Annotated in this window: 59 protein-coding genes, 5 tRNA genes, 1 other RNA gene and 1 pseudogene (2 of these 66 running past the window's edge); 24 read left to right on the forward strand and 42 right to left on the reverse strand. The window is 59.5% G+C overall.

What is annotated here, in order from left to right:
• On the forward strand, nt 1-521 hold the 3' portion of the coding sequence (locus CS919_RS05270) for a type 1 glutamine amidotransferase (RefSeq protein ID WP_099298451.1). Its footprint begins 214 nt before the window's first position; the window shows 521 of its 735 coding nt (coding positions 215-735); its start codon lies off the left edge, out of view; the stop codon is at nt 519-521.
• A gap of 7 nt (nt 522-528) precedes the next feature.
• Here CS919_RS05270 and CS919_RS05275 read toward each other — a convergent pair whose 3' ends face one another.
• The 10 genes and pseudogenes from CS919_RS05275 to ffs form a co-directional block, all read right to left on the reverse strand.
• Nucleotides 529-1833 (reverse strand): HNH endonuclease signature motif containing protein, encoded by a 1305-nt coding sequence (locus CS919_RS05275; RefSeq protein WP_099298452.1) that lies wholly within the window; start codon nt 1831-1833, stop codon nt 529-531.
• A gap of 218 nt (nt 1834-2051) precedes the next feature.
• Nucleotides 2052-2444 (reverse strand): DoxX family protein, encoded by a 393-nt coding sequence (locus CS919_RS05280; RefSeq protein WP_099298453.1) that lies wholly within the window; start codon nt 2442-2444, stop codon nt 2052-2054.
• A gap of 2 nt (nt 2445-2446) precedes the next feature.
• Entirely contained in the window at nt 2447-3106 is a 660-nt protein-coding gene (gene recR / locus CS919_RS05285) for a recombination mediator RecR (RefSeq protein WP_099298454.1), read from the reverse strand.
• Between the two features lie 3 nt (nt 3107-3109).
• Nucleotides 3110-3424, reverse strand: a complete 315-nt coding sequence (locus CS919_RS05290) for a YbaB/EbfC family nucleoid-associated protein (protein WP_099298455.1) — start codon at nt 3422-3424, stop codon at nt 3110-3112.
• A gap of 46 nt (nt 3425-3470) precedes the next feature.
• Nucleotides 3471-5639 (reverse strand): DNA polymerase III subunit gamma and tau, encoded by a 2169-nt coding sequence (locus CS919_RS05295; protein WP_099298456.1) that lies wholly within the window; start codon nt 5637-5639, stop codon nt 3471-3473.
• A 10-nt stretch (nt 5640-5649) separates the two neighbouring features.
• On the reverse strand, nt 5650-6300 hold the full coding sequence (locus CS919_RS05300; protein WP_099298457.1) for a hypothetical protein: 651 nt from the start codon (nt 6298-6300) through the stop codon (nt 5650-5652).
• Complete coding sequence (locus CS919_RS10835) at nt 6297-7574, reverse strand: aspartate aminotransferase type Ic (RefSeq protein WP_234990845.1); 1278 nt, start codon at nt 7572-7574, stop codon at nt 6297-6299. Before CS919_RS10835 ends, CS919_RS05300 begins: the two co-directional genes overlap by 4 nt.
• 489 nt (nt 7575-8063) lie before the next feature.
• Nucleotides 8064-8510 (reverse strand): annotated as a pseudogene (locus CS919_RS10840) (sigma factor); the annotation flags it as partial.
• Nucleotides 8477-8863, reverse strand: a complete 387-nt coding sequence (locus tag CS919_RS05310) for a carboxymuconolactone decarboxylase family protein (protein ID WP_234990831.1) — start codon at nt 8861-8863, stop codon at nt 8477-8479. The pseudogene CS919_RS10840 and the gene CS919_RS05310, both read right to left, overlap by 34 nt.
• A gap of 56 nt (nt 8864-8919) precedes the next feature.
• Nucleotides 8920-9018, reverse strand: an RNA gene (gene ffs / locus CS919_RS05315) — signal recognition particle sRNA small type.
• 136 nt (nt 9019-9154) lie between these two features.
• Between ffs and CS919_RS05320 the strand changes: the two genes are divergently transcribed.
• The 3 genes from CS919_RS05320 (at nt 9155) to CS919_RS05335 (ending at nt 10651) form a co-directional block, all read left to right on the forward strand.
• Nucleotides 9155-9243: transfer RNA gene (locus CS919_RS05320), tRNA-Ser, on the forward strand.
• 328 nt (nt 9244-9571) lie between these two features.
• Nucleotides 9572-10024 carry a DUF6985 domain-containing protein gene (locus tag CS919_RS11025; protein WP_370737752.1) on the forward strand — a complete coding sequence of 151 codons (453 nt, stop codon included), beginning with the start codon at nt 9572-9574 and terminating at the stop codon, nt 10022-10024.
• 93 nt (nt 10025-10117) lie between these two features.
• On the forward strand, nt 10118-10651 hold the full coding sequence (locus CS919_RS05335) for a type 1 glutamine amidotransferase domain-containing protein (RefSeq protein ID WP_099298462.1): 534 nt from the start codon (nt 10118-10120) through the stop codon (nt 10649-10651).
• Here the strand turns inward: CS919_RS05335 and CS919_RS05340 are convergent.
• Complete coding sequence (locus tag CS919_RS05340) at nt 10648-11214, reverse strand: peptidylprolyl isomerase PrsA family protein (RefSeq protein ID WP_099298463.1); 567 nt, start codon at nt 11212-11214, stop codon at nt 10648-10650. The two genes, CS919_RS05335 and CS919_RS05340, sit on opposite strands and share 4 nt — an antisense overlap.
• A gap of 55 nt (nt 11215-11269) precedes the next feature.
• Complete coding sequence (locus CS919_RS05345; protein ID WP_099298464.1) at nt 11270-12619, reverse strand: Na+/H+ antiporter family protein; 1350 nt, start codon at nt 12617-12619, stop codon at nt 11270-11272.
• A 76-nt stretch (nt 12620-12695) separates the two neighbouring features.
• Here CS919_RS05345 and CS919_RS05350 point away from each other — a divergent pair, with 76 nt between their 5' ends.
• The gene (locus tag CS919_RS05350) at nt 12696-13520 is read left to right on the forward strand and encodes a crotonase/enoyl-CoA hydratase family protein (protein ID WP_099298465.1); all 825 of its coding nucleotides are present in this window, start codon (nt 12696-12698) and stop codon (nt 13518-13520) included.
• Here CS919_RS05350 and gluQRS read toward each other — a convergent pair.
• Entirely contained in the window at nt 13517-14425 is a 909-nt protein-coding gene (gluQRS, locus tag CS919_RS05355) for a tRNA glutamyl-Q(34) synthetase GluQRS (RefSeq protein WP_099298466.1), read from the reverse strand. The two genes, CS919_RS05350 and gluQRS, sit on opposite strands and share 4 nt — an antisense overlap.
• Nucleotides 14426-14454: 29 nt before the next feature.
• On the opposite strand from gluQRS, the gene CS919_RS05360 reads away from it, so the two are divergent.
• Both CS919_RS05360 and tgt read left to right on the forward strand, forming a co-directional pair.
• Nucleotides 14455-14931 (forward strand): DUF3995 domain-containing protein, encoded by a 477-nt coding sequence (locus tag CS919_RS05360; RefSeq protein WP_099298467.1) that lies wholly within the window; start codon nt 14455-14457, stop codon nt 14929-14931.
• Nucleotides 14924-16219, forward strand: a complete 1296-nt coding sequence (tgt, locus tag CS919_RS05365; protein WP_099298468.1) for a tRNA guanosine(34) transglycosylase Tgt — start codon at nt 14924-14926, stop codon at nt 16217-16219. The genes CS919_RS05360 and tgt overlap by 8 nt, the downstream gene beginning before the upstream one ends.
• Here tgt and CS919_RS05370 read toward each other — a convergent pair.
• From CS919_RS05370 to CS919_RS05385, 5 genes are all read right to left on the reverse strand, one after another.
• Nucleotides 16216-18630 (reverse strand): MMPL family transporter, encoded by a 2415-nt coding sequence (locus CS919_RS05370; protein ID WP_099298469.1) that lies wholly within the window; start codon nt 18628-18630, stop codon nt 16216-16218. The two genes, tgt and CS919_RS05370, sit on opposite strands and share 4 nt — an antisense overlap.
• Nucleotides 18631-18766: 136 nt before the next feature.
• Nucleotides 18767-18857: transfer RNA gene (locus CS919_RS05375), tRNA-Ser, on the reverse strand.
• 120 nt (nt 18858-18977) lie between these two features.
• The gene (locus CS919_RS10715; protein WP_159460955.1) at nt 18978-19142 is read right to left on the reverse strand and encodes a hypothetical protein; all 165 of its coding nucleotides are present in this window, start codon (nt 19140-19142) and stop codon (nt 18978-18980) included.
• A gap of 150 nt (nt 19143-19292) precedes the next feature.
• Nucleotides 19293-19832: a nucleoside deaminase gene (locus tag CS919_RS05380; protein ID WP_228073344.1), complete on the reverse strand. Its 540-nt coding sequence runs from the start codon at nt 19830-19832 to the stop codon at nt 19293-19295.
• Nucleotides 19801-20331, reverse strand: coding sequence for a tRNA adenosine deaminase-associated protein (locus tag CS919_RS05385; protein ID WP_099298471.1), 531 nt, complete (start codon nt 20329-20331; stop codon nt 19801-19803). Before CS919_RS05385 ends, CS919_RS05380 begins: the two co-directional genes overlap by 32 nt.
• A 38-nt stretch (nt 20332-20369) precedes the next feature.
• Between CS919_RS05385 and CS919_RS05390 the strand changes: the two genes are divergently transcribed.
• Nucleotides 20370-21386 (forward strand): prephenate dehydrogenase, encoded by a 1017-nt coding sequence (locus CS919_RS05390; RefSeq protein WP_234990832.1) that lies wholly within the window; start codon nt 20370-20372, stop codon nt 21384-21386.
• 5 nt (nt 21387-21391) lie between these two features.
• Here the strand turns inward: CS919_RS05390 and CS919_RS11075 are convergent, their stop codons facing one another.
• Both CS919_RS11075 and CS919_RS05400 read right to left on the reverse strand, forming a co-directional pair.
• On the reverse strand, nt 21392-21553 hold the full coding sequence (locus CS919_RS11075) for a DUF8730 family Cys-rich protein (protein ID WP_099298473.1): 162 nt from the start codon (nt 21551-21553) through the stop codon (nt 21392-21394).
• Nucleotides 21554-21608: 55 nt separating this feature from the next.
• Nucleotides 21609-22994: an MBL fold metallo-hydrolase gene (locus CS919_RS05400; protein ID WP_099298474.1), complete on the reverse strand. Its 1386-nt coding sequence runs from the start codon at nt 22992-22994 to the stop codon at nt 21609-21611.
• 170 nt (nt 22995-23164) lie between these two features.
• On the opposite strand from CS919_RS05400, the gene CS919_RS05405 reads away from it, so the two are divergent.
• Nucleotides 23165-23422 (forward strand): metal-sensitive transcriptional regulator, encoded by a 258-nt coding sequence (locus tag CS919_RS05405; protein ID WP_099298475.1) that lies wholly within the window; start codon nt 23165-23167, stop codon nt 23420-23422.
• A gap of 12 nt (nt 23423-23434) precedes the next feature.
• Here CS919_RS05405 and CS919_RS05410 read toward each other — a convergent pair whose 3' ends face one another.
• The 4 genes from CS919_RS05410 to CS919_RS05425 all read right to left on the reverse strand — a co-directional run bounded on the left by CS919_RS05410 (nt 23435) and on the right by CS919_RS05425 (nt 25461).
• Nucleotides 23435-24232, reverse strand: coding sequence for a sulfite exporter TauE/SafE family protein (locus tag CS919_RS05410; RefSeq protein ID WP_099298476.1), 798 nt, complete (start codon nt 24230-24232; stop codon nt 23435-23437).
• A gap of 72 nt (nt 24233-24304) precedes the next feature.
• A complete protein-coding gene (locus CS919_RS05415; RefSeq protein ID WP_200818344.1) occupies nt 24305-24685 on the reverse strand; it encodes an oxidoreductase dimerization domain-containing protein in 381 nt (126 codons plus the stop codon).
• A 311-nt stretch (nt 24686-24996) separates the two neighbouring features.
• Nucleotides 24997-25069, reverse strand: a tRNA-Arg gene (locus CS919_RS05420).
• 307 nt (nt 25070-25376) lie between these two features.
• Nucleotides 25377-25461, reverse strand: a tRNA-Ser gene (locus CS919_RS05425).
• Nucleotides 25462-25572: 111 nt separating this feature from the next.
• Here CS919_RS05425 and CS919_RS05430 point away from each other — a divergent pair.
• From CS919_RS05430 to CS919_RS05440, 3 genes are read left to right on the forward strand one after another with little or no spacing between them, the layout of a single operon-like run.
• On the forward strand, nt 25573-26646 hold the full coding sequence (locus CS919_RS05430) for a pyridoxal phosphate-dependent aminotransferase (RefSeq protein WP_099298477.1): 1074 nt from the start codon (nt 25573-25575) through the stop codon (nt 26644-26646).
• A 4-nt stretch (nt 26647-26650) separates the two neighbouring features.
• A complete protein-coding gene (locus tag CS919_RS05435; protein WP_099298478.1) occupies nt 26651-27118 on the forward strand; it encodes a carboxymuconolactone decarboxylase family protein in 468 nt (155 codons plus the stop codon).
• The gene (locus CS919_RS05440) at nt 27111-27878 is read left to right on the forward strand and encodes a hypothetical protein (RefSeq protein ID WP_099298479.1); all 768 of its coding nucleotides are present in this window, start codon (nt 27111-27113) and stop codon (nt 27876-27878) included. The genes CS919_RS05435 and CS919_RS05440 overlap by 8 nt, the downstream gene beginning before the upstream one ends.
• 199 nt (nt 27879-28077) lie before the next feature.
• Here the strand turns inward: CS919_RS05440 and CS919_RS05445 are convergent.
• Nucleotides 28078-28165 (reverse strand) — tRNA-Ser (locus tag CS919_RS05445).
• A gap of 97 nt (nt 28166-28262) precedes the next feature.
• Between CS919_RS05445 and CS919_RS05450 the strand changes: the two genes are divergently transcribed.
• Complete coding sequence (locus CS919_RS05450; protein ID WP_099298579.1) at nt 28263-29252, forward strand: NAD(P)H-quinone oxidoreductase; 990 nt, start codon at nt 28263-28265, stop codon at nt 29250-29252.
• Nucleotides 29253-29311: 59 nt separating this feature from the next.
• Entirely contained in the window at nt 29312-30421 is a 1110-nt protein-coding gene (locus tag CS919_RS05455; RefSeq protein ID WP_099298480.1) for a Gfo/Idh/MocA family protein, read from the forward strand.
• Nucleotides 30422-30439: 18 nt separating this feature from the next.
• On the opposite strand, the gene CS919_RS05460 is transcribed toward CS919_RS05455, so the two are convergent.
• The gene (locus CS919_RS05460; RefSeq protein WP_099298481.1) at nt 30440-31837 is read right to left on the reverse strand and encodes an aminotransferase class V-fold PLP-dependent enzyme; all 1398 of its coding nucleotides are present in this window, start codon (nt 31835-31837) and stop codon (nt 30440-30442) included.
• Nucleotides 31838-32060: 223 nt separating this feature from the next.
• Nucleotides 32061-32690: an OB-fold nucleic acid binding domain-containing protein gene (locus CS919_RS05465; RefSeq protein ID WP_099298482.1), complete on the reverse strand. Its 630-nt coding sequence runs from the start codon at nt 32688-32690 to the stop codon at nt 32061-32063.
• 433 nt (nt 32691-33123) lie between these two features.
• Between CS919_RS05465 and wzm the strand changes: the two genes are divergently transcribed.
• From wzm to glfT1, 4 genes are all read left to right on the forward strand, one after another.
• Nucleotides 33124-34008 carry a galactan export ABC transporter permease subunit Wzm/RfbD gene (gene wzm, locus CS919_RS05470; RefSeq protein WP_099298483.1) on the forward strand — a complete coding sequence of 295 codons (885 nt, stop codon included), beginning with the start codon at nt 33124-33126 and terminating at the stop codon, nt 34006-34008.
• A 25-nt stretch (nt 34009-34033) separates the two neighbouring features.
• Entirely contained in the window at nt 34034-34822 is a 789-nt protein-coding gene (gene wzt, locus CS919_RS05475) for a galactan export ABC transporter ATP-binding subunit Wzt/RfbE (protein WP_099298484.1), read from the forward strand.
• Between the two features lie 113 nt (nt 34823-34935).
• Nucleotides 34936-36696, forward strand: coding sequence for a long-chain-fatty-acid--CoA ligase (locus CS919_RS05480; protein WP_234990833.1), 1761 nt, complete (start codon nt 34936-34938; stop codon nt 36694-36696).
• A gap of 60 nt (nt 36697-36756) precedes the next feature.
• Entirely contained in the window at nt 36757-37659 is a 903-nt protein-coding gene (gene glfT1, locus CS919_RS05485) for a galactofuranosyltransferase GlfT1 (RefSeq protein ID WP_099298486.1), read from the forward strand.
• Here glfT1 and CS919_RS05490 read toward each other — a convergent pair.
• The 4 genes from CS919_RS05490 to CS919_RS05505 form a co-directional block, all read right to left on the reverse strand.
• Nucleotides 37656-38432, reverse strand: coding sequence for a heme ABC transporter ATP-binding protein (locus CS919_RS05490; RefSeq protein ID WP_099298487.1), 777 nt, complete (start codon nt 38430-38432; stop codon nt 37656-37658). The two genes, glfT1 and CS919_RS05490, sit on opposite strands and share 4 nt — an antisense overlap.
• Complete coding sequence (locus CS919_RS05495; RefSeq protein WP_370737751.1) at nt 38429-39346, reverse strand: FecCD family ABC transporter permease; 918 nt, start codon at nt 39344-39346, stop codon at nt 38429-38431. The genes CS919_RS05490 and CS919_RS05495 overlap by 4 nt, the downstream gene beginning before the upstream one ends.
• Before the next feature lie 134 nt (nt 39347-39480).
• Nucleotides 39481-40587, reverse strand: coding sequence for a heme/hemin ABC transporter substrate-binding protein (locus CS919_RS05500; protein ID WP_099298489.1), 1107 nt, complete (start codon nt 40585-40587; stop codon nt 39481-39483).
• Nucleotides 40588-40648: 61 nt separating this feature from the next.
• Nucleotides 40649-42091 (reverse strand): HtaA domain-containing protein, encoded by a 1443-nt coding sequence (locus tag CS919_RS05505; protein WP_099298490.1) that lies wholly within the window; start codon nt 42089-42091, stop codon nt 40649-40651.
• A 289-nt stretch (nt 42092-42380) separates the two neighbouring features.
• Between CS919_RS05505 and CS919_RS05510 the strand changes: the two genes are divergently transcribed.
• Entirely contained in the window at nt 42381-42902 is a 522-nt protein-coding gene (locus CS919_RS05510) for a hypothetical protein (RefSeq protein ID WP_099298491.1), read from the forward strand.
• 18 nt (nt 42903-42920) lie between these two features.
• Here the strand turns inward: CS919_RS05510 and CS919_RS05515 are convergent, their stop codons facing one another.
• Together CS919_RS05515 and CS919_RS05520 are read right to left on the reverse strand one after the other, a co-directional pair.
• A complete protein-coding gene (locus tag CS919_RS05515; RefSeq protein WP_234990834.1) occupies nt 42921-43487 on the reverse strand; it encodes a biliverdin-producing heme oxygenase in 567 nt (188 codons plus the stop codon).
• Nucleotides 43488-43687: 200 nt separating this feature from the next.
• On the reverse strand, nt 43688-44545 hold the full coding sequence (locus CS919_RS05520; RefSeq protein WP_099298493.1) for an alpha/beta fold hydrolase: 858 nt from the start codon (nt 44543-44545) through the stop codon (nt 43688-43690).
• A 75-nt stretch (nt 44546-44620) separates the two neighbouring features.
• Between CS919_RS05520 and CS919_RS05525 the strand changes: the two genes are divergently transcribed.
• Nucleotides 44621-46024: a condensation domain-containing protein gene (locus CS919_RS05525; RefSeq protein WP_099298494.1), complete on the forward strand. Its 1404-nt coding sequence runs from the start codon at nt 44621-44623 to the stop codon at nt 46022-46024.
• 17 nt (nt 46025-46041) lie between these two features.
• Here CS919_RS05525 and CS919_RS05530 read toward each other — a convergent pair whose 3' ends face one another.
• From CS919_RS05530 to CS919_RS05545, 4 genes are all read right to left on the reverse strand, one after another.
• Nucleotides 46042-46509, reverse strand: a complete 468-nt coding sequence (locus CS919_RS05530; protein WP_099298495.1) for a GtrA family protein — start codon at nt 46507-46509, stop codon at nt 46042-46044.
• Nucleotides 46506-47240, reverse strand: a complete 735-nt coding sequence (locus CS919_RS05535; protein ID WP_099298496.1) for a GtrA family protein — start codon at nt 47238-47240, stop codon at nt 46506-46508. The genes CS919_RS05530 and CS919_RS05535 overlap by 4 nt, the downstream gene beginning before the upstream one ends.
• A 62-nt stretch (nt 47241-47302) precedes the next feature.
• Nucleotides 47303-48475 carry a hypothetical protein gene (locus tag CS919_RS05540; protein ID WP_099298497.1) on the reverse strand — a complete coding sequence of 391 codons (1173 nt, stop codon included), beginning with the start codon at nt 48473-48475 and terminating at the stop codon, nt 47303-47305.
• Between the two features lie 47 nt (nt 48476-48522).
• Nucleotides 48523-49113, reverse strand: a complete 591-nt coding sequence (locus CS919_RS05545; protein ID WP_099298498.1) for an N-acetylglucosamine-6-phosphate deacetylase — start codon at nt 49111-49113, stop codon at nt 48523-48525.
• A 181-nt stretch (nt 49114-49294) separates the two neighbouring features.
• Between CS919_RS05545 and CS919_RS05550 the strand changes: the two genes are divergently transcribed.
• From CS919_RS05550 to dprE2, 3 genes are all read left to right on the forward strand, one after another.
• On the forward strand, nt 49295-49588 hold the full coding sequence (locus CS919_RS05550) for a hypothetical protein (protein WP_099298499.1): 294 nt from the start codon (nt 49295-49297) through the stop codon (nt 49586-49588).
• Between the two features lie 75 nt (nt 49589-49663).
• The gene (gene dprE1, locus CS919_RS05555; RefSeq protein WP_099298500.1) at nt 49664-51088 is read left to right on the forward strand and encodes a decaprenylphosphoryl-beta-D-ribose oxidase; all 1425 of its coding nucleotides are present in this window, start codon (nt 49664-49666) and stop codon (nt 51086-51088) included.
• 40 nt (nt 51089-51128) lie between these two features.
• Nucleotides 51129-51887: a decaprenylphospho-beta-D-erythro-pentofuranosid-2-ulose 2-reductase gene (gene dprE2, locus CS919_RS05560; RefSeq protein WP_099298501.1), complete on the forward strand. Its 759-nt coding sequence runs from the start codon at nt 51129-51131 to the stop codon at nt 51885-51887.
• Nucleotides 51888-52243: 356 nt separating this feature from the next.
• On the opposite strand, the gene CS919_RS10950 is transcribed toward dprE2, so the two are convergent.
• Nucleotides 52244-52375, reverse strand: a complete 132-nt coding sequence (locus tag CS919_RS10950) for a hypothetical protein (protein ID WP_255510489.1) — start codon at nt 52373-52375, stop codon at nt 52244-52246.
• Nucleotides 52376-52659: 284 nt separating this feature from the next.
• On the opposite strand from CS919_RS10950, the gene CS919_RS10955 reads away from it, so the two are divergent.
• On the forward strand, nt 52660-52782 hold the full coding sequence (locus CS919_RS10955) for a hypothetical protein (protein WP_255510487.1): 123 nt from the start codon (nt 52660-52662) through the stop codon (nt 52780-52782).
• Nucleotides 52783-52869: 87 nt separating this feature from the next.
• Here CS919_RS10955 and CS919_RS05570 read toward each other — a convergent pair whose 3' ends face one another.
• From CS919_RS05570 to CS919_RS05585, 4 genes are all read right to left on the reverse strand, one after another.
• Nucleotides 52870-53403, reverse strand: coding sequence for an alpha/beta hydrolase family protein (locus CS919_RS05570; protein WP_159460956.1), 534 nt, complete (start codon nt 53401-53403; stop codon nt 52870-52872).
• Nucleotides 53385-53939 (reverse strand): lipase family protein, encoded by a 555-nt coding sequence (locus tag CS919_RS05575; protein WP_099298504.1) that lies wholly within the window; start codon nt 53937-53939, stop codon nt 53385-53387. Before CS919_RS05575 ends, CS919_RS05570 begins: the two co-directional genes overlap by 19 nt.
• Before the next feature lie 39 nt (nt 53940-53978).
• Nucleotides 53979-55547 (reverse strand): MDR family MFS transporter, encoded by a 1569-nt coding sequence (locus tag CS919_RS05580; protein ID WP_234990836.1) that lies wholly within the window; start codon nt 55545-55547, stop codon nt 53979-53981.
• A gap of 123 nt (nt 55548-55670) precedes the next feature.
• On the reverse strand, nt 55671-55922 hold the 3' portion of the coding sequence (locus CS919_RS05585; protein WP_099298505.1) for a PspA/IM30 family protein. It continues 558 nt past the right edge of the window; only the last 252 of its 810 coding nucleotides appear in the window; its start codon lies off the right edge, out of view; its stop codon occupies nt 55671-55673.

Below are 55922 nucleotides of genomic sequence, written 5' to 3' on the forward strand. Positions count from 1 at the left end.
TCCTCGCCGATGGTGGTCTGACCCGCGCGGCGAATGCTGGACGCCCGATTCTGTCGATCTGTGCCGGGTTGCAGGTCCTCGGCCGCACCTTCACGGCTTCTGATTCTGTGGTTGAGGGGCTGGGTCTTATCGACGCCACCACGGATGTCTTGTCTAAGCGCATGATCGGTGAGATCACTTCGACCCCTCAGCTGGAAGGGCTCACCGAGACCTTGACGGGTTTTGCCAACCACATGGGTTCCACCGTTCTGGGTTCCGATGCCTCTCCTCTGGGCACGCTGACGAAGGGCACCGGCAACACTGATGAGGGTGAGCAGGTGTCCTACGAGGGCGCGGTTCAGGGGTCTGTCATCGCCACGTACATGCATGGCCCAGCCTTGGCCCGTAATCCGCAATTGGCAGATCTGATCCTGGCCCGCGCGATGGGCGTAGACATGAGCGAGCTTCCCGAGGTCACGGGCCAGTTCGCTGATCAGCTGAATGGGGAAGTGCAGCAATTGCGTAAGGAACGTCTGCGCTAGGGATCCGCTAGAACGGGATGTTCTCGGCTGCTTCGTCATCATCTGCTTCGGTGCGGATGCGGTTGTGCTCGGCGAGAACTCGGGCGCGCCTGCTGGCTCGTCGCTCAAAGGTTTCCCGCCCCAGTACTCCACCTGGCTCGGTGACTACCGTGTGCCCGTCCCCGTGGGAGGTCCACACCTCGGTGCCATCGGGGAATAGGGATACGTCCCACTGCCCTGCGGTCTTCAGCTTGTGGTGCTTGCGGCACAGGCAGTGAAGATTCGACGTTGAAGTTTCAGCGCTTCCGCCCAATGGTTGGCTATGGTCCCAACGGTTGACGTGGTCTAGGTCGCAGCGCTCGGCGATGACATCGCAGCCCGGGAAGCGGCAGTGTCCGTCTCTGCCGATCACGCTGGCGCGAATTGTCGGCGTGGGCTGGTACCCCGCGCATCGTGCCCACCCAGGGGATGCGACGTGCGTGACCCGCTGCATCCACTCCGCGCTCGCTTCCTGTTCCAGCCAGTCTCCTGCGATCCATACGCGACCAGGCTCGGCCTCGGATTCAGAGACTGTCGCAGGCCGGTAGATGTTCAATGTGACCTCGGTGGTGCACTGCCCGCGCAGGAGAAGCATCAATGCAGCTCCTCGGGAGCACTTTTCCTGCCGACATACACTCTTGATCATCTGGATGAACTCCTCCGAATCACCCTTGTTCATGGTGAGGAAGAAATCAGTGACTTCGGCGCCCCGCTCATCCCAACCCAGCTCCGGCTGGTGCGGCTTTCCCTTGTCCTCCTGGCGTACTTTCTCATCTGGATCTTTCGGCCGGGCGGGCGGATGATGCTGGTAGATAATGTCCCGAATCAGCTTGCCCACTCGCTTCACAGACGGCGTGGCCTGCAATGGCCTGCGCGGAGACAAAGCCTGTAGGAGATCTGATTCGACCACCTCGTGAAACTCTGGAGGGAGGCACTCTAGGGAATCAGCTAGGCGTCGAACATGATCGAAGGAAAGATGCCCCTGGCCCAAGTTGGCTGCCAGGCGCGGGAAGTTGAGCAGCATGAAGCCGATGCAGACGTAACTCAAAGCGCGGTGCTCGGCCACACCGAGGCGCACGCCCAGACGCGAAGAGACATCGGCAACGCATTCCTGCACGTCAGGCACACACATGCGGGCGATCGCGAGGTGGTGCTGGTTAGTTAGGACTGCAGCTCGGCTCAACGGATCCGCATCGTCCAGAATGCGCCACGACGGCTCTGGCGCGTGTAGGTGCGGCTCGCTATCCGTAGGTGTATCTGTGTCCGATTCGAAGAGTGGTTCGGTGACGTTCATGGTTCCCCCTGCCCCATCAACTCAAGGTCCACCGGCAATCCCCACCAGCGCTAACACCTTAAGTAGTAGAACAAACGTTTGAAGTTATACCCTAATAATACACGCCTACGGGACACCCGTCCACACTTATCGAACACTTTCTCGAAATATTTTTGTTCCGGTTAACTCGCCCCGCAGTCAATCCCACAAGCAGCCAGCCCCCCAAAAAAACCCAGAACCTAGTGCCCCAACTTCCACGTGGAGTACATCATCGGCAGCTGCAAAGGCACGCGCACAAAAGCAATGGAACGCTCGGTCAAGCCCTTGTTCCGCCAATCCCATGCCATCTTGATGTTGCCCGGCCACACGCCCGCCAGGAACGCGGTCGCGGTGGTGGACACGGCGGCCTCATAGGAACGCGACATCCGGCCCGTCAAAGACCCAGCGATCGCAGCCCCCAAGGCCAACTCCACAGCGCCGGAACCATACGTCCACACGCGCCTGCCACCAGGCAACTCAGGCGGAACCAAGGTGTCGAAAGGCTTCGGCTGAGCAAAGTGCATCACCCCAGCAAAACCGAACACTCCTGCCCAAATCGCCCGTCGGATAGCGTCACCATTCTGCTTCTTCATGCCTACAGCCTAGTGCGCCCAGCAAAAGCGCGAGACAAAGTCAGCTCATCCACGAACTCCAAGTCCCCACCCATCGGAATTCCAGAGGCCAATCGGCTCACGGACAAACCTGGAAAATCTCGCAGCAGACGCGCCAGATACGCCGCGGTGGCCTCGCCTTCCGTGTTCGGATCCGTGGCGATGATTACCTCGTTGACCTCGGGGCCAGGTTCCAGAATCGGCTCGTTGTTTGCGTCGACTTCATTGGTCGGAACATCCGGCAGCGCACCACCGACACGCTGCACCAACGCCGTGATATTGAGCTCCTTGGGACCGATCCCGCCGAGGGGATCCAGCGCACCACCAAGCACGTGGTAGCGGCCGCGATACTCACCCGTGCGCTCGATGACCTGGATGTCCTTGGTCTCCTCGACCACGCACACCAAGGACTTATCGCGCGAGGAATCAGCACACACGCGGCACACCTCCTCTTGGGAGATGTTGTGACAAATGCGGCAGAACGTCACGCCATCCTGCAGTCTTCCCAGAGCAGTTTGAAAGCGCTGCACATCCTCTGGATCTTCGTCGAGGAGATGCAGCGCAATCCGCTGAGCGCTCTTCGGCCCAATGCCGGGGAGCCGGGAGAACTCGTCGATGACGTCCTGTAATGGACCTTCGAACAAGTTCTAGAAACCCATTCCGTTCATGCCCTGAGACAGTGGACCCATCTTCTCCTGGGCCAGGTTCTGCAGCTTGTTGTTCGCATCGGTAAACGCACCGAGAACCAGGTCCTGCAGGGTTTCGATGTCCTCAGGATCCACGATCTTTGGATCGATGCTGAGGGACTTAACCTCGCCGGAACCAGCCATTTCCATGGTGACCAGGCCGTTGCCTGCTTCACCGGTGACCACAGAAGCGACGATTTCCTTCTGGGCTTCCTGCAACTGCGCCTGCATCTGCTGGGCCTGCTGCATGAGCTGGTTCATATCTGGCTGGGTCATGACGCGGTTCCTTTCGTTGGGTACGCGAGCCACTCTACCCGTCCGACTAGCGTAATCGCTGCCCACCTAGGTGTTTCTCCACAAGTTCACCGGCAATATCCAGCGGTTTCCGATGGTCAGCCTCGCCAGGTCCTTCGGCGATCTGGTCGAGGAACTCATCGTCTTGTTCTTTTTTCGACGCCAACTCTGGCTTTTCCGGTACCGGCGCCCGCGGGGACGGGTCGGCGGGCTCCGGTGGAACGGAGTCCCATTCCTCTTCCGGGGGTTCCGGAGGCAGAGGCACTCCGTTGAATCCGTTGTCCACGTTGTGCTGGTGCTCGGAGCGATACTTCTGAGCGCGGGCTTTCCAGCGCGGCTCGGGCTTGTCCGTGCTGGCAGGGGTGGAGGTGTTCGCGGAGGGCTGCGGCTGGGTTGACGCGGGCTTTTGATAGGCCTCCGCCATGGCTCGGGCGCGCTCGAGAGCGCTGTTGGAGTTGCTCTTCAGCTCAGCTGGGTCAAGGCCAGTTTCCTGCGGGATGATGCCGCTCGGAGCGGCCTCTGCTTTTCCCGGCTGCGACGGCTCCTTCTGCCTATCTCCCACCACCGCGATGACGGTCAGAGGTGAGCCGAGCGCTTTTTCTGCAGCTTCGGCGTAGATCTTGCGGTTGGCCTCGGAGTTCACGAATTTCGCGAGCGCTCCGGTGTGGTGACGAACCAGGAGCTCGTCGGCTTCAGTCTGCTCGTCGGCGGCCACTGCATCACGGGCGGCGATCCAAGCGCTGAGGTTAGATTCCTTGACCAGCGCCAGGATCTGCGTCCACTCCTCGGCCGCGTTGCGCGGCGAGTTGGGCTGCGGCTCGGGCTCGGGCACTGCGACTGGCACTGGTTCTGACTCTGGTTCAGTCTGCGCTCGATTGCGGTCCATGATCTCGCGAGCGCGGCGGGCCTCGGCGATAACCGGATCCTCCTCGACAGCTGGCTGGGCAGGCTCTTCGCGCTTGGCCTTGGAAGGACGCTCGTAGCGGCGGCCAGAGGAAAGAACCGGAGCCGTCTCTTCCGCGGAGTTCGTCACTGCAGGCGCATTGCCGCGGCCCTTCTCCAGGGCCTCCACGCGCTGCGCCAAAGCCTCCACCGTCATGCCCGCGGCTGGCAGCGCCATGCGCGCACACAGGATCTCCAGAAGCAGGCGTGGGGCAGTCGCGCCACGCATTTGGGACAGCCCCTCATTGACTAGTGCTGCACAGCGGGTGATGGTGGCCTGGCCGAGAGCCTGTGCCTCTTCGATCAACACCTCCTGCGCCCCCGCGGGAGCATCCACCAGACCGCGCTCGAAAGCATCGGGGACAGCCTTGAGAATGAGCAGGTCACGGAACCTATCCAACAGATCGGTGGCGAAGCGGCGCGGCTCGTAGCCTGCGTCGACAACATCATCAACCACACCGAACAAGGACGCCTGATCCTGATTCGCCAGCGCATCCACCGCCTTGTCGATCAAGGCAGAGTCCGTCACACCCAGCAGCGCCAACGCGCGCTGATAGGTCACGCCCTCGGGTCCGGAACCGGCCAGCAGCTGATCCATCAGGGACAACGAATCACGCGGCGAACCACCGCCCGCGCGCACCACGAGAGGATAGACAGCATCCTCGATATTCTTACCCTCACCAGCAACAACGCGCTCCAACAGGCCGCGCATCGCCGGTGGGGTGAGCAGGCGGAACGGATAATTGTGCGTACGCGAGCGGATGGTGGCCAGCATCTTTTCCGGCTCGGTGGTCGCGAAGATGAAGATCAGGTGCTCCGGCGGCTCCTCCACGATCTTCAGCAGAGCATTGAAGCCCTCCTTGGAGATCATGTGCGCCTCATCGATGATGAAGACGCGGTAGCGGGAATCCGCCGGGGCGTAGAAAGCGCGATCGCGCAGCTCACGCATGTCATCCACGCCGTTATGCGTGGCAGCGTCCAGCTCCGTGACGTCCAGCGTGCCGGAGCCGCCGGGCGCCAGGGCAATGCACGAATCGCACTTCCCACACGGCGTGGATGTGGGACCTTCCACACAGTTCAGGGAGCGGGCGAGGATGCGCGCGGAGGACGTCTTGCCACAGCCGCGCGGGCCGGAAAACAGGTACGCGTGATTGATCTGGCCGCTATCCAACGCCGTCGACAGCGGCTCCGTCACATGCTCCTGGCCCACCACTTCAGCGAAACTGGCAGGACGATACTTCCGGTATAAAGCCACGATCTAGACCTTACAGTTCCGCCGGGACACGCCATAGATCGTTCAGGTTCACCGCTTGTTCCGCCATCGCTGTCTGCACGGCGCCCAGACCTTCGCGCAGCGCGAGATCGTATTCAGCATCCGTGAGCATGATCAGCTGCGCCGGCACAGTGAGCCGCCCTGGGTGCGTGAATTCGATGTCTGACGTGGCCGTTTGGGCACTTCTCTTTCCGCCCGACGTCACCTCGTGCGCATGCGGGACTCCCTCTTCCCAGACAAATGGCACCACCAGAAGGCCGTGCTTCGCCGTGATGGAGCTATCCACGGAAGGGCCCAGCTGTGGGAGGAACGTGCCCGGCTGCGGCGAGCGAGCGCCTGGGTTCTCCGCGATCATCGTGGCTGCTGCGGTGACCAGCTCCGCGGCGGTGGACGAATGGCCCGTGGTGATCGTCAGAAGCTCGACGCGCAGGTCAGAACCGTCTTCGGTCTCCAGCGCCGGCTCAATCTGGGAGGCGTTCAGCGTCATGGCGACGGTTTCTGGGCGGTCGGGGGTGGCGTCGTCGACAAGAAAAACCTCAGCCACCTCAAATGAGGGAAAAGACTCCCCCACCTGGCGCGATGAGACCTGAGGTTCGCCGGGCAGAAGGTCCTTTACCCAGACGAGGGTTTCCTGTTCATTCATGAAGCGTCGGATTCCAGCTTCTCGATGGCGGCCAGCAGAACGCAGGTGGCGAACCCATTCATCGCGACCTCTAACTGATCGATGGTGGGCATCGACGGGGCGAGGCGGAGGTTGCTGTCCTGCGGATCCTGCTTCAGGGGGAACGTGGCGCCCGCGGCGGTGAGGGAAACACCCGCTTCCTTGGCCAGCTCCACCACGCGGGAGGCAGTGCCCGCCAGCAGATCGACGCTGATGAAGTAGCCGCCCTCGGGCTCAGTCCACTCGGCGACGTTGTACTGGCTCAGACGGCGCCGCAGGATCTCAATGACGCGCGTGAACTTCGGAGCCAACGACCCGGCGTGCTTGCGCATGATTGCGCGCACGCCTTCGTCGTCACCGAAGAACTGCAGGTGAGCGAGCTGATTGACCTTGTTCGGGCCAATGCCGCGGATGTTGGCGATCTTGCCGTACCAATCCAAGTTGGCCTTGGAGGAGGCAAAGAAAGCCACGCCCGCCCCGGCCAGGGTGATCTTGGAGGTCGACGACATGAACCAGAAGCGGTTCGGGTTACCCGCCTGCTCCGCGAGTTCGAGGACGTTGATGACCTCGGGGAATTCATCCGTCAGGGTGTGGACGGCGTAGGCGTTATCCCAGACGATGCGGAAGTCAGGCGCGCCGGTCTCCATCTCCGCCAGCTGCTGCGCCACCTCGCGGGTGATGGTGACGCCCGTTGGGTTGGCGAATATCGGCACGGTCCACATGCCCTTGACGGCGGGATCCTTGGCCAGCTCGCGGACGGCATCCAAGTCCGGGCCGGTGGAGGTCATGGGCACGGTGAGCATCTCACAGCCGAAGAGCTCCGTGATGGAGTGATGGCGATCGTAGCCCGGAACGGGGCAGATCCACTTCACTTCTTCCTCGACGGACCACGGCATTGGGGAGTCATTGTTGCCGAACGTGTAGGACCAGCTGATCAGGTCAAACATGATGTTCAGCGAGGACGCATCTCCCGCGATCACCTGATCAGCAGGGATACTCAGCAAATTGCCCCACAGGGAGCGAAGCTCGGAGAGGCCGTTCAGTACGCCGTAGTTGCGGACATCCAGGCCGCTGGGCGAAATGAAGTTATCGCCGGGGAGGCTGAGCAGTTCCGTGGAGAAGTCCAGCTGCTCGGAGCTGGGCTTACCGCGGGTGAGATCCAGATTCAGGCCTGCGCCTTGGAGCTCTTCATAGGCTGCAGTGATCTCTGCTTTATCAGCAAGGAGCTGCTCGGTGTTGATGTTTTCACGCTGCATGGGTGCGTCAGCCTCCCTAGGGTTTTTGGTCAAGTCCCAAGCATAGTGACCGGCGAGACAAGGCGCAGTTAGGTGCTCTATCCTCTTCGCCGCGTTCTGCTGAACTTGGATCCCTGTCACAGCGGAACCAGCAGTACCCTCGAAAATCACCCACCGCTCCATGTCTGCAGATTCCGCCACAAGCATCACACCAGCGGTGTGCGTTGCGATTCGAAACTGTGGGTAGCCATATTTGGAGAACAATCCCGCGAGGAATCTGTAAATCTTGTCCCGTCCAACGATTGGATTACGAGCAGCGCTGGCTGTTCCGCCCGAGTCCACCCACAACACGGCACCTTCCGAAATCGCGTACACGAATTGCTTCAATTCGCCTGTAGCCAAGAGGTGGCTGAGCTCTTCCACGTGTTTGGGGTCTAGCTCGGATATGGAGGCAGTTCCGCTGTTTTCCGGATCTCCATGGTTGCCTTGATGGGAACGGAGCAACTCGCGTGCTCTGGACAGTCTCTTCCTCACGGCAGCAGGTGTGCTGCGCAACACGGGAGCCGACTCAGCCGCGGAGTAACCAGCGACATCCACCAACACCAACGCTGCCCGGTCGAGCGGCGGAAGCAGTTGCAACAACCGGGTTACTGCCAGATCGATATCTGGGTGCTGCAGCTCCCCAGCCGCAATTTCTGGCAGCCATTGGCCCACGTACTCAGTGCGTTGATGCGCGGCACTTCGAGCGACGTCCAATGCGAGGCGTGTAGTCACCGTGGTCAGCCATGCGGCAGGCTTTTCCGGTGCCTGAACGAGCAACCTCGACAAGGCTTCTTCAGTGACGTCTTCGGCACTCTGCCATTGCCCAATGATGTTGTACGCAAGAGCCGTCAACCTTCGGAAGTGGGTGCGATATAGGCGCTCTACTTCCTGCTCAGGCGTCCGACGCGGTTCCATGCGTTGATGGTAGCAATGGCCGCTACGAGGTCGGCCGTCGTTGATTTTCCAAGGGCTTCGAGAGCTTCGTCGAGCACTCCATCCTCAAATTGCTCGAGCTTTGTCCCCATCGTGGTGACACGGAGAATTAATTCCTCACGCTGGTTTTGTGGCGTGACGTCGATTTTCTTTTTCGACGCCTCTTGCGAGTGAAGGTTGATGCAGAACTCGCAGCCGTTTAGTTGTGAAGCATGGAGCTGCACCATGAGCCGTTCCCTGGTGCTCAGCCCACGACTTGCTGCCTCGAGCGCGATCATGGCTGCGTTGAAACGCTGTTTCAATGAAATTGATTCCATACAGTGATGACGAATCACCGCGCCGCATTGTGACAAATTACTGGTCAGCCGTATTTTCCTAGCCCACCCCAGACATAAAAAGGGGACCCCGCGCACCCGGTAGAGCTCACTGACCCTTGCTGCATTCCTGCCCTGGGGGAGTTCATGAGATAACCGCCGCACGGAATCCTGTCATCATGCTAACCCACTTGCCCCAACGGATACAAAGGCTCCCACACAAAGCCCGCGCACACAGGGATTTTGCTCCAAGGTTGCCGATTGTGTAACCTTTCCGGAGTACATGAGAGCCACGGCTCGAGTGTTCGGCATGGAGGATTCGACTAGCGGCCTATGTCACACGCCTGGAACGCGTGCGGGAGTCACATCCCTCAGGGGTTCAAATCCCCTATCCTCCGCCACACCCCCCTTGGACCTTCAGGTTCAAGGGGTTTTTCGTTGCGCAATCACCGTCCGGGCCGCGCCCCGCCACACTTTCGTACCAATTCTCGATAGCAAGTCTGCGTTTCCCCAAGTAAATGTGGCGCATGTGACTACGCGACGGAAGGAATAGTAGGAAAATATGGGGCAGTCTAAAAAGCGGGCAAGCATGGCGTCGAATAAGGCGAACAAAAGGCCCACAAAACACCAAGGGCTTCATGTAGACTACTTACCAAGAGTAAGAAACTCCCTGGAATCGGCACACTCACCGTAGACGACAACGGTGACCTGCACACCCCGCAATTCACGCTGGCACCGTTAGACCTAGAAATTCACGTCGAAATCTCCGACCTCGAAGAGGACAACGAAGCCAAAGCCACAGAAGCCATCCGCAATTTCAGGGCGCTGCCCGCAAACGCCCTCGAAGCAGCCACAAACGCAACCTTCGACTACTACAAAGACTTCGCCAACGAATTCGCAGATGACGAAGACGTCCAAGAATGGCTCCCTCAGATCGAGGAGCCAGCGAAGGTATGGGAACACGTCAACTTCCCAGACTATGCCGTGGCACAGCCAGGGTACGAAGACGATTCACCCTGGTACGTGGTCCTCGAATGCGAATGCGATTGGGAAGAAAAACAAGGTCTGCAGCTGGTTTTCCGCAATGGGTCCGAAATCACCGAGGCCGGCGAGTACGACGGCTTGCCGGACTGGAGTGACGACATGCACGACGCTTCCGGCGACGGGCCTTACAAAAACTAAAGATAAGAACCCCCGCTGCACATTTGTGCACGATTGAACGATCGCGTCTACCCTCGGCAATGGACACACAACCTCAACGCAGGAGGCATAATCATGGCTCAACTAGAAAACAAGAACATTGCAGTCTTGGCCACCAACGGCTTCGAAGACAGCGAGCTCAGTTCCCCAATTGAGGCGGCAAAGAGCGAGGGCGCGCAGATCACCCTCGTGGCCCCATCCACTGAGGACATCGAGGGCAAGAACGGCTCCAAGGTCTCCGTGGACACCACCACCGAGGAAGCCCGCGGCACGGACTTCGACGCCATCATCCTTCCCGGTGGCACCGGCAATGCCGATCAGCTGCGGACGGACGAGGCCGCGGTGGAGATCGTGAAGAAGCACGTCGAGGCCGGCAAGCCACTGGCCGTCATCTGCCACGGCGCGTGGATCCTCACGGACGCAGACGTGCTGCGAGGACGCACCCTGACCTCCTACCCATCCCTGAAGACGGACCTCACCAACGCTGGTGCCACGTGGGTGGACGAAGAGGTGCACGTGGACAACGGACTCGTTTCCTCCCGCACCCCGAAGGACTTGGATGCGTTCAACGCCAAGCTCGTCGAGGAATTCGCTGAAGGCCAGCACTAATTAGTTTCGGTAGTTTCCGCTTCTACCGTTTCGTTGAACTCGGCAGTATCCAGCTGCCACGGCTCATGGCGCTCCGGCTTATGGAAGGCCATGGGCGTTTCTACTTTCAACCATCCGCGGTATTCCGGATCCGGCATATCTGCAGGTGGTTGAGCTGATTCTGAGGGAGTTGCGGATTCGGTGGGGGGCTGGCGCGCAAAGGCCTCCGGGTTCGAGGTCTCGAAGGTGCCGCAGAGGTTGGTGTCATCGAGCTTGACGGGCTTGATGTCCATCTCCACGCCCTCGCCGCGCAGGTACACGTTCTGGTGGTCGGATCCCGGATCCGAGTTGTCCTCGATCTTGTCCGACTCTGAGTCCATCAGCTCCTTGGCCTTATCGGCCGTCACGCCGGGGCACTGGACATAAAACTCCTGGTAGTCCGGCCCGTAGATCACTGCGAAGTTGGACTCCGCGTACTGTTCCCGGCCGTCGTCAAGGTTGCGGGAGATTTCCTTGCCGCAGGCGCTCAGGCCCAGCACCATCGGCAGAATAAGAGCAGTCGCCACAATCCGTGATCGCTTCATTGTGCGCCCTCTTTCTGTTTATCCCCGGCAGCCGAACAGTTGTCTGTGCCTGATCTTAAAGCACCATCGCCGCAATCCAGCCGGAAGCCAGCAGCGGGATGTTGTAGTGCAGGAAGGTCGGGATGACGGAGTCCCGGATGTGGTCGTGCTGGCCGTCCGCGTTCAGGCCGGAGGTTGGGCCCAGTGTGGAGTCCGACGCCGGGGAGCCGGCATCGCCCAGCGCGCCAGCAGCGCCGATGATCGCGATTGTTGCCGCTGGGCTGAAGCCCATGGCGGTACAGAGTGGGACATAGATCGTAGCGATGATCGGCAGCGTGGAGAATGAAGAGCCGATGCCCATGGTCACCACGAGTCCCACGATCAGCATGGCGATGCCTGCAGCGGGACGGTTCTCGCCGAAGATCTCCGAAGTGGCGTCTACGAGGGTTTCCACCTCGCCGGTCGCGCTCATCACGGCGGCGAAGCCCTGGGCGGTGATCATGATGAAGCCGATCAGGGCCATCATCTTCATGCCGGAGGTGAACACATCATCAGCTTCGCGCCAGTTCACGGCACCGGTGAGCATGAAGATAGCCAGGCCGGTCAGAGCACCAATGAGCAGCGAGTCCGCCTCAGTCTCCATGGACTGCATGATCACCTGCACCGCGAAGGTAGCCACCACGGCAACGAGTGCCACGATGATTTTGTAGCGGGAGATCTCCTCGGGCTCCTTGGCATCCGCGATGGGCAGGTTCTCGTAGTCGCGTGGCTTGCGGTAGGTCACGAAGACTGCGACCAGCATGCCGGCGACCATGCCCAAGGCAGGGATGGTCATGACGTGCACGATATCCACGCCGGAGGTGTCCAGTCCGGCGGTTTCAATGTTGCCCAGCAGGATCTCGTTGAGGAAGATATTGCCAAAGCCCACGGGGATCCACATGTAGGTGGTGACCAGGCCAAACGTGATGACGGACGCCACCGCACGGCGGTCCAAGCGCAGGCGGTTCATCACGCCCAGCAGCGGCGGAACGATCAGTGGAATAAAGGCAATGTGCACGGGGATGAGGTTCTGACTCATGATGGACATCGCCAAAATGCCCGCGAGCATCAGCCACTTCGTCACGGCAACGGCGCGGCCCACAGTTGCGGAATCGTCCTTACCCAGCTTGTTCATCACCGAGCGTGCCAGCACCGTGGGCAGCCCGGAGCTGGCCACAGCCATGGCGAAGGCACCCAACAGCGCGTAGCTCAGCGCAATCTGCGCACCGCCGGAGAGGCCATCTTGGAAGGCGACCATGGTGGCGTCGAGACCAATTCCACTGAGCAACCCACCCACGAGGGCGCCGATAAATAGGGCCAGGACCACGTGCACGCGCACAGCGGCGAGCACCAACATGACCAGCACAGCAATGAGAACAGCATTCATGCTGGAAAATATACGGCAGGGAGGAAAAAATTCGTTAGTCGCGGGTCACCCCTCCCGGTGCTCTAGGATTGGTGGCATGAGCAGCAGCAACGTGACATTTACTCGAGGCACCGGCGAGCTTGAGAACATCGCCTACATCACTCTGGACCGGCCGGAGAAGCTCAACGGCCTCACCCTGGAGATGCTGCGCGATCTGACGCGCTACTCCAAGGAGATCGCCGCTGATCGCAGCATCCGCGCGGTGATCGTACAGGGTGCGGAGCACAATTTCTGTGCTGGCCTGGACTTTGGCACGGTGATGAAGAACCCCTTGGACATCGCCAAGGCGTTCGCGCCGCGTCCGTGGTGGGGCACGAACCTGTTTCAGGAAGGGCCGTGGTGTTTCCGACGCTTACCTGTGCCCGTCATCGCTGTTGTGGAAGGTTATTGCTTCGGTGGCGGAGTGCAGATCGCCATGGCCGCCGATTACCGCTTCACCACGGCGGATTCCCAGTGGTCCGTTCTGGAGGCCAAGTGGGGTCTGATTCCGGATATGTCTGGAATCCAGTCCTTGTCCGAAGTGCTGCCCATCGACGTGGCCAAGCGCCTGACCATGACGGGCGAGCAGTTCAACGGCACGCGCGCCGTGGAACTGGGCCTGGCCAGCGAGATCAGCGACAATCCGTTGGCTGCGGCGGAGGAGTTCGCACGTCTGATTGCCACACGTTCGCCGGATTCCGTGGCGTACGCGAAGCGCTTGTTTGAAGAAACGTGGAACAAGGGCCCGCGAGCCACGTTCTTCAAGGAGCGCCTGCGCCAAGCGCGTTTGCTGGGCGCGAAAAACACCAAGATCGCGCAGAAGGCCGCGGAGAAGGCCAAGGGCATCGGCGAGGCAGTGAAGTACAACAAGCGAGGGGTTTAGGGGCTCCAGGTCACTGGCTGTTGAGTGACGCGAGAAGGGTCGAAGTCCGCGATATCTCTTAACCCCAGAGAATCTTTGACCCATTCCAGCGCGCGGTCTGCTCCGATTTCTCGCAGCGTCGCCGCGCCATCGCGCTTGGCCAGGCGCTTGCCGTCTGGGCCCAGCACCAGCGGGACGTGCACGTATTCCACGGGTGCGTAGCCCAGCAGATCCGCGAGGTAGGCCTGTCGAGGAGCTGAGCTGAGCAGATCATCTCCGCGCACCACTTGATCCACTCCCGCCAGGTGGTCATCCACCACCACTGCCAGGTTGTAGGCGAAGTCCGAGTCGGTCACCTGGTTCGCGTTGCCTCCACGCCGCAGCACGAAATCATCCACCTCGCCGGTGTAAAGACCGCCTTCAGCTTCCAGGGAGAAAGATTCGCGGACGGTGTGCGAGTTGGCGTCGGGCCGAAGACGAAGGGCTGGGACGCGATCCTGCGCAACCAATTCAGCCTGCTTTTCCGCACGCTGAGCAGGGGAAAGATCGCGGCACGTGCCCGGATAGCGGCCGGGGATGGCATGCGGAGCACGGGAGGCATCTTGGATGTCCTTGCGGGAGCAGTAGCACTCGTAGACAAGGCCGCGTTGTTGCAGGTCAGCGAGAGCCTCGGCGTAAAAAGACAAGGTCTGCTGCTGGCTGGCAACGGGCTCCTCCCACGTGATGCCAAACGCGGCCAAATCCTCGAGCTGGCGGGTGGCGGTTTCGGGAGAGGAACGTTGGGCGTCGATGTCATCAATGCGCATCCGGAACCCGCGTCCGGAATGCTGCGCGAACAGCCACGCGAGCACTGCCGTGCGTAGGTTGCCCAAATGCAGGTCACCGGAGGGGCTGGGCGCGTACCGGCCGAATCCTTGTGTGGTCATCCCCACCAGTGTAGATCTAGATTAAGAGTATGGAATCAGGCAGAGAAAGCCGTCACCTCTTGTGGTTTATTCTTGCTGCCTTAGCTGGGATTATTCATGCCTCCATCAGTGCGTATTGGGCCGCCGGTGGCAGTTGGCTCTTGGACACTGTTGATCCAAAACTTGTTGCATCCATCAAAGAAACAGCGTGGATCTTATGGTTCGTAGCAGCCGCAAAGTTACTCGCTGCAATCCTCCCGCTGTTCGTGGAGATTCGTGGTGGCTGGCTTCGCGGCATCATTCGCATCGTTAGTAGGATTGGTGCCGTGGGAATCATTGTATGGGGAGGGTGGAATTCCACACGAGCCCACTTAATTTTGCTAGGCGTCATTGAGCGCAATCCCTCCGCCACAGACAGCAGCCTTATTGGTTACGCGTTTCTCTGGGATCCCCTCTTTCTTGTCTGGGGGATCTTCCTGCTTATCGGACTTGTCCGCACGCGCGGTAAGGTCTACTCCCATGGATAACCAGCGCCAGGACATCTCCTTCAACCTGCACACTCGCCTCGCGGACACCCTAGATGGGCCGATGGATCGCGAGCCGCAGGGGCGCACGGGCGTGATCCACACCCCGCACGGCGATATCCAGACTCCCGCGTTCATCCCCGTGGGCACCAAGGCCACGGTCAAGACCCTGACCCCGGAGCAACTCCACACCACCGGCGCGCAAGCAGTTCTCTCGAATGCGTACCACCTGTACTTGCAGCCGGGCCCGGACATCGTGGATGAAGCCGGTGGCGTGGCCACGTTCGAGAACTGGCACGGCCCCACCTACACGGATTCCGGCGGGTTCCAGGTGATGAGCCTGGGCCAGGGCTTCAAGAAGGTCCTGGCGATGGACATGAGCGGCAAGGAAAAGTCGGACATCATCGCGCAGCAGAAAAAGCGCATGGCCGTGGTGGATGAAGAAGGCGTGGATTTCCGCAGCGTGATCGATGGCTCCAAGCATCGCTTCACCCCGGAGATCAGCATGCAGATCCAGCACCAGCTGGGCGCGGACATCATGTTCGCCTTCGACGAGCTCACCACCCTGGCAAACACCCGCTCCTACCAGGAGCAATCCGTGGAACGCACGTACCGCTGGGCCGAGCGTTGTTTGCAGGAGCATGAGCGGCAGACGCAGGCCCGTTCGCATCGCCCGTTGCAGTCTTTGTGGGGCGTGGTGCAGGGCGCGCAGTACGAGGATCTTCGACGCCAAGCTGCCCGCGGTTTGGTGGAGCTCTCTGACGCTGCGGAGGCGCGCGGTGAGCGCGGGTTCGGTGGCTTCGGCATTGGTGGCGCGCTGGAGAAGCACAACCTGGGCACCATCACCAGTTGGGTGTCCGAAGAGCTTCCGGATAACAAGCCACGTCACATGCTGGGCATTTCCGAGCCCGATGACATCTTCGTGGCCGTGGCCTCCGGTGCGGATACTTTCGACTGTGTGGCGCCGACTCGTCTGGGCCGACGCGGTGGTGTGTACACGCTAGACGGCCGGATGAACTTGATGGGCGCGAAGTTCAAGCGGGACTTCACGCCAATCGACGCCGAAGTTGGTGGCTACACCAGCGAAAACTACACGCGCGCCTACATCCACCACCTGCTCAAGGCCAAGGAATTCTTGGCGGGCACGCTATGCACGCTGCACAATCTGCACTTCATGATCCAGCTGGTGGACAACGTCCGCGCTTCGATCAACGAAGGACGCTTCGTGGAGTATCGCAAGGAATTCATGTCCCGCTACTACGGGCCGGAGTGGGAACAGCGGCTGAGCTAGGGCTTCTTTGAGCCCAACTCCCCAGACTCGAAGGCCTTCTCCAGCGCGGCACCCTCCACATCCACGGTAGGCAGCAGTTTGTCCAGCCACTTTGGCATGTACCAAGTGAAGCGTCCCATGAGGATCATCAAAGCGGGTACTACGGTCATGCGGATGAAGAAGGCGTCGAACAAAACGCCCGCACCCAACGCAAAACCGAAGATCTGGATGAACGGCAACGGCTGGAACACGAAGCTGGCAAACACGCCAATCATGATCAGCGCGGCCACGGTCACCACGCGGGCACCCAGGCCGAAACCGCCGATCACGGAGTCCTCGACCAACGAGTCCTTGCTGTTCCACTCGCCGCCATTTCGCAGACGATTGCGCTGCTGCACGAACCGCTCACGCATGCGCGAGACAATGAACACCTGGTAGTCCATCGCCAAGCCGAACGTCACGCCGATCAGGAAGATCGGCATGAAGCTGATCAGCGGTCCAGGCGAATCCCACAGCCCCCACAGGCCTTCCTGCCACACCAGAACTGTCACGCCGAATGCGGCGCCCACGGACAGCAAGAAGCCCGAGGCGGCAATCAGCGGCACCGCCAAACTGCGGAACACCATCATCAACAGCACCAGCGCCAAGCCCACCACCAGGGCCAAGTAAACCGGCATGGCCTTGGACAGCGAATCAGTCACATCCTGCTGGATCGGAGTCAGGCCGGTGATGCCCATCTCTACGCCCGTCTCGGACTCGATCTCCGCCTGCTGCGCACGCAAAGCGTGAATCAACTGCACGGTGCGCTCATCAGTTGGACCCCACTCCGGTGTCACCAAAATCTGCGCAGCGCTGCCATCCTCGGACTGCCCCACCAGCTGAGCATGGCGCACATCCACGTTCGCCCCCATGCGCTCCACGGTGTAGAGGAACGATGCCCTCTGCGCCGCCTGAGTCCGGTCACCCTCACCCTGGGCAGACACCAGCGTCTCCAACGCAGGCGAATCCGGCTGCACGTCATCCGCGTTCACCACCACGAGAATCGGCGCGTTGCGACCAGGCCCGAAGCCCTCCTCGGTCATCTCCGCAGACTTCCTCTGGGTGGAGTCCACCACCGATGTTTTATCCGAAGGCAGGGACAATTGCAGATCCATTACTGGCAAAGTCAAAGACACGAGGATAGCCACCACGATGGCGAAAGAGATGCCCGGTGCGCGCTGGACCAGTTTCACCCACTTGGTCCCCCACGAATCGCGCTGGGGTTGAACGGGCTCAGACTCGGAATCTGAGTGTGCGGGGGCAGAGTTGGCCTCGGCTTTGAAGACGCGCTTGCCTGCCAACCCGAGGATCGCAGGCAAGAACGTCAGGGCAACCAACACGGAAATCAGGACCGTGGCTGCCGCCGCGTAACCCATGTAGGAGAGGAACGGGATGTTGGCCAGGCGCATACCCACCAGCGCGATGATGACAGTCAGGCCTGCGAATACCACCGCGGAGCCCGCCGTGCCCACAGCCAGACCGATGGCGTCTAGGCGGTCGCGCCCTTCCCGGAGCTCATCGCGGAATCGCGCCATGATGAACAGTGCGTAATCGATGCCCACGGCCAGGCCCAACATGATTCCCAGGGTCGGGGTCATGGAGTTCAGCGGCATGAACGCGGTAGCGCCGACCGTCATCAGGGCGCCCAAGCCCACGCCCACCACTGCGGTGATCAGCGGGAAGCTGGAGGTAAGCAGGGAGCGGAACATGATGAACAAAATGATCAACGCCACGACCAAGCCCACGACCTCGGAAATGGGCTCCACGGCGATCGGGTCTCCAAAGCCCGCACCGCCGACCTCTACCTCCAGGCCGGCATCGCGAGAGATTTGGATGGCATCATTGACCGCTTGACGATCTTCGTCGCTCACGTCTGCGGGCAAATACACGTCATACTCAAAGCTGGCAATGCCGTAGCGACCGTCCTCAGAGAACGTGCGCAGGATCTCCGCATCAGCTTCCGCGGTTTCTGCAGGAAGGCCCTGATCGGTCAGCTGCTTTGTGAGTTGATCGCGCAGCTGCTCGTTCATGGTCACAGGATTGTTCAGCTGCAGGTCGTCGCCAAGATCGGGGACGTTATCGCGAATGGACTCCACGGTCTGATCCATCGCCTGCATGTACTCCGGTTGGTCCAGGCGCTGCCCCTCGGGAGCTTCAAAGACCACGTTTACGCCCGCGGCAGCCGCAGGGTTTTCTGTGCCGGGGAACTTCTCCATCAGTAGCTCGGTAGCCTTGGTAGACGGCATGTCCGAGATCTCGAAGATGTCGTTAAAACCCTTTTGGAACGTCAGCGCAGCGGCACCCACGCCCACCAAGAGCAGAAGCCACACGGCAATCACACGCTTGCTATGGGTATAGCACCACCGTGCAAGACGGAAGAGAAACTTCGCCACGAAATAAGTCCTTGGATGTAGCCGGAAGCGGAAACTTCATCCACCCTAGTCTCCGGACAAGACAGTACCTAGCCCCTGCAGCACGCGCGCAGCACAACACCGCAGCGCACGTGCGCAAAATCCCCCAGGAAAAGTATGGCGGTGGCGGAGGGATTTGAACCCTCGGTTGGGGGTTACCCAACATTCGCTTTCGAGGCGAACACCTTCGGCCGCTCGGACACGCCACCAGCGTCTTTACTCTCACACCACCGTTATGGAGGTGGAACAAAGACCAGCTCAGCCTAGCAGCAGAGTTTTAGGGCAACAAAAATGGCCCGGCCGAAAGCCGGGCCAGATTCAGAAGCGATTTACTCGCCGAGAGAATCCAGTCCCTTGTCGCGGGCATCGCGAGCCTTATCGGACTTGTCGCCGTCCAGCTTGTTGTCGATGACCTTGTCAGACTGCTCCTCGATCTTGTCGCGGTTGTCGTTAGCGAGGTTCTTTGCCTTGTCGCCCAGATCTCCGAGTCCCATGATTATCTCCTTCACGGCTCACACGTGAACCGTTAATTCGTTTCGCTTTTGTCGGTTTTCTCAAGCGATCCCCGCTAAGGAATCGCGCACGACCGACGATACGTGAACAAGAAATCTGCTGCAGAAGGCTCGAGCTTCATGCCCAAAGACTCAGTGCGCGCGCAGCTCACCGAAGAAATCACGCAACAGGGCCTCACACTCCGCAGCTAGCACACCGCCCACAACTTCCGCTTTGTGCAGCGGTGCTTCCCGGGGCACATCCCACACGCTCCCACACGCCCCGGTTCGCGGTTCCGATGCGCCGTAAATAATCGTCCCGATGCGCGCTCCCACTGCCGCACCGGCGCACATGGCACACGGCTCCAGCGTGACCACCAACGTGCAATCCCCTAGCCGCCACGCATCCCCCAAAGTCTGCACCGCAGCGCGAATCGCTGCGATTTCCGCATGCCCGGTGGGGTCAGCATCCACTTCGCGTCGATTAGTACCCGCGCCCAGCTCGCGTCCATCCGGGCCGAACACCACGGCGCCCACGGGGATATCGCCGGCGGGAGTCTGCTCTGCCACCTCCAAGGCGCGACGCATCAGCTGCTCCGCGCGCACCTCAGAGACAGTCCGCGGCAGGCCGTCCCCAATCACACCCCTCTCGCGGGAAGGATCAGTAGTCCCCATCGGCCAGCAAGAAGTCATCGAGGTCCAGCTTGGTGGCATCCGCCAATTCCTCCGCACAACCCAGCTCATCAGCAACACGGAAGATCTGCGCGGCACCGTACAGATCGTCATCATCGAAGATCACAGACAAGACCTGCTCCGATGCCCCCAGATCATCCAGCAGATCGAAATCCCCTTCGGGCCACGGCTCATCAGAGTCCGCCTCGCCCTCGTCAGGGACGTCCACGTCCAGCTCATCCAGTAGGTCATTGGCCAAATCGTAGGAGAGAGCCGCGGTGGCGTCGGAAAGAAGAACTCGCATTCCGGAAGGAACGGGCCGCACTACCGCAACCCAGTCATCCTCCGCGCACACCAACCCCACAATCGCGCCTTCCTCGCGGGTTGCGCGCAGGTCAGAGAGCAAATCGTCCAAGCTCAGCAAAGCACTTTCCGGCAACAGACGCACACGCCAACCATCCGGGCCGTTGTGCGCGGCAGCGGCGAAGGTGGGCTGCTCCCAATTCTCGATAATGCTCATGGCACTAGGCTAGCCGTCCTTGTGCCAAACTGGGTAGCGTGAACTGGAATCTTGACGCTGACTCTCGGCCGATCTGCATCCTCGGTTTGGGGCTGATCGGCGGCTCGCTCATGCGGGATCTCGCCGCAGCTGGGCGGGATGTTTTTGGATGGAACCGCAGCGAGGAGACGGTGCACGCGGCCCAAAGGGACGGTTTTAATGTCTCGGAGGATCTACAGGCCACGCTGGAGCGAGCTGAAGCCAGCGATGCCCTGGTGGTCTTGTGCGTTCCCGTGCCAGCCCTACCCACCATGCTGGAGGCGCTGAAGGAGCACGCGCCGTCTGTTGGTTTTACGGACGTGACCAGCGTGAAGGCGGAGGTGCACGCGCTGGTAGATCAGTACGGGCTCACGGATCGCTTCGTGGGTGGGCACCCGATGGCCGGTACCGCGGACTCGGGTTGGTCCGTGACCTTGAAGGGATTGTTCCAGGGTGCTGTGTGGGTGGTGACGTACGACAACGCCGTGAGTCTCGGTGATGCGGACAGCTCCGGATCGCGATGGGTCGATACGTGGGTGCGCGTGGTGTGCATGGCGCAGCTGGTCGGTGCCGATGTGGTGCCTTCTATTTCTCGACGCCACGATGGTTCCGTCGCGCGCATTTCCCACCTTCCACACGTTTTGGCCGAGGCTTTGGCGGTGGCCGGTGACGCTGGTGGGCCACTGGCACTGACCTTGGCGGCCAGCAGCTTCCGCGATGGCACGCGCGTGGCCGGAACCGCCCCGGAGTTGGTGCGGGCGATGTGCGAGAACAATCGTTCCTCGCTGCTCACCGCACTGGACGAGACCTTGGAGATCCTGCACAGCGCTCGCGAGGCGCTGGCCGACGATTCTCGCGACCTCCGCGAACTGGCCGCCGAGGGGCATGCAGCGCGCGGACGCTTCGAGGCCCGGGCGGGGCGCAACAAGGGAGATCAGACCAACCGGCCCATCATCCGCGTGCGCCCTGGCGCGCCCGGCTGGGTTGAGCAGCTGGAATCTGCGGAATCCATGGGAGCACAGATCAGCATCTTCTAGGGGACTTAAGAGAAGAGGTTGCTCAAGAATCCGCCGGACTTGGCCGACTTCTCGTGTCCTGGGCACTGCTGTGCTGCTGGAACGTCTTTCATGACTTGATCCACGTGCTGGCCGCAGCCTGCCCAGGTGGTTTTACCGCATTGCTTGCACGTTACTGCTCGACACATTGTTGTGACTTCTTTCTTGTTGCTTTTTTGGGGGGTTTAGGGGACGAACGGCGAGCTAATTGGCTTGGTTTTGCCAAGCCGCGTAGCTGCCTTCCAGCTCCACGATGTGGAAGCCAGCGCGGCGCAGGGCGTTCGAGACGACAGTATTGCGCGCACCGGACTGGCAGAAGGTGACGATGGTGCCGTTGTCTGGCAGCTCGTCCTGGTGCCATAGGGCCACACCGCCGGAGATGTGCTCAGCACCGGGGATGGAACCATCGGCGTACTCGGACTTTCCTCGGACATCCAGCAGCATGTCGTAGGAAGCGTCCTGGAGATCCTCCGGCTGGATGAGCTCTGGGGTAAACGTAGGCAGGCCATCGATGGACTCGGTGAAGAAACGCACCGTGTCAATGCCCACGCGGATCAGGGCGTCGCGGAATTCCGCTGCGGATTCCTCATCCTCAGCCAGAACGATGAGATCGCGCTGTTCGGTCTCCGGATCGATGGCCCACGCAGAGAACGTGGAAGCCTTCTCGCCCATCGGGATGTTCAAAGCGCCTTGCACGGTTTCCTCGTGAACCTGCTGTTGATCGCGGGTATCGACGAAGATGGCGGAATCGCTTTCCAGCTTCTCCGCTGCCTCGCTGACGGAAAGCTCCTGGACAGCAGCGCGCGTGCCGATGATGGCTGGACCCTGCTTGTTCTGCTTCTTCATCCGTCCGAAATAAGCATCAGCATCTGGCTGGCCTTCCAGCAGCTCATCAATGAAGCCCTGCTGATCATCGGCCTCCAGGTACTTGGACCACCACGCAGACTGTCGCTCGTAGCCGACAGTAGTGCTAGGAACGGAACCGAGCGCCTTGCCGCATGGGCTACCTGCACCGTGCGCAGGGAAGACCTGGATGTAGTCCGGCAGAGTCAGGAACTGAGTTTTCAGGCTTTCGAAGAGCTGCTTGGCTCCTTCGAAGCGGGTGTCCTCACCACCAGCGGCTTCATCCAGCAAGTCCGGTCGCCCCAGATCGCCGACGAAGACAAAGTCTCCCGTGAGCATGTAGCCGGGGACGGACGCGGCGGCGCCATCAGTAATCAGGAAGGACAGGTGCTCAGGCGTGTGGCCCGGCGTGTGCTTGGCGGTAATGGTGATGTTTCCGAGGGTGATTTCGGAATCGTGCATGAGCCGCTCGCCCTCGAACTCGTACTGCCAGTCCTCCCCGCCTTCACCGGAGACGTAGATGGTGGCGCCGGTGGCGTCCGCTAGCTCGCGGGTACCCGAGAGGTAATCCGCGTGAATGTGGGTTTCCGCCACAGCAACGATCTTCATGTCGTTGTTCTCCGCTACCTCCAGGTACTCCTGAACATCGCGCCGCGGGTCGATAACGATGGCCTCACCCTTTTGCTGACAACCGATGAGAAAGCTCGCCTGGGACAAACCGTCTTCGTAGATTCTTTCGAATAGCACTGAACGTTCCTTTCCTCGTTTTCCTCTTCTCATATACCCCCTAGGGTATAAAACCAGCCTAGATCATCTGGCTTTGACGTTCAAGATACGGCGGGGGGTATAGTCATTAGTCTATAAAGGCGCTCAACTATTGACGAAGCGCCACCAGCCCAATCTTCGGAAGGACGCCCATGCAGCTCGAAGGCCAAGAAATCAAGCCCATCATTAACCGTCTCAAGCGAGCTCAAGGCCAGCTCAACGCTGTGACCCGCATGATGGAAGAAGGCGCCGAGTGCGAAGATGTAGTGGTTCAGCTGGCCGCCGTATCCAAGGCGCTGGACCGCGCCGGATTCTCCATCATCGCCACCGGCCTCAAGCAGTGCACCACCGCCGAAGAGCCAGAGATTGACCAGAAGAAGCTGGAGAAGATGTTCCTCAGCTTGGCTTAGCCACGCGATGAACTAGCTAAATACCGGCAATTCCGGCACGTTTTGCACAGCAATAAAGACGGCCACTCCGCACAGAAGTACCGCAAATCCAAGCTGCAGGGCAGATTGGCTAATGCGCTTATTAATGAAGGCGCCACCCAGCGCGCCCAAGACCGTCAGCACCACAATCGGCCATAGGGCTCCCCACTCAATAGTGGACAGCTCTTGGTAGCGGAACACCATCGTGACCACGCTGTTGATGGCGATAACCACCAGTGATGTTCCCACCGCCACGCGCATCGACACACCCAAGACAATGGTCAGCGCCGGGACAATCACAAAGCCGCCGCCCACCCCAAACAATCCGGTCAAAAATCCCACCCCGGTAGCAGTCACGACCAGCATTGGTAGACGATTCTTCAGCTCATGGCCCGCTTCATCCCCATCGGCGGTCTCGGGGTTGGCGTCGGACGAAGAATTTCGCGCCTTGAGGAAGGTGAGTACCGCAACCACAACAAGAAGAACGGAAAAACAGGTCAGCAGCAACGGCTCGCTGATCTTGCCGTTCAGAAGCGTTCCCGCCAGCGCGCCCACTGATCCGAGCACGCCGAAGATGAGGCCCGTCCGGTAATTCACAGCACCGTTTCTATGCTGCATCACCAAGCCCGCAAGTGCGGCGGAAACCACGATGACCAGCGAAGATATCGTTGCCTGCTGCGAGTCCTGACCCGCGCCATAGACCAGCAAAGGCACGCCCAAAATGGCACCCCCTCCCCCGAGAGCGCCCACGAGCATGCCGATGATCAAACCGCCAGCAACCGCAATAATCATGCGAATCCTCACCCTGTTTCCAGTAGATTGGAATACCTAGGGGGGTATATTATCAGCTGGCGGTGAGCCACACTACTTCAGCTGGCCCAGAGTCTCATTGAGAGCCTCCGTGGACGAAGGATGCGTCCAAATACCATTCTTGAGCTGCGTGGCAGTGAACCCCGCGCGCATCGCGAGAGCAACCAAATTGATGACTTCCTGCGAATCAACGTGGAACAACCGCGCGCCCAAGATCTCGTCGGTGGAGGCATCCACCACAAACTTGATCAGACCACGTGGATCATTCACGGCCTTGGGGCGAGGCATGGCCTTGATCTTGGCCACTTCCTGGACCGCCACCTTGATATCGCGGCCTTCCTCGCGCGCTTGGGTTTCCGTGATGCCCACGGAGGACAGCGCAGGAGTGATGAAGATGGTGGCTGGCACGGCCACTCGATGGGTTGTCTGGCGCACCCCTTCGGCCTCGGACTGTCCTATGAGCTGATCCTGAACCGCACGGAAATCATCCAGGGAAAGGTAGGTCTGCTAATGTCCGCCGGTTACATCGCCATTGGCGAGGGTGTTTTTGCCGCCCTTGCCCCAACCGATCAGGCGACATCGACGTTGAGCGTTTCGGAACTGGTGTGTGCTGGATCGCTTATACATCTCTTGCTAGCGATTCTTCTAAATCAGTTGTTCTGTTAGCACTGAAGCTGCTTCTTAGACACTTCGCCCAAAAAACGAAAGAACCCCAGGAAGAAACTATGTTCTACCTGGGGCGATTGTGCGCCCGGAGGGATTCGAACCCCCAACCTTCTGATCCGTAGTCAGATGCTCTATCCGTTGAGCTACGGGCGCAGCCGTTGGCGCATATCACGTGTTCACGTGACGTGCTGTGCAACGAGGAATTACTTTACACACACCGCCGTGCTTCTACAAAATTCCGGCTCGCACAGGCTCTCACCTGCGCAAAGCAAATGTCAAAAGACTTTGGCCGCAAATAAAAACAACTCCGACAGAGCACATCCGCGGGCACAATCCCAGCGAACCACCACAGGCGCACCACACGCCCCACAACACTGCTCGCTGCTGTTAATCCCAGACCTCACCACAAGTTACTGGGCAGCTTTTGGGCAGCTCACACGGTTATGCTCTGTCGAAGTTGCGGAGGCGACAGGATTTGAACCTGCGGTCCCTTGCGGGACAACTCCTTAGCAGGGAGCCCCATTCGGCCGCTCTGGCACGCCTCCAGGTCAGAAGTTTTCATGCGAAATCTCCGTTTGACCGTTACTCAGAGTACACAACGCCCGCGTGCGCCACCAAAACACCCCAGTGCGGAAATCTGCGGTTATGGTTAGGGCATGATTCGCCCAGATCTCACGTCACTCCCCGCCTATGTTCCGGGCACCACTGTGCCGGGTGCGCTCAAGTTGGCTTCCAATGAGTCTTCCCTGGCTCCCCTGCCTTCGGTCGCTGAATTCATTTCGGAGACCACCGAATCCCTCAACCGCTATCCGGACATGGCTGCGGTGGATATCCGTGGCGAGCTGGCCACGTTTGTTCAGCAGCGCGACAACGTACAAATCCCGCTGACGTGGAACAACGTCTCAGTGGGCAATGGCTCTTCAGCGCTATGCCTGCAGTCCATCCAAGCCACCTGCGCCGCCGGCGATGAAGTTCTTTTCGCATGGCGCAGCTTCGAGGCCTACCCCATCTTGGCGAAGATCGCCGCGGCGGTGCCGGTTCAGGTGCCACTGGATGCCGAGGGTAAGCATGATTTGGAGGCCATGGCTGAGGCCATCACCGAGCGCACCCGCCTGATTTTCGTCTGTAACCCGAACAACCCCACGGGAACCACCGTGACGGTGGACGAGTTCCGTGACTTCATGAGCAAGGTTCCCGGAGAGGTCCAGGTGGTGCTGGATGAGGCCTACACCGAGTACGACCGCACGGGCACCAGCCCTGGCGCTTTCTTGCTGGACGAGTACGAAAATCTCGCCATCTGCCGCACGTTCTCCAAGGCATATGGCCTGGCAGGGCTGCGTCTGGGATACATCATCGGTGCAGAAGAATTCATCGGCACGGTCAACAAGGTCGGTATTCCGTTTGGCGTGAATGCAGTGGCACAGGCGGCGGGTTTGGCGTCGCTCAAGGCACAAGAGGAACTGACGGAAAGGGTGGAGGCGACCGTCCAACAACGGGAACGAGTCAGCCAGGCGCTGGGCGAGCGCGCGCTGCCCAGCGAGGCGAATTTCGTATGGCTGCCACTGGGGGAAAAGGCGGTGGATCTGGACACGGCGATGAAGAAGCGCGGGATTATTCCGCGCTGTTTTCCCGGCGAGGGCGTGCGCATCACCATCACCACGGAAGATGAGATGGACCAGCTGATGAAAGTGCTTCCGGAGGCGCTGGACGAACTGGACAACGGGAGCTAGTTCGTTGAGTTCCGATTCCGCTGTGCCTGCCTACCGGACCACCACGCAATACAAGGCGCTGGTGAACATGCTGAAAACGGTGCGCGCCGGCATCCGCGATTCCAGTCTGGATAAGTCCACCGCGGAGCTGATGAATCTGTTGTCTAGCAGTATAAATGGATGCGAAGACTGCTGGGCCACACACTCTCGCGAGGCGCGTCGGCTGGGTGTGGATGAGCAGAAGATGCAGATTCTGCAGTATATGGAGCCGCGCGCTGCGATGCGCCACGAAGTTTTCTCTGCCTCCGAGCAAGCCGCTTTGTTCTTCACCTTTGCGTTCACCGTGCCCGCCGAGGGTTTGATCGCGGAGGCTCGGCGTGAGGCATCGCAGTACTTTTCCTCCGCACAGCTGACCACGATGGAGTGGCTGACCATCGCCATCAACAGCTTCAACCGCATCACCATTGCCCACGAGGATGATGCCGATGCGTGATCCGCAGCGCATCCCTGACGTTTTGAGTGAGCTCGCCCGCACCTGGGAGGCTCAACCGGACGTGACGTTGGCGCATGTGTGGGCACAGTTGGAGGCGCGTGGGGTGGCGCTGAATTCCTCTGACGTTGAGGTGGTGGAGGCGCTGCGTGCCGTGCGGCATGATTTCCCGCTTTCTCTTTCTTTTCCCGACGCCACTTCTGACCAGCCCGCCTGTGTCCTCATCGAGACAGAGGGGCCGGTTCGTCGCGTGAGTCTGAACTTTGTGGGGGATGAGGCATGGATTGTGGTCCGCACCCCGAGAACATCGGGGAAAGCGCGCGGGCGCGGAGGTTCCAGCAACCTAGGAGAGGAACCTCAGCCCGGTGTGTGGCAGGTCTCTGAACTGGTGAACTGCCAAGCTGGGCTGCCGCTTCAGGCCAAGGATCTGGACGGGATCACGCATCGGCTCGGGGTGATCCGGCAGATTCGGGTGATGGAGTCAGAGACCAGTTACATCGATGCTGCACAGAATTCCCTGGATGGTACAACTCGTGACAGATGGCCCGGGGAAACCTATTTGGTGCAGCTAGCAGATGCCACGACCGTGCTCATCGGGCAAACACTGCGTATGTGGGAGCAAGACAGGCGCGAAGTGTACGTATCTGCCATTACGTGGACGAGGCTAGATAATTGCACCGTGGGGTCACCGCTAGAACTCACCGATGCTGCAGGGGTTTCGCGAAAGTTCAATGTCATTACCCGCATTCTTCGCGCTAGCTAAGTAGCAAAGTTGCCTTCAACCACTCAGGCATGCACAAATACCCCGCCCGGAAGTGCCACCGGGCAACTCACGACCTGAGGAAACTCAAATCGGATGGCAGTTCCGGGGGATAATTGTGCAAAACAGTTAATCAATTGTCCATCAAGGCGCCCCAGACTTAACAAAACCCCAGCTCATTGCTGAACTGGGGAAATGTATTTGGCGGAAGTAGAGGGATTTGAACCCCCGGATGGTCTCCCATCGCTTGTTTTCAAGACAAGTGCATTCGGCCGCTCTGCCATACTTCCTTGGGACCGCTCGAAACGGTGCCATCACACAATACCCCACGGGCTTGTCTCGTCGTTAGTTAGTGTGGGGAGCATGGAGCACACCACCGAACACACCATGCACGCCATCATCCAGACAGACGCGGAAGATCCCTCAGCGCTGTCGTGGCAGCAAGCACCGATACCGGAACTGAAAGACGGCGAAGCACTAGTGGAGATGAAATTCGCCGGATTAAACCGCGCGGATACCCTCCAGGCCGCCGGTCACTACCCGCCTCCGGCGGGGGTTACGGAGATCATCGGGTTAGAGGGAAGTGGCGTCGTTAAGGAAGCAAACGGCACCACCCGACCAGACGGAACACCATGGAAAAACGGCGACCACGTGGGCGTCCTACTTTCCGGAGGTGGCTACGCGCAGTACGCGGCCGTTCCGCAAGGCCAGCTCCTTCCCCTGCCGGAGGGCTTTAACCTGCAGCAAACGGCCAGCGTCATTGAGGTGGCCTGCACGGTGTGGTCAAACATTATGCTCACCGCGCATGTTAAAGAGGGCGACACTGTGCTGTTTCACGGTGGCGCGGGCGGCATCGGCATCTTCGGCATTCAGCTGGCCAAGGAGCTCGGCGCCACGGTGGCAGTCACCGCGGGATCTGCAGAAAAGCTGGAGACCTGTAAAAAATACGGCGCGGACATTCTCATCAACTACAAGGAAGAGGACTTCGCCGAGGTGCTCAAGGAGTACGGCGGCGCGGACGTGATCTTGGACATCATCGGCGCTAAATACCTGGACGGCAACGTCAGCGCGCTGGCCAAGGACGGACACATCGTCATCATCGGCATGCAGGGTGGTGTGAAGGGCGAACTCAACATCGGCAAGCTGCTGAGCAAGCGCGGAAACATCAGCGGCACTGGCCTGCGCTACCGGGATAAAGAAGATAAGGCGCGGATCGTGGAGGACACGGTGAACAACGTGTGGCCCATGCTCGCCGATGGGCGGATCACGCACCACATCGACCGCGTGATGCCCGTCAAGGACGTCCCGGCGGCGCACAAAGCCCTGCTCGATGGGGAAATCACCGGCAAGGTTGTGCTGGAGATTCCCAGTGCTTAGCAACAGATAATTCTGCAGCCGCAGGAAACGAGTTCGGGGAAATCTGTATCGTCGAAAGCATGACCACCAACGCTGAAAATCCCACCACTCGTTTCGCAGTTGTCGGCACTGGGCAGATCGCCCAACAAGCGTTCATCCCCGGCCTCAAGCAACTGCCCGAAGCTGAGCTCGCAGCCATTGTCAGCTCAGATCCTTCCAAGGGCGATGCCTACGGCGTGCCCGGATACTCCTACGATCAGTACGCTGAGCTGCTGAATTCCGGCGATATCGACGCAGTCTACGTAGCTACCCCAGTACACCAGCACTTGGATTACACCGTTCCCGCTCTTGAAGCCGGGCTTCCCGTACTGTGCGAAAAGCCCATGGCACCGTCCATCGAGGACTGCCGTACGATGATCGATACCGCAGAGCGCACTGGCACTCCCCTCATGCTTGCCTACCGCATGCACAGCGACCCGTTCATGACGGATCTCGTGGAGCTAGCCAACTCCGGCAAGCTTGGCGAACTTCGCTCCTTCACCGCGTCCTTCGGGCACATGATCAACCCAGACAACCACCGCGGCAAGGAAGGCTTCTGGGCAGGCCCCGTCCCAGATCTGGGCGTGTACCCGCTCAACTTCATTCGCAATATCTACGGCGAAGAACCCACCACGGTCCACGCCATCGGTGTGGACCATCGCGATTCGGAACTGGAGGTCACTCCCACGGTGGCCGTTACCTTAGGCTTTGCCAGCGGTCGCCTCGCGCAATTCACTTCGTCCTACGCCACCTGCTCCCAGCAGGGCTTCACGCTCTCCGGCACGGACGGTTACGTGCAGTCCGCCGCCGCATTCCAATGGGGCGATGGTGCACCGCTGAGCTACACGGTGGATCTCGGTGAAGGCCCAGAGGACAAGGAGTACAGCGCCAAGGATCAGTTCGCCGGCGAGACCCGCTACTTCCTACAGTGCATCCGCGACGGTGTGCAGCCCGAGCCAGACGGCACCGAAGGCCTCATGGATATTCGCGTGTGCGAAGCCGCACAGCGCAGCCTAGAGACTGGTCAGGTTCAGACGCTGGAGAAGATTGAGCCCACACGCGCCATCACCCCAGCTCAGACGGTGAGCATCCCGGCTCCCCCAAAGCCAGAGGTCAGCGAACTGGTGGGCATCGAACCCGAAGAGCAGTAACCCCGCTCGCCACAGCAACTAGCGCAGGGATGCCACCACGCGGATGATCTGCTCCATGTCCCCGATGGTGTTGTGCGGGCTCAGCCCAATCACCACGGCACCAGGGCCGGCGTGCTGCGGCGTTGCGCTGGCGGCGCGGTCGCTGCCTCGCTGAGCTCGGCGGGCATGAGCCCCGCTAGCGGGCTCTTCAAACACACCCATCCGCTCCAAGAGCATGGACTGGCCATGCTCCACCACGGAGGGCACCAGCCCATTGCCCAACAGCCGATCCCGCACGGTGGAGGCGGAGACCTCGTCCACCATGAAGCTCACGCGAGGGATCCGCGGGATGGCATCAAAGCTGGCCGGGGTCTCGCTGAAGTCACCGTCCACGCCAATGACGTGCACCGCCCCCAAGTCCTGCAGGCCCTCGACCAGATGTTTTGCCAAACTGTTCATGTATTCGGTGGCTTGGGGCACCGATTTTTCTAGTCGACGCCGCCTCGTGCCTCGTGCATCATCGTCCAAGCTGGCAAGGTGATCAATAGTTGCGGGTACTCCGCCGAGCAGTCCCTCCGGCAGGCCTCCCAATTCCAGCACGGCACGAGCTCGTGCGACAGAGGGCTGCACAGACGCAGACTCGCCATAGGCGCGAGTCTGCGCGTGCTGCCTCAAGCTCGAGGCGGGAAGCACGGAACTGAGCAGGGACTCGTCGCGGAACACCAGTGCACCCACGGCAGGTCCTCCCAAGCCCACGAGGTCCACGGCCATCACGTCCGCGCCCATCGCGTGGATATCCAGCACCCGGTAGGGAGCCGCTGCGTCCACGTCGACCACGAACAGCCCTCGGGACTTGGCATGCACTGTATCTGCGATCGCCCTGACGTCGGTCACAGATCCCACAAACTCATTGGCCGCAGCAACGGCAACCACGGCAGTATCCGCAGACACCAGATCCGCGAACTGCCAACTAGGCAGCACACCTGTAGCCAGATCAGGCTCCGCCCATCGCACGCGCGCGCCATATAGTTCCGCGGCCTGCTGCCACGGCTCGATGTTGGCGGGCGCATCCAAGCGAGATAGAACGATCTCCTGCCCCAAGCTCAGCTTGCGGCCCATCGTCATGGACAACTGCCGGATAAGGGATGCACGCGAGGCGCCGAGGATCACACATTCTGGGCGGGATCCCACCAGATCAGCCACGGCGATGCGCGCGGAATCCACGAAGTTCTCGCCGATCCTGCGGCCCACGCGCTGAGCTCGGGAATGTGAGCCTCGCACCGATTCCGCCTGCTCAAGCAGAGGTGCGGTGCGGAAACTGCGGGAGACAGCGGAGGAGACGCGCTCTGGGATTTGCGGGCGCGATTGCGCGTTAACGTAGATCCAACCGTCCGACAACGAGGCGTACAAGCCGCGCACTCGAGGATTATCGAACACCCAAATCCACCTTCTCCACTAACCGCTGAGATCTCTTCACTGTCGTCACTTCCATCACAGAACCTAGACTCCGACGATACTAGCCTGCCATATTCGGACAATCCCAGATGAGTTCAGATCCGCTACCCCAAGACGCGTTATTCCTGCTCAGCATGGGCACGCGTGGGGAGAAATAAAAAGAGACCATTCCTCCAATCCGCGCTGCATTGGATCGCTATGTGGATCATTTCGCCCGGCCTGGGTTGCCCTCCCCAGCACTATGCCGCAGTTTGGCTCGGGCGTGCGGATCGCTGAGAGTTTGCGTCGGAAAATCAACGAGGGATTTGGACACCATCCGCCAGGCCTCCAACAACACCGAGGGTGTGCCAGTCCGCGAGGCACCCAGGCGCCCCGTAACGGAAATCACATCGCCCTTGCTCACGAACCAACGGAACGTGCAGGCTGCTTCGCCCGCGCTGCGTTCCACCACAATCTGGAACCGCACGCCGCCTTCCTCGATGTCCGCGAACTGCACCCCGCCGTGGTCGCGGGGGCGATGCACGCGGCCGGTCACCGAGATGGCCTGCTCGCCGTCCTTGAGGTTCCCCAACTGCGCCAAAGAGTGGGTCCGGGGCACGCTGGCCGGGTAGCCCGCCTCACCGTATTCGCACAGTTCGGCCGATTTTTCTCGACGCCAGCGCTGCTGCTGCAACAGCTTGGAAGCCCACTTCTTGCTGGCCAGCAGCTTCTCTTCGAGCGTGTGGATCTCCGCGGGATCTCCGTGTGGCTGCATAGGAGGCTGATAGCGAGGAAGGAAGCCCTCGCCTGAAGCGAAGGCGATGAGCATGCGGGCCGTGTGGAAGGCGCTATCCACGGCCAAGAACCGTGGCTGCCAATCCGGGTTGCACTTCAGGTTGGACTGATACAGGGTCTGGATCTGCCACCACCCAGACCAGGAAATTAGTGGTGATGAACTCTGAATAATCCAGCAAGTGCTACGCCATTAATAGCGCGGGGCAGTTCGGCAAACCAGCCAGATAGAACCCCACCGCAATATCCTCAACCAGAGCCCGGGAGAACAAGCGCAACAACAAACCCACGACGAACCACAGGGTGGCAAGGTACACCGTGAAAAGGAGAACTTTTCATTCCCATCTACTTTTTATAGCCGTGCCCTACTACCGCGAAAAGTCCTTACAATACCCTTCTCAGTTAAATAGTAAGTTACGCTTCGCCTATTCCTAGACGGCGCCAGAGCATGGCGTCGGAACAAAGAAACCAACCACCCACCGAGTAGAATGCCAACAATGAACGAGCCACGGAAACAGCCCGATCTGGCGCGCATCACCGCCGAGATCAACACCGGCGCCCCCGAAAGCCGCTCCGAAACCTTCCGCACCGCATGGAATGACCTGCGGAAAGGATTCCAACAACGCGAACTCTGGCTAGCGCTCGGCTGGCAGGACATCAAACAGCGCTACCGCCGCTCCACGCTAGGACCACTGTGGATCACCGTGGCAACCGGCGTGATGGCCCTGGCGCTGGGCCTGCTGTACTCAATGCTGTTCCAACAAGATCTCAGGCAATTCCTGCCACACGTGGCAGTGGGCCTGATCATCTGGGGCTTCATCGCCGGCTGCATTAAAGAAGGCGCCGAGGTTTTCATCGCCAACGAAGGCCTAATTAAGCAACTCCCCAGCGCGCTGAGCGTCCACGTTTATCGCCTGGTGTGGAAGCAATTCCTCTTCCTACTGCACAACCTGGTGATTTGGCTAGTTCTGCTGGCCATCTTCCGCCCGGCGCTGGGATGGAACGTGTTGCTGGTGGTTCCCGCAATGGCGCTGATTCTACTCAACGGCGTGTGGGTCTCAATGCTGTTCGGCATTATCTCCACCCGCTTCCGCGACGTGGCTCCGCTGCTGGATTCCCTGGTGCAGCTGGCTTTCTACATGACACCGATCGTGTGGACCACCAAGACTCTGGAGACCCAAGGCGGCGAGGTCGCCCAGCGCGCCAAGCTGGCGGAAATCAACCCGCTGTACCACTACCTGGAGATCGTCCGCGCGCCGATGATCGGCGAAGAAGTGGCGGCCTACCACTGGTTTATCGTGCTGGCCTGCACCGCCGTGGGCCTGCTGCTGGCCGTGCTGGCCATGCGAAAGTGGCGCTTCCGCGTCAGCTACTGGGTTTAAAAAGAAGCCAAGGAAGGTACTGAACATGGTCAGCATTGACACCTACGATGCGTGCGTTGATTTTCCTATTTTCGACGCCAAGTCCCGCTCTTTAAAGAAGAGTTTCCTAGGCGCCGCGGGTGGGCAGATCGGCAGAAATGATTCCAACACGGTGACCGTAGAAGCGCTGCGGAATATCAACCTGCACTTGGAAGAGGGCGACCGCGTGGGCCTGGTAGGTCACAACGGTGCTGGTAAGTCCACACTGCTGCGTTTGCTCTCCGGGATCTACGAACCTACGCGAGGCTCCGCAGTGGTGCGGGGACGCGTGGCCCCGGTGTTTGACCTGGGCGTGGGCATGGATCCAGAGATCAGCGGATACGAAAACATCGTGATCCGCGGACTGTTCCTGGGCCAGTCCCGCAAGGCGATGCACAGGAAGATGGACGACATCGCGGAGTTCAGCGAGCTGGGCGAATACCTCTCCATGCCCCTGCGCACCTACTCCACGGGCATGCGCATCCGCCTGGCTTTGGGCGTGGTGACGTCCATCGAGCCGGAAATCCTGCTGCTGGACGAGGGCATCGGCGCAGTAGATGCGGCGTTCATGGCCAAGGCACGCGAGCGACTAGTGAAGATGGTGGAAAACTCCGGCATCCTGGTGTTCGCCTCACACAGCAACGAGTTCCTAGCTCAGCTGTGCGACAGTGCGCTGTGGATCGACCACGGCCAAGTCCGGCAGGCCGGGCTGGTGGACGAAGTTGTTGGCGCGTACGAGGGGCCGGACGCGCAGCAGCATGTGCGGAATGTGCTGCGGGATCTGGGGCGACTGTAGTTTCTGCTGATTGAGCTCCGGTAGCTGTTAACTCGCAGGCGGTTACACTCGACAAGAGCGAACAAATATACCTTTTATAAATACACCTGCACCGACTTTGAGGACTGGATAACGTGAGCACGCAATCAGAAGCATTTAACAATAAGACGTGGTTAGAGCACTATTCACCGTGGACCGTTCACGATATTGACATCGATGAACTCTTCGGCCCCGGCGCGAACGGACGCACGCAAGCGCACACGCGCACGCTGGTGGATGTCTTTGACAATGCCGTGAAAGAATACGCCGATGTTCCCGCGTTCACTTTCTTCGGAAAGTCCACCACGTACAAGGAATACGGCGCTCAAGTGGAACGCGCGATGTCTGCGCTTCGGGCGCTCGGCGTACGCAAGGGGGACTTCGTGGCAATCGTCGCGCCAAACTCCCCGCAAACGGCCATCGCGTTCTACGCGGTGCTGTGCGTGGGTGCCGTTCCCGCGCTGCACAACCCGCTGTATACGGCCAGCGAACTTAAGGTTCCGTTCAATAATCACAAGGCCAAGGTGGGTTTCTTCTGGGAAAAGGCCAACCCAATTGCCCTCGAGCTGAAACAGAACAGCCCGCTGGAAACCGTCATCGATATCAGCTTGATCGCCAGCATGCCCACCGCACAGCGGATCGCGCTGTCCCTGCCACTTCCCATTCGCGCGCTCAAAGATGCACGAGCCAAGCTGACTGGCCCGACAGAATCTTCCCTGAGCTTTGCGAAATTTTTGCAAAAGGGCGGTAAGCATGGCGTCGAAAAGGAAAAGATGGACCCTCGCGATGCGGCCTTGATCCTGTACACGTCCGGCACCACGGGCACTCCCAAGGGCGCGCTGTTAAGCCACATGAACCTCATCAGCAACCTGCAGCAGGGGCTGGAATGGGTAGAGAACCTGGGCAAAAATCGCACGGAAAAGATGCTGGCAGCGCTGCCAATTTTCCACGCCTACGGCCTGACCATGAACTTCACCATGGCACCCGCCATCGGAGGCACGCTGCAATTGCTGCCTTCGCCGGAGATGGACTTGATCATGGACATCATGAAGAAGGATTGCCCCACCTGGCTGCCGGGTGTGCCGACTCTGTACGAGAAGATCATGGACACGGCCGAGGAGCAGAATGTCTCGCTTAACGGCATTCGCAGCTCGTTCTCCGGCGCGTCTAGCTTGCCGGTGACCACGGTGCACCGATGGGAGAAGATGACCTCCGGCAACATCGTGGAGGGCTACGGCCTGACGGAAACCTCCCCCATCATCTGCGGAAACCCCATGGGCCAAGGGCGCGAAGGCTACATTGGCGTGCCGTTCCCCTCCACGGAAATCCGCATCGGTAACCCCGAAAACCCCGCCGAGACCATGCCGGATGGCGAAGCCGGCGAACTGCTAGTCCGTGGCCCGCAGGTGTTCAGCGGATACTTGGACATGCCGAAAGAAACCCAGGAAGCCTTTTACGAGGACTGGTTCCGCACCGGCGATATGGCCGTAATGAAATCCGATGGATTCATCAAGATCGTCTCGCGGATCAAGGAAATGATCATCACCGGTGGGTTCAACATCTACCCCGCCGAAGTTGAGGCCGTGCTCACCGAACACGAGGCAGTGGAAAGCGCCTCGGTGGTGGGTCTGAATCGCGAAGATGGTTCAGAGACTGTGTGCGCAGCATTGGTGCTGGCAGACGGCAAGAAGATGGATGACACCCTGGTGGACGAGCTCAAGGACTACTGCCGCGAGAAGCTCACCCGCTACAAGGTGCCACGCGTGTTCGAGCAGTTCGACGAGCTGCCCTCCGACCAGCTGGGCAAGGTGCGCCGCGGCGAGGTCAAAGACCTGTTTATAAAGCGCCAGAAGTAGCTCCTGCCCAGTAGCGCGTCACAGTGAGTGCCGTGCGGACGTGGGTGGCACACTGGACACATGCCAATTCAGCGTTCGGACAGCATCGCCGCCGTCATCGTCACCCACAATCGTGCCGATTTGTTGGCCGCCAGCCTGGAGCAAGTGGCCCTCCAAGAAGGAGCCTCCGTCAGCCACATCATCGTGGTGGATAATGGTGCTGATCCGCAGGTAGAACAGCTTGTCAGCAGGATTGCTGGCGAGCGTGCCGCCTACCTGCCCAGCCGCACGAACCTCGGTGGCGCAGGCGGTTTTGCGTACGGTTTCCTCACCGCCCTGTCCCTTGGTGCCGACGCTATCTGGTGCGCCGATGATGACGGACGCCCTGCAGACCACCATGTGCTGGCCACCCTGCTGGGCGTGGCTGAGCGCGAGAAGCTGGATGAGGTCAGTCCTGTGGTGTGTAATATCGCCGACCCGCAACGCTTGGCTTTCCCGCTGCGCCAAGGATTGGTGTGGCGCCGGAAACTCGACGAGCTAGAGGGCGATTTCCTCCCCGGAATTGCCTCCTTGTTCAACGGCGCGCTCATCAGTGCCAAGGCCATGGAGATCATTGGTGTTCCCGATTATCGCCTATTCATCCGCGGCGATGAGGTGGAATACCACCGCCGTTTGGTCCGCAGCGGGCTGGCATTCGGCACCTCGTTGAAGGCTGCGTATCTGCACCCGGATGGTTCGGACGAGTTCAAGCCGATCCTGGGCGGGAAGATGCACACGCAGTACCCAGATAACGAGTTCAAGCGCTACTTCACGTACCGCAACCGCGGGTACATCATGAACCAGCCGGGCATGCGCAAGCTATTACCACAGGAGTACGCCCGCTTCGGATGGTTTTTCTTGATCCAGAAGCGGGACATCAAGGGATTCCGCGATTGGTTCCGCCTGCACGCTAAGGGGCGGGCGGAGAAGTTCGAACGCCCCTAGTTCGCTGTTCTTCCTCGCGGCAGCACGCAAACCTGGCCGTCGCCCAAGGTCACAATTTCGATGGGCCAGTCATAGATTGAACTGAGTGTTTCCGCGGTGTAGACCTCGGAAACCGTTCCATCGGCAACTACGCGACCAGCTGAAAGGCAGACTATGTGGTCAGCGTAAGCCGCCGCTGCGTTGAGATCGTGCACGACAAGTATTACCGCCGCGCCTTCTTTCGCGAGAGTACGGGCCAAGCCCAGCGATTGCTCTTGGTGGCGAATATCCATCGCCGCCGTCGGCTCGTCGAGCAAGATTACTGATGTACGTTGTGCCAACACTCGGGACAGCGCCATTCGCGCACGCTCGCCGCCCGATAGCGTCATCGCCTCTCGGGCCGCGAGGTGAATGATGTCCGTGGCTTGCAGCGCGGCGTCGACGATTTGATCGTCGTCTTCCGCCTCCTGGTGACGCGACCAAGGACGTCTACCCATTTCGGCGACATCTCTCACCAGGAAGCTGAATGCCACTTGCGTGTCCTGCAACATCACAGCCCGGGTACGAGACAGTGCATTGGCACTCGCGGCGCTGATGTCCATCTTTCCCATGTGCACGCTTCCGTGGGCGAGCGTGACATCCCCAGCAATGGCGGCGAGCAGTGTGGACTTTCCTGCCCCATTTGGGCCGATCAACGCTGTGATTTCACCTGGTCGAGCAACAAAATCAACCTCGGATACTATCTCCTTGTCTCCTAATCGAACAGTCGCTGCCTGTACACGAACGGCGGTCATCGCATTCCACCTCGTTTCATCAGACGTCGTAAAAGAATGAAAAACGTGGGGCCGCCCACCAAAGCCGTGAAAATACCAATGGGAAGATCAGCAAAGTTGACCGCTGTGCGTGCAACCATGTCCGCACCTGCGACCAGCACCGCTCCGCCCAAGGCTGACGCAGGTATGAGAATCTTGTTCGCCGGTCCGACGATAGTGCGCACGATGTGAGGAATGACCAACCCCACGAAGCCGATGAGCCCGGCGTAAGACACCGCCCCAGCGGTCAGGAGCGTGGCAGTGGTGATCGCTGCGAACCGCAAGCGTTGGACGTCGATACCCACGTGCCCTGCTGCACGATCCCCCAGAGCCAGCAAATCCAATGTGCCCGCCATACTGATGGATACCAGCAGTCCGAGTCCGACCACTAGAGCCACCACACTAACGTGTTCCCACTTCGCCCCGTTCAGGCTGCCCATCTGCCAAAAAACTATTTGTTCGCGAGAGGTGGTGGGCGCGTTGTACACCATGAAAGAAATGAGCGCGCCAGCAACCGCGTTGACCGCGATTCCCACCAGAATCAGGCTGACGATGTGCACCCTGCCGTTGTAGCGCGACAGGCTATAGACAATGACAGTGGTTATGAGTCCGGCGATGAACGCCGCTAGCGGCACGGAAGAACCACCAAGGAAATTCCAGCCCGTCACCAGTACAAAAGCCGCGCCCACCCCTGCCCCACTAGTGACTCCAATCACGGATGGTTCGGCGAGCGGATTGGCAAAGACGGCTTGCATCAGCGCGCCGCCGACACCCAGCGCAGCGCCCACCAACAAACCAAGGAGGACGCGGGGGATCCGAATCCTCCACACCACGGTCTCATCCAACAGCCTGGCGCCCAACGGCTCCTTGGACAGCACTCTGCCAAGGTCAGACACCGGTACGCTAAACTGCCCGGCCGAAACTGACATGACTGCCACGCCTAACACCAACAAGATCAGAATTGTGAAAAGCAGAAGTCGTTTTGTTCGCCGGGCGGCGAAGACCTGCTCGCTAGTCGATACCTGCGAGGTCACATCAACTCTCCGTTTTCTTGGTACAGAGCGTGGGCCGCGCGCAGAAGCATTTCCCCGGTTTGCGGGCCGAAAGCTAGGGAATCGCCATCAGGCAGAGCCAAGATTCTCTGATTCTTTCCGGCGGTGGTCTGGGCTACTCCTGGGCGAGTCAACAGGCCTTGCAATTGTCCCGCCGATTCGAGGCCGTGGGACATCATGACAAACACGTCAGGATTTAGCTTTGCTAAGGCTTCGGCGTTAGCCGGCGAGGGTGCTCCAATTCTGTTGTCCGTGGCTACGTCTTTGCCACCGAGTGCTGAGATGAGGTCGTCGGTGGAGGCTTCTTTACCTAGCACGTAAAACACTCCGCCCTCGCCGCGCGCATAAAGGAAGGCCATTTTTAGTGGTCGCTCGGGGGCAATCTCCTTGATTGTGCGGATCGCTTCGTCATATTCATCGGTGGATTGCTGCGCCAGCGTGTCGCCTTCGTCAGGAAGGCCCACCACGCCCGCGAGGTTACGGATGCTTTCACCGAGCTTCTCTGGCGAGCGATCAGGAGACATGACCACAGTCGGCACTCCAGAATCGCGAAGCTGATCAATTGCCCCAGCAGGGCCGATGGAGTGGTCAACAACGATCAACGTAGGTTCAAGCGATAGCACCGCCTCCTCATTGATATCGTGGCCGCTCTGGGTCACGACCGGCAGGTCTTGGAGCGAAGCTTCAGTGGAGGAGCTGGATCGCCCGACGATGTTTTCGCCTAGCCCCAGTCCCCTGAGCGTTTCTGTGTACGTGCCGTAGATGTCGAGCGCAACGATGCGGGAGGTATCTTCGACTTTCACGTCGTTGCCATCGTTGTCGGTGAGCTCGACAGGCAACTGAGGCTCTGGATTGTCAGCGACAGGCTTCACCTCATCCAGCGCTCCTACTGTCGAAACTCCCCTCAATTCCCGCGGGTTCACATCTTTCCCTGAACCTTGGATCTCGGAAATCAGGTCGGAATTGGACGAGTCCGTAGTTGTTTCTCTCCCATCCCACGAGGAGCATCCAGCAAGGGCAAGAGTGACGGTGGTCAATGCTGCGAGCAGGGCTCGGCGGTGACGTGATGGCACGTGGTGGTTCATGTTTACCTCAGACAATGCAAGCGCCCGCCGCAGCCAGAGCCGTGACGAGCGGAAGGAACTTTTAGGCGGCGGTAGGGTTGCGTCGAACGAATTGAGTCAATGCTGCTCCGCCGATGACAAACAGGGCTGCGAGCAGAATGAGCACCGACACGCGAGCATCGTCGAAACTGCCGTTACCGCCTTGTGCGGTGGGTTTAATACTGAATTGATCGCCTTCCTCACCACGGTTGGTGCTGTGTGCAGGATCAGTAGCCATTTCGTCAAAGACACTGGAATCTGAGTCTGCGGCATTCATGGCACCACCGTTCCCCGATCCTTGGCGGAGGGATTCCAAGTTCGCGAGCACGATGCGTCCGTAGTCATATGGCTTGCCGTCGGTGGAATTGGAGCGGGCGTTAACCAGTAGTCGGCCCGAGTTGCCCTCGAATTGAATCTCCATGTTGGACAAAACCATGTCTAGGGTTCCGCCATGTCCGGTGAAGTGGATCGTTCCTGGGTACAGCAACGTGCCGGTTTTTTGTCCGACATTCACCGCGCTCGAGTTACCGGAGAATTGGAAGATGCCTTCGTTTTCTCCGACGCCACCAGTCGCCCAACCACCATTGGCGGTAGAGCTGGACAGGTAGTTGCGGAAGGATTCGCGAACTCCCCATTGCGCCTGAGATTGGGTCACACCCACGGAATCGGCAGCTGAACAAGCTTCTGCGTTGGTTCCAGCAGAACCGGTGGCTGCGGCACTCGCGGCACCGTTCGCCTGTGCCTCCCCGTTGCTCGTGGTGGATGTGGAGTTGTTGTGGCCCAGATCATTTTCGCTCGGGTCATTTCCACTGTTTCGACCTTGTGGCGTTGCTGATTCGTTTTCAGACCCGGGCTTCTCTGTATTTCCGTAGTTTCCGGTATTTCCACCAACGCCCGGGATGGATGGTAAAAGGCTGCCACAGCCCATGTTCAGTGAACCCGTGGTCGGGGCGAACTCGGTACCTGCCTTGTAGCTTCCGAAGAGTTTTTCACCTTCGGCAGTGAGTGTGGTGGTTCCAGCAAGATTGACCGAGTTCGAGTCGAAATTGGTCGGATTGGCCAACTTGATCTTCACGATGCTGACATCTTGGCCTGTGATTTTTTGACCCATGAGACCGGCCTCGCGGTTTGAAGGATCGTTGGAGACGTAGTCCACCTGCAGTTCTGCGGTGTTTCCGTGCACCTTCGCTGTGATATCAGAAAGGTTCATGTCTAGCGCACCAGCATGGCCATAGAACTTCATGTTGCCTTGGAATTTAACTGTTCCTTGGTTTCCTGCGACAGATGTGCCCTGCGGGGTCGGGGTGAAGTTGAACTGCTTACCGTCCCATCCACTTCCGCTGACCTTGCCTAGGACAAAGGGCTTGGCCATGTATTCCATCCATCGGTCGGACAAGCGCCAACCCAAGTTGCCGCCCTGCACCGTGCGCTGACCCCCGATGCACGGCTGCGCCGCTGCGATAGCCGAGGTACTTTCTGCGGCCATCGGGATAAAACTGGCTCCAAGGGTGAGGGCGGTTGCTGCGGCAGCCGCAAAAATGGATCGTGGAGAGCGGTTTACGCGAGGGAGGAAAGACACCGATTTCTCGTTTCTCAAAAACTCGTCTGCATGCGCAGGGTGGGCAACGAAGCAGTTGCGTGGAGCCCGCTCTCTTCTCTCGGTCTGCGACGTTGAAAGATTAGGCAAGATAAGGCTTAGCTTACTAAGGTTAGCCTAAACATAAAAACTGGAAAATCCTAATTAAGGATTGTTCGTGCCCCCTTCAAGGAACAACATGGCTTTATACGCGGATTTCACTCGCCTGTACCCGGACGTCGATCCCGAGCTCCCTCTTCCACTCAGCAGCGTAGAACGCCTGGGTATTGCCGTTGCTGCAGGAATCTTGGCGTACGGCGGCGCTGCAGGTCATCTCGCTATCGCCGGGGCGGGAGCAGCTGTGCTTCTGCTCACGGTTTACGGCATCTCTACGCGCCCGCCTCGCCGCCTGCGCAGTGAGGCACGCAGTCGCTTCCCCGATCTGAACTGGTACGAAGCGGATGCCGATTCCCAGCTCAAGCTGGGCTGGGCCCTCCCTCTTGTCTGGCTTGCGATCATGACCCTGTGTGCAGTCTGTCTCTTTTTTGTCTCCGCAGAATACGCGCTCACTGGCGCAGCAATCTGTGCGATCATCGCAGTCGCCCTGGTGTGGTTTGCTCCGGGCCTGTCCACCGCATGGAAAGTTTCCTCCCCCGCTTTCGAAGAGCCAGACTCTCATGAAGTCGACTACTCAGACGAGGAGCATTCCCAGCCTCTGTGAAGCATAGGGAATCCGCAGTCAGGGCTTATGCAGCTCCGACAAGCTTTCAAACACTGCCTGATTGTGACTAAATGCCGCTACCGCTTCGCTCATCATGGACTCTTGTTGCGCGGAGTCCAGCTCTAGGCCATCGAGCCCTGCCTTGTACCTGTCACGGAATGGCTTGATCTTGCCCAACTCGGAAAAATCGTAGAAGTTCAGGGCCGCCGCCTGCACCCCGTAGTGTTCAGATACCCGGCGCGCGATAACTTGCCCTCCCGCCAGATCTCCCAGATAGCGGACGTAATGGTGAGCCACCAGCTCTGGTCCACTCGGGTTCGCTTCTAATTCGCGCAAGCGGTCAACGTATGTAGACGTGCCTTCGAGCATCGTGACCTGCTGCTCCCAATCTTGCCCCCACTGCTGCGCCAGGTCGTGTTCCAGCTTCTCCTTGCGCTCTAGTCTGCTGTCGTAAATTGCCTGTACTTCCGGCAGACCCCTTCCCGCCCTGACGGCGGACTCTAACGCGGAGTACACGCACCACAATTGCGCAGTGTGATCAGCATACGCGGCCGCACTCAGCGTTCCGTCCATCAGCCATGCCACGAAGTGTTAGCTTTCCGCATCCTCATGTGCCCGTGCAGTCCCCTGCCGCAACTGCATGGAGATTAAGGAGAGAGTACCCGCGGATGGTTCAGATGGTGCAGTGGCCATGGCTAAGTCCTCGATCTTTGAATGAAGTTCAGAACCCCCTCGTGAGAGCCCTAGACAAAAACTTACCCTAGCCTAAATTAGGCTACCTTTACCTACCGCCCGGTAGAAGCAATAAACTTTTCCATTCGCGCCGGCCAATTCTCCACTTCCGACGGAGTATCCGCGACTTCCAGTTCCGCGTTCGGTAGAGCCTCTGCCAAAGCCTCAGCACTCCACAGTGGATGTGCGGGATCTTCCGTCCATGCCAAGATCAGCACCGGAATATCCAACTTTTCAATCTCTTCCTGGGGTGGCAGATTGGTGCGGGCGGCCCCTCGGTAGAGCGTCGGCAACAGTGTTGGGTCTACATCAGGGTCAGTATCTGGGCGTTCGGGATCAATGGCGGGCGGGAGCTGCCCGCTGGTGGATGCATCGCGGAACAGCGACATTCCGTGTTGTTCAATCAGTTCCGCAAAACGCACGTACTGTTCTGCCTGGTCGCCACGAACCTCCCAGATGGTCGGTGGGATTATTAGGACGAGACCTGCGAATCGCTCTGGGTTACGCGCGGCTGCGGTCAACAGTGTGGCGGCGCCCATGGATTGTCCGATTCCCACAACGTGCTGGGTGGGTGCAGTGGTACTGTCTGCCGTAGAGCTCGACGTTTCACCGGTATCTCCGCTCGGGAAAATACTGTCCATCACCCCTTCCAGCACCTCAGCCAATCGCGGCCAGGAGAAGTCGGCAGGCATCGCGTCGCCGACAGAGGGTACCGGTGATTCCCCGTGTCCCGGCGCGTCGTAGCGCGCGGCTCGCACGCCATCAATGTCAGCGGTGAAGTCTAATCCGAGAATTTCATCCCGCGCTCGAGAGCTGGTCAGGCCGTGCAACTGAATCACGGAAATGGTTCCACGCTCTCGCACGTCGTAGGCGATTTCTTGACCATTTGGCAAGGAAATTTTCGAGTTCATGAGCCGATCCTCTGTTTCGTGTTCATCAATAACCCCGCAACACCGTGGAAATATTCGCTGCTTAGTGTCGGATTCATGCGACTCACAACGGTGTACAACATGGATCTCCGTCCGGGGATGGTTCTTCGTTACGACGTTACCGCGCAACCGTACAAGACCAGTTCCACCCCACCCATCTCTTTTGATCAGAAGCGGCATTGTTCTCTAGGTCCACGGCCTGGTTCGTGGATGGCGGTAGCTTTTGCACTGCCCTCAGCCGCCACGGACACCCAGTTGGAACAGGCCTGGCTACAGGTGATTCAACGCCACGAGACGTTACGTACTCGGGTGGTCAATCCCTCGAATCCTGCGTTGGAAATGGTGCATGTCAGCAGTGGTCAGTGGTCGGCGGCTCGGCCTTCGCATCCACGCGTCCGCCTCAGTTCCACTTTTACATCTTCAACAGATCCTCGGAGGGTGCTCCGCGAGGTCTTTGACGAAGCTTGCGATCCATTTGCCACCCCCAGTCATCAGATGTGCGTGGTTGATCACACCACGCACATTGACCCTCAAGCTGCGTCTATGACGGGCGATGGTGACCTCACTCCTCATCAGTTCACGGATGCCACGGTGGTCATTGGCCTCGATCATTGCCACACAGATGCGTGGTCGTTATTGGTTTTGATCCGCGATTTCACCGCATTTCTTCACGCCATCCAGGCGGGGACTTCCGGTAGCCTCACTCCTTCTCCCGTCCTTCCGCCGGCTCATTCTTTTGGCGAGCACACCCGTGATCTTCTCGCCCGGCCGTTGGCTCCCGCCGCAGTGCATAGTGCGTGGAAGCGCATCATGGAGGTCGACGGTCAGATGCCCACGTTTCCCCTCCCTCTGGGAGATCTATCCGAACCGCGGGATCAGGTTGTAAAAATTCATGATGTAGTCGATGCGGAGGGGTTACAGTCCCTCGAGACCGCCGCTCAGAAGCGTGGTGTCCGTCTCCTCGGCGTGGCAGTCGCCGCGATGGCACCGTTGAAAGCGGTGTTCCCAGTGCATTCTCGACGCCAACCTTTCACCCCTCCGAGAACTTGGGCACAAGCCATGGGATGGTTCATCACCAACTCAGTCATCCGTTGCTCATCCTCTGATCCGCAGGAAGCTATGAAATCAGTAAAGGAGGCTATTAAGCTGGGCAGCTACCCTCTGGAGCCCTTGTTGGAGCCATGGGGAGGTATGCCTCACACCACCGGGATGCTGGCGGTGAGCTGGCTAGACAACCGAAAACTGCCTGTCCAGGTGGATCCTGCGCTTGATCCACAACACGTTTCAGCGGAAATCAAGGTTAATGGTGTGATGCTGTGGTTTGTGGTGAACCACGATGGGATGCATATCCGGGTTCGCTATCCCGATACTCCCGAGGCCCGGTCCAACGTGTCCGGCTGGTGCCGGTCCGTGTGCGAGTCCATTCGCGAGTTCGCTGGAACCTCACACGCGGCCGCGTAGGCGAAGCGATAGACGAACTAGGTACGGAAAATCAAGAACTTCTGGATCAGGAAATTCAGTACCGTGGCCGTACCCTGGGCAATGACGAAGCTGAACAGCCGCACCCAGAACTCGTCCAGGCCCATGTCCGCCAACCACGGGATGCTTACCAGATACAGCCCCACCTGCACCGCATAAGTCAGCGCGTAGGTCACCATGGTGATGACAAAGCGGGTAACCGAAGGTTCCGCCTTAAACGTCCAACGCCGATTGATGAGATAAGCAGTCAGCGTTCCGAGGATAAAGCCAAGGGTCTTGGCGGTGGCGTCGGAAAATCCAAAGACCCACGTAAACAGGGACGTGGAACCAAAATCGACTATGGCGCTGAAACCACCCACGAGGATGAAGCGGACCAGCTGATTGTTCATCAGATGCCCCACGGCGGAGGTGTGGGCGGCTGGCTCAGAGGTTTCGTCAATCGAGTTGGCGGGTTGGTTCGAGCTCATCGGTTGTTCGTATCCTCCTGGGTGACATTGGGCTTCTGAGCAGAGTGCTTACCAGCCTCTTCCTTACCCGTCACCACAGCACCCACAGCCCCGACCGTGTCCTCAGGATCCTTGTGCTTGGGCTTCGGATCGTGAGAGACGTGATCACGCTTTTCCCGCACCACGCGGAACGTCCACAGTTTGTTGAACAGGAAGTTTGCCGGCACAGCCACGATCACACCGATAAAGTTGCCCCAGTACGCCTTAGTGCGCAGACCAGTGGAATCGTCGAAGAAACTTTCCGGCAGAGCAATGGGGGACTCCGGATTCACCAGAGCGGTAGAGACAGCCAACGTGATGATCAGGCCAAAGATTCCCACCGCCATGAACTGCGGCAGCTGCTTCCACCACTTCTGTTTTTCCGCGCCGCCAAACGTCCAATAGCGGTTGAGTACGAAGTTCCAAATGTTGGCCACCAAGAACGCCAGGATGGAAAAGACGTGGTGCCAGCGCAGGTTGAACTGGGTGCCCAGTAGATTGAGGAACACGTCATAGGGAGACAGCTCGAAGCCATCGTGGGAAATCTTCTTAGCCAGCACAAACACCGCTTGGTTCACCAGAAAACCAGAGGCGCCAACAATTCCGAAGCGCATGAATTGTCGCGCGATGCGCCTGCTGCGCTCTAGGGCCGATGAGGATTCCTTCGCCGCGGGTCGCTCAGCGGGATTCTCGTTTGTGCTGTGTTTAGTCATAGGAAATCGAGAATTACACTACGCCCCGTTCCAGGCAGTTTCCGCCTCGGCGCGCCGAGTTACTAGCGCTGCAACAAGAACCGGTACATCTCTAGCCGCTCCACCACGGAGCAGCGAGGAACCAGGGGGACGGGCTCGCCAGGACGCGCGCCCCAACCACCAGCTCCGGCCAAGGCCAACAGGTGGCCAGTAGGGCGGGAAAGCTCGCGGATTTCGGTGGCGGTCAGTGGATCCTCAGGGTCCAGATTTTCACCAGTATTAGCGGAGTCCATCTGCGGCAGGTGAGCAACATCACCACGGCGATACCCCACCGCCTGCATGAATGATTCGCTGACCTCGTCCACGCTATCGCCATCAACCAAGGTGGACAGCGCCACGATCCGCGCCCACGCAGCCGCGCGCCCCACGGCAGAGTCCTCACTCGGAGCATCCGTCAGCAGTTCTGCAGCATGGTCGGAGACCGTTGCAAGACGTTCCAAGTCCAAAGCCTGCAGCAACGGCACGAATTCGTAGAGCTCGCCATCGTGCAGCAGCGCCTTGAGCTCCGGCTGGACGTGCGCCATTACGTGCTCCACGGTGTCTTCACCCGCCAGCTCGATGTTGATCTCGCTAAGGCTCACGGCGGTGGGAATTCCCAGTGGATGCAGCGCATCGGCCTCCGGAAGCGGACGGCCGAACTGATCAGCGGCGGGGAGGAATTCCGCGCCCAGCAGCACAGCTGTGGGGTCTGCGTCTTGGTGGTTCACCACGTCGGTGGCGTGCACGATGAAGGCCATCTCCCCCACCTGGAGCTGAGCCACGCATCCCTTACTCAGGGTCTCGCCCACGCTCTTTCCGGCGCTACGCACGCCAAGCATTTGCTCTGTGGCGCCTAGTTTGCCCGGCGCGTACATGGTCACCAAGCCACGGTTTTTCACGCGCAGGGTCCAATACTCGGGAGTGGTGGGCCAGCGATAGGCCACCAAGATCGCCTCTACGAGTTCCGCGACGGACATTGCCGTGCTTGCCGAAAGCAGCCGCGTGTAGTGCCCCACCTGCGGAATCGCGTGTTCGATGCTGAGTGTCAGCAGTCCGTGTGGGCTGCGCTCTTCGCCTTGCGAGCCGGTTGTTTCCTCACGGCCGCCTTCGTTACCGCGTCCCCCTCGGTTCATCGTCCCCCGTGCCGTGAGAGCCACCACGTTATCCGGACCCGACGACGGCGCGCGGTCCGGGTTGTGTGCATGCGTGGCGATCATGCAACACACAATAGTTGGGCTGTGTCTGCTTCGCTGTGCGAGCAGCTTCACTCCACGTCGTACAAAGGATCCAGTCGTCGCGCGCGCACCTTCTCAAATGCTTGCTTTTCTCGCAGCCATACGCGCAGGCCACGCGCGGTATTCATCGCCGCCTCGATGGCCTCAGTTGCGGCCTCATCGTGCTCCTGCGGAGCAGGGCCCTCCACCGGCTCGATCTTCCCGATCTTCCCCCATGCAGGTTGCGGTTTGCCAGGCGCCAACCGAGCGAATTCCGCACGTGCGTGCTCGACCGCCTCGTGTGCCTTTCGCTCAAGTTCCGTAGCGGTTGTTTTCTTTCCGACGCCACCCTGGCCCTTCAGCGTCTCAATTTCCTCGTGGGTGGTCCCTTCGGCAGGTAGATAGGGGTAGCGCAGCAGGTGCACGAGCATTGCCGCTTGGTCTGCACGGTCATCGATCCAGTCTGCCTCCGCCGCAAAGCCGTGGATGCCGGATTCTGTCACCAGCCACGCGCCCGAGAAATCTCCGCGGGTGACGGTGGGGTCCGTCTCTACCTGCCAGATAGCCACGGTGAATCCGTGGACTGCGACCACCATGAGGGGGTCGTATTGGGGTTCGGCGGTGGCGGTTGGTTCGCTCATGCCTCTTGTATAGCACCCCGCCGAGACAGGAAAATTTCTCTAGCGGCTTTCGTCCAGCAGTGCTGCCAATCCCACGCCTGCATTGACCGTGCCCCACACTGTCGATGGGTAAGGAACTCCCCACTTCCGGAGCTTGCCTACCGCCGAGCTATGCATCCCAATCCCCGAGTAGCCTAACCGTATGGCAGTCTTCGACATTTTCTCCCGCAAAAAACGCAGCCCTGAAGAGCAAGAACAGCGCGCAGCTCCCGTGCGCGTCGGTGGTGTGGGCCAGAATTCCACGTACGAAGCTGCAGAACGCACTAACCTCCCCCTCTCCCCCTTCATGACGAGACTCATGGCACAAGAGCTTCCGATCATGGATTCGACGAGTCGGCGTCGGGTAATGGAGATCCTTAAGGAATGGGACGGCGAGGAGATCAAGGACGTTGAGGACCTGCCCGAAGAGATCCGGGAAATCATGGATCTCTACTGAGAACTCCCTGCCAGCCAGCGCACAGACGCGCGTTGGACTAAAAATATCTACATCGTTCCGGCTACTCTGGATCGCATGACAATGCAGACCAGCATTCACACTGAGACCAAGACCCTGACCGGCTGGGGACGTACACAGCCGTCCACCGCTGAGGTGCTCTCCACCTCGAATATCGAAGAGATCTCCGCCGCAGTAGCGCAGGTCGCAGACGATAACGCAGATAAGCCGGACCACCTCAAGCGCGGCGTGATCGCCCGCGGCATGGGCCGCAGCTACGGCGATCCAGCCCTCAACGGTGGCGGCTTGGTCATCGACATGCAGGAGCTCAACCACATCTACTCCATCGATCCGGATTCCGCGATCGTGGACGTGGACGCTGGCGTGACCTTGGACCAGCTGATGAAGGCTGCACTGCCTTATGGCCTGTGGGTTCCTGTTCTTCCCGGCACTCGCCAGGTGACCATCGGCGGCGCCATCGGTCCGGACATTCACGGCAAGAACCACCACTCCGCGGGATCCTTTGGCAACCACGTGGCCAGCATGGAACTCCTGGTCGCAGACGGTCGTGTTCTGCACCTCGAGCCAGAAGGCTCCGTGGATGATCCGGACGGCGAGCTGTTCTGGGCCACCGTGGGCGGCATGGGTCTGACGGGCATCATCCTGCGCGCTCGCATCAAGATGACTCGCACCGAAACCGCGTACTTCATCGCGGACGGCGATCTCACTCAAAACTTGGACGAGACTATCGAGTTCCACTCGGACGGCTCCGAGCACAACTTCACCTACTCTTCTGCGTGGTTCGATGCCATCTCCCCAGAGCCAAAGCTGGGACGCGCAGCGATTTCCCGTGGCTCGTTAGCCACGCTGGATCAGCTGAAGGAACTGAGCCCCAAGCTGGCCAAGGATCCATTGAAGTTCAACGCTCCCCAGCTGCTGACCGTGCCGGACATTTTCCCGAACTTCACGATGAACAAACTGTCCATGCTAGCGATCGGCGAGCTGTGGTGGTTGAAGTCCGGCACCTACAAGAACCAGGTGCAAAACCTCACGCAGTTCTACCAGCCGCTGGATCTCATCGGTGAGTGGAACCGCGGCTACGGTTCCAAGGGCTTCCTGCAGTACCAGTTTGTGGTTCCGATGGACGCAGTGGAGCCGTTTAAGCAGATCATCAAGGACATTCAGTCCTCCGGTCACTACTCTGCGCTGAACGTGTTCAAGCTGTTCGGCGAAGGCAACCGCGCGCCGCTGAGCTACCCGATGCCGGGCTGGAACGTCTGTGTGGACTTCCCCATCAAGCCGGGCTTGGGCCAGTTCTTGGATAATTTGGATAAGCGTGTCATGGAGTTTGGTGGCCGTTTGTACTTAGCCAAGGAGTCGCGGACGTCCGCGGAGAACTTCCACCGGATGTACCCAGGCCTGGAAGGCTGGCTCAAGACTCGCCAGGAGATCGACCCCACCGGCGTGTTCGCCTCCGATATGTCCCGCCGCCTCGAGCTTTAATCCGCACCCATATATTGCACCTTCTTTCAAGGAGTTTTTCATGATCAACGCTGTTGGTAAGCCTCAGTCCATTCTTCTGCTCGGCGGTGCCTCGGACATGGGTCTCGCGGTTGTCGAGGAGTTCTTGTCGCGCGGTTCCGCCCGCGTTATCTTGGCTGCTCGCGAGGGCGAGTCCCTGGACAGTGCGCACGCTCGTTTGAATGAAGCCGGCGCCTCAGAGGTGGTCGATTTTGCTTTCGACGCCACGGATTTCGATTCCCACCCTGATCTTTTTGAAAAGATTTGGGCGGACGGGGATATCGATTTAGCTATCGTTGCCTTCGGCATTCTCGGAGACAACGAGGAGCAGTGGCAGAACCAGAAGAGCGCCGTTTTGGCTGCTCAGGTCAACTACACAGGTGCGGTCTCTGTGGGCGTGCTGCTGGCTGAGCGAATGAAGAAGCAGGGCCACGGTCAGATCGTGGTGTTCTCTTCCGTGGCTGGCGAGATGGTTCGCCGTTCCAACTTCGTCTACGGCTCTTCCAAGGCTGGCACCGATGGCTTCTACCGCATGCTCGGCGAGGCGCTGCGCGGAACTGGCGTGAACGTGCTGACGGTGCGCCCTGGTCAGGCACGCACCAACATGACGGAGGGCCTGGAGGATGCTCCGCTCACCGTGAACAAGGAGGACGTGGCCAAGGCCATTTCCAAGGCTGTGGACAACAAGAAGACCGTGATCTGGGTCCACCCGTTGTTCCAGCCCATCATGTTCATTCTGAAGCACCTGCCACTGCCAATTCTGCGCAAGCTGCCTATCTAGCTCGGGTTAGTTGGAGCCGCTGGCGCTACCCAGCACTGCGTCTCCAAAGGTTTCCAAATTATCGCCGATTCGTTCCGATGATCCGGCAGCAATCTGGTCCGGATCAACAGGATCCGTAACATCGTCCTGCGCATAGGTAGGAAGTAGTGGCTCCGAGGTGTAGCGAGGCTCTCCAAACGCTGCTGGGTATTCCCCAAAAAAACGGGGAGGAGCTTATGCGCTTGAGTTACATCCAGCCCCGGTGCGAAGAACGGCTTGCGATCGAAATTTCCCAACCGCGCTGGGTCTGCTGGACCGTCATTGTTGAGCGCATAAAGAACGCTGTGCCGTGGATGGCTCCCGCGACGGCAACAAAGTCATCCACCATTTTCCGCAGCCTCTTCGTCATAGCGAAGTGCCCACACGGACGCTGGAGGTCCAGCGCTGTGGCCGACAACTCTGGTGTTCTTGTCCAAACGGCGATGCGCGAGCTTCACAGCGTTCATCACGTACTGGGCTGCTTCTGTGAGGTCTCCCCGACCGCTATGCGGCAGATCGACCCAACAAACATCAAATCCCTCAGCGGTTAGCTAAGGGACATAGTTCCAAGAGAAGCACGCCTGGGCATTGCCGCCCACTCCGTGTACAAGCAAAACTATCTTCTTGGCATTTTGATCAGCTTGCGGAGAGTGGCAGCCAAATGCGTTGTCCATCTCCTGCTTCGGTGGAACAGAGTCTCCCGTGGCGCGTGCACCAAGCGAGTTGGTAGACAGGGAGCCCAGTGGAGCGGAGGGTGAACAGCAAGATCTACATACAAGCAGACATCACTAACATTCTCGCCAGAAGGCGCCACGACATTGTTGCTGGTTCGCTGGCCGCCGATGGGCTGCAGCTTGCTGAAATTTACGACTTCTAACGAGTGAGGATAATGACAATGTCGCCACCCCCCTCCGGCAGCCCCCTTGACCCAACATCGCCACGAGCACTGGAATCCTTGCGAACCCTACTTTAAAGCCACGGCTCGCTGCCAGATCACAACGTGTTTCCCTCGGGGATCGTATTGCAGTTGTTGGCTGCGGCCGCGCCTTGAAACTAGCTCGCGAGCCAGGGTTCGCACGTCCTTTGTCACCATGATGCCATCGCTCATTCCCACCTCAGGATGGACAGGAGTGCCCTCCTTTTCACCTCCCGCCCCTTGAAAAATGAACATGGGGATCTTCGGAGAATCCCATGCGCCCATATTGAGGGTATCGATGATCTTTTTTAGCTCAGGAATTTCATTCAGGTTCGGATATTCCGGCTTTGCGATGTCCGTCCACTTCCAGGATAGGTAACGGTACTGCGCTTCAATGATCGAGAGATTCCTCGTGTCCGTATAGGCCGCCAGACCGTACTCATTGAGGTACTCGGAGATGTCTACCTGATAGGTATCACCAAGGGATGACAGCGCTAGCCCAACCACTCCCGACCAGACCAAGCCATCGAACGCATAACTCAGGTTATTAATCTGGTTCACCATCAAACCGCCTTGCGCCACACCAATGAGTCGCTGCTCGATCTCCGGCGCATACTCGCGCGCCCGAATCGCGGCTCAGTCGTCGTAGCAGCCGTCGCAGCTCGCAACGAATCCAAAGCCGCTCCATAGGCGGGTCCCGCCGCGAAGTTGGCGTCCTTACCCTGCGTATCCGCCACCACCACAGAGTGCCCCGCCAGCAGTGCCGGCAAAATAAACACGTTTTCCAAAGCAGGGATCAATCCGCCAAGGCTGAGGTTGCCCGCAATACTGCGCGAAGGATTATCGAACGGGTTCGAGGTGTCATAAAAGGACTGGTAAGCAACAATGCTGCCATCGGTTTCCTGTGGAGGATGAAGGACAGACGTCACATTGGGCTCAAGAACCCCGAGCGCGCTGGTTGTGACGTAGAGAAGCTGCGTCACGTCCCACGAAGTCTCCATGGTGGCTACGTAGTACTTGAAGGTCCGCTCACGCAGAACCGTGCCCGGCGGGAGTGCGCTGACATCCGCCCCCTCAGGCACCTCGTAAAACTCCGGCTGATCTGCCGGATCCTCCACTGCGACTTACCGCGTTTACCGGCAAATCCGGACAAAGAGTTACTGTGCGTCTACTGCGCTTTGAGCCGCATCTTCCGGCTTCTTGTCTCGCAGCACATCGAACTTGACGAAGATAGAGAACAAGATCGGGATGATGGAGACGATCAGGCCGAACATGAAGGCCACATGAATGCCATGGTTCAGAATCGTCACCGGATCCGTGTAACCATCCTTCGCCTTCGACGTAGAGGCAAAGGTCATGATCGCGATGAAAATGGCGGTACCGGCACCACCCGCGATCTGCTGGAACGTGTTGAGAATCGCCTGACCGTGCGATGCTAAGTGGTTCGGCACGGAAGCCAACGCGTTAGACATCAACGGGGTCATCAAGAAAGCAATGCCCAAGTTCAGCAGCACCGCATAGCCCGTCAGGTGCCACGCCGTGGAATCAGGGTTCAGCGAGGCGAAGCCCAACATGGACAAAGCCAGCAGGATCGAGCCAGGAATGATCAGCAAGCGCACGCCCTTGGCGTCGTAAATCCGCCCCACAATCGGACCCAGCACGCCCATCAACAAACCACCTGGCAACGAGACCAGGCCGGTTTCAAACTCGGACATTCCCAGCACATTCTGGCCAAACAGCGGCATCAGAATGATGAATCCGAACAGCATGGAGAAGCTCACCAGCATCAGGCCCAGCGAGAGCACGTACTCACGAGAGCGCAGCGGAGCCAGGTTAAGCAGTGGCGCTGGGATGTTGTGATCGACGTCAGCGCCTTCCACCCCAGCGGTAGCTTCCTGCTTGGCCATCGCGGCCTGCTGGGATTTCGCCAGCGAATTCTGGCGAGAGAAGAACACTGCCAGCACTACAACGGCGATGGCCAGGATGCCCACTCGATCCCACGGAATGCCCTCAGCCAGCGACGCCAAGCCGGCCATGCCGTAGATCAGGCCCGCGAAGCCCACGGCGGACAGGATGACGGACAAGACGTCCAGGGAAGGACGGCTCGGTGTCTCGAAGTTCTTGACTTGCCACACGCCGATAATCAACGTGATGACCACCAGCGGAATGATCAGCAGGAAGGTCCAGTGCCAGGTCAGGTGCTCTAACACGAAGCCAGAGAACGTGGGGCCAATCGCAGGGGCCACGGCGATAACCACGGACACCAAGCCCATCACGCCACCGCGGCGCTCCACGGGGACCAGTCTCATGATGGTGGTCATCAACAGTGGGATGACCAACGCAGTTCCGCAGGCCTGGATGATGCGGGCTAGCAGCAACACCGCGAAGGTGGGCGAAACGGCGGCCAAGATGGTGCCCGCGAGGAACGTGAGCAGGGCGAAGATGTAAATAGAGCGCAGCGTAAAGCGTTGCATGATCCAGCCGGTGGTGGGGATGACCACGGCCATGGTGACCATGAATGAGGTGGTCAACCACTGAGCGGCCTCGGGCGTAATGCCGAAGTCTTTCATGAGGACGGGCAAGGCCACGGTCAGGGTGGTTTCGTTCAAAATCACCACGAAGGCGGCAACAACCAAAATGCCGATCAGGAGACCGACATTGGTGTTATCTTCAGGCTGGGTGTGCGCCGGATTCGGCTGCGGGGAATGAGGTTCGTTATTAGTCACCACGAGGACGTCTTTCTTAAGTGCGGACGCCTCAAAGTACGCCCGCCTGCGCCCTCGCGCAAACTAGAAAAGCAGATGTGCATCCACTGTGTAACCTTTTCGGGTTAGCGGTGGGTGATGTGTCTACTTTTCTTCGCCGAGGTAAGGGTCCGAGTCGTCGGATTGCGCGTCACCGCTCGGCTGACCATCGCCGGATTCCAGCTCGCCCTTCATCTCCGCGCGAATCTGCTCCAGGCGAGAGTTGGCCTTCATGTCATTGCCCGCAGCCGCGATCTCATCCATGCGCCCCTGCACGGAACCTTCCACCAGCTCCTGAGCGCCCAATGCGCGGGCGTAGCGGGCCTCGATCTTGTCTCGCACGCCATCCAACGTGGG

The sequence above is a fragment of the Corynebacterium dentalis genome (assembly GCF_900232865.1).
Classification (GTDB): Bacteria; Actinomycetota; Actinomycetes; order Mycobacteriales; family Mycobacteriaceae; genus Corynebacterium; species Corynebacterium dentalis.

Bases quoted from the DNA above. Each gene is read 5' to 3' on its own strand.
- CS919_RS05275 (WP_099298452.1), bottom strand. From the start codon at position 1,833: ATGAACGTCACCGAACCACTCTTCGAATCGGACACAGATACACCTACG.
- CS919_RS05280 (WP_099298453.1), bottom strand. From the start codon at position 2,444: ATGAAGAAGCAGAATGGTGACGCTATCCGACGGGCGATTTGGGCAGGA.
- CS919_RS05290 (WP_099298455.1), bottom strand. From the start codon at position 3,424: ATGACCCAGCCAGATATGAACCAGCTCATGCAGCAGGCCCAGCAGATG.
- CS919_RS05300 (WP_099298457.1), bottom strand. From the start codon at position 6,300: ATGAATGAACAGGAAACCCTCGTCTGGGTAAAGGACCTTCTGCCCGGC.
- CS919_RS10835 (WP_234990845.1), bottom strand. From the start codon at position 7,574: ATGCAGCGTGAAAACATCAACACCGAGCAGCTCCTTGCTGATAAAGCA.
- CS919_RS05335 (WP_099298462.1), top strand. From the start codon at position 10,118: ATGGCTCAACTAGAAAACAAGAACATTGCAGTCTTGGCCACCAACGGC.
- CS919_RS05340 (WP_099298463.1), bottom strand. From the start codon at position 11,214: ATGAAGCGATCACGGATTGTGGCGACTGCTCTTATTCTGCCGATGGTG.
- CS919_RS05345 (WP_099298464.1), bottom strand. From the start codon at position 12,619: ATGAATGCTGTTCTCATTGCTGTGCTGGTCATGTTGGTGCTCGCCGCT.
- CS919_RS05350 (WP_099298465.1), top strand. From the start codon at position 12,696: ATGAGCAGCAGCAACGTGACATTTACTCGAGGCACCGGCGAGCTTGAG.
- gluQRS (WP_099298466.1), bottom strand. From the start codon at position 14,425: ATGACCACACAAGGATTCGGCCGGTACGCGCCCAGCCCCTCCGGTGAC.
- CS919_RS05360 (WP_099298467.1), top strand. From the start codon at position 14,455: ATGGAATCAGGCAGAGAAAGCCGTCACCTCTTGTGGTTTATTCTTGCT.
- tgt (WP_099298468.1), top strand. From the start codon at position 14,924: ATGGATAACCAGCGCCAGGACATCTCCTTCAACCTGCACACTCGCCTC.
- CS919_RS10715 (WP_159460955.1), bottom strand. From the start codon at position 19,142: ATGGGACTCGGAGATCTGGGCGACAAGGCAAAGAACCTCGCTAACGAC.
- CS919_RS05380 (WP_228073344.1), bottom strand. From the start codon at position 19,832: ATGACTTCTTGCTGGCCGATGGGGACTACTGATCCTTCCCGCGAGAGG.
- CS919_RS05385 (WP_099298471.1), bottom strand. From the start codon at position 20,331: ATGAGCATTATCGAGAATTGGGAGCAGCCCACCTTCGCCGCTGCCGCG.
- CS919_RS11075 (WP_099298473.1), bottom strand. From the start codon at position 21,553: ATGTGTCGAGCAGTAACGTGCAAGCAATGCGGTAAAACCACCTGGGCA.
- CS919_RS05405 (WP_099298475.1), top strand. From the start codon at position 23,165: ATGCAGCTCGAAGGCCAAGAAATCAAGCCCATCATTAACCGTCTCAAG.
- CS919_RS05410 (WP_099298476.1), bottom strand. From the start codon at position 24,232: ATGATTATTGCGGTTGCTGGCGGTTTGATCATCGGCATGCTCGTGGGC.
- CS919_RS05430 (WP_099298477.1), top strand. From the start codon at position 25,573: ATGATTCGCCCAGATCTCACGTCACTCCCCGCCTATGTTCCGGGCACC.
- CS919_RS05440 (WP_099298479.1), top strand. From the start codon at position 27,111: ATGCGTGATCCGCAGCGCATCCCTGACGTTTTGAGTGAGCTCGCCCGC.
- CS919_RS05450 (WP_099298579.1), top strand. From the start codon at position 28,263: ATGCACGCCATCATCCAGACAGACGCGGAAGATCCCTCAGCGCTGTCG.
- CS919_RS05455 (WP_099298480.1), top strand. From the start codon at position 29,312: ATGACCACCAACGCTGAAAATCCCACCACTCGTTTCGCAGTTGTCGGC.
- wzm (WP_099298483.1), top strand. From the start codon at position 33,124: ATGAACGAGCCACGGAAACAGCCCGATCTGGCGCGCATCACCGCCGAG.
- wzt (WP_099298484.1), top strand. From the start codon at position 34,034: ATGGTCAGCATTGACACCTACGATGCGTGCGTTGATTTTCCTATTTTC.
- glfT1 (WP_099298486.1), top strand. From the start codon at position 36,757: ATGCCAATTCAGCGTTCGGACAGCATCGCCGCCGTCATCGTCACCCAC.
- CS919_RS05490 (WP_099298487.1), bottom strand. From the start codon at position 38,432: ATGACCGCCGTTCGTGTACAGGCAGCGACTGTTCGATTAGGAGACAAG.
- CS919_RS05500 (WP_099298489.1), bottom strand. From the start codon at position 40,587: ATGAACCACCACGTGCCATCACGTCACCGCCGAGCCCTGCTCGCAGCA.
- CS919_RS05505 (WP_099298490.1), bottom strand. From the start codon at position 42,091: ATGGCCGCAGAAAGTACCTCGGCTATCGCAGCGGCGCAGCCGTGCATC.
- CS919_RS05510 (WP_099298491.1), top strand. From the start codon at position 42,381: ATGGCTTTATACGCGGATTTCACTCGCCTGTACCCGGACGTCGATCCC.
- CS919_RS05520 (WP_099298493.1), bottom strand. From the start codon at position 44,545: ATGAACTCGAAAATTTCCTTGCCAAATGGTCAAGAAATCGCCTACGAC.
- CS919_RS05525 (WP_099298494.1), top strand. From the start codon at position 44,621: ATGCGACTCACAACGGTGTACAACATGGATCTCCGTCCGGGGATGGTT.
- CS919_RS05530 (WP_099298495.1), bottom strand. From the start codon at position 46,509: ATGAGCTCGAACCAACCCGCCAACTCGATTGACGAAACCTCTGAGCCA.
- CS919_RS05535 (WP_099298496.1), bottom strand. From the start codon at position 47,240: ATGACTAAACACAGCACAAACGAGAATCCCGCTGAGCGACCCGCGGCG.
- CS919_RS05540 (WP_099298497.1), bottom strand. From the start codon at position 48,475: ATGATCGCCACGCATGCACACAACCCGGACCGCGCGCCGTCGTCGGGT.
- CS919_RS05545 (WP_099298498.1), bottom strand. From the start codon at position 49,113: ATGAGCGAACCAACCGCCACCGCCGAACCCCAATACGACCCCCTCATG.
- CS919_RS05550 (WP_099298499.1), top strand. From the start codon at position 49,295: ATGGCAGTCTTCGACATTTTCTCCCGCAAAAAACGCAGCCCTGAAGAG.
- dprE1 (WP_099298500.1), top strand. From the start codon at position 49,664: ATGACAATGCAGACCAGCATTCACACTGAGACCAAGACCCTGACCGGC.
- dprE2 (WP_099298501.1), top strand. From the start codon at position 51,129: ATGATCAACGCTGTTGGTAAGCCTCAGTCCATTCTTCTGCTCGGCGGT.